Raw genomic sequence first — 55,243 nt, 5'->3', positions numbered from 1 at the left:
TCGGGCTCTACGCGGTGGACGCCGATGCCGAGGGCATGACCAGGACGTCCATGCCGACGCTCGACCAGACGCGCAAGCTCGCCCGGATCGTGTTCGACGGGACCCCGGCGCGGAGGGTCGGCGGCGCGGACGCGATCCGGCACGCGCTGGACGTCGCCGCGGTGGCGCTGGCGGCCGAGCAGCTCGGCGGCGCGCAGCGGACGCTGGACATGACGGTCGAGTACGCGAAGGTGCGGCACCAGTTCGGCCGCCCGATCGGCTCGTTCCAGGCGATCAAGCACCGGTGCGCGGACATGTTCGTGCTGGTGGAGTCCGCGCGGTCGGCGGTGCTGAACGCGGCGGCCGCCGCCGACGAGAGCCCGGAGGAGCTGCCGCGCGCGGCGGCGCTGGCGAAGGCGTACTGCTCGGACGCGTTCTTCCACACGGCGGGCGAGGCGATCCAGCTGCACGGCGGCATCGGCTTCACCTGGGAGCACGACGCGCACCTGTACTTCAAGCGGGCGCAGTCGTCGCGGCAGCTGTTCGGGTCGCCGGACGCGCACCGCGAGCGGCTCGCCGCGCTCGCCGGCATCACGGGTGCAGCCTGAGCCCCTTCAGGGCCTTGTCCACGCCGTTCTTCGGCCCGTGGACGGCGAAGCCGACGAGCGGCATGTCCTCGGCGGTGACGGCGCGGACGGTGGCGCGGTTGGCCTCGTCGTGGCCGGTCTTGAACATGTCCTCGATGTAGACGGCGATGTCCATCCCGCGGGCGAGGGCCCGCGCGTGGGCGGCCTTGACGTCCTGGGCGCCGGCCTCGTAGACGAGGACGGGCTGGCGGAACATCGCGAGGTAGGCGTTGCCGGAGGCGTCCTCGTAGGGGTCGCCGATGACGCCGGGCACTCCCCCGGCCACCGCGCTCGCCAGGAACGCGGTGACGTTGAGCCGCTGCCAGGCGGCCAGGTCGTCGCGGACCACGATGCCGATCTTGGTGTCGAAGCGCATGCCGTCCAGGCTGGCGGGACGGACGGGCGGCGGTCTTGAACGCTCGTGCGCCGGGCCACACTGGGGGCGTGGACTGGAGCAGGTACTGGCGGTCGCCCGACCGCCCGCTGGAGGCGATGCACGCGCACTTCGAGCGGCACGCCTACCACCGGCACAGCCACGAGACGTACTCGTTCGGCGTGACCGAGGACGGCTACCAGGCGTTCCGGTGCCGGGGCGGCGCGCACACGAGCGCCGCCGGGATGGTCATCGCGTTCAACCCGGACGACCCGCACGACGGCCGCCCGGCGGACGCGCTGGGCTTCACCTACCGGATCGTGCACATCGGCCCGGAGCTGGTGGCGGGGGTGCTGGCCGACATCGGGGGGCGTCCGGCGGGGCTCCCGCTGTTCGACGCCCCGGTGGTCGGCGATCCCGTCCTCGCCCGGAGCCTGCGGGCCCTGCACGGCGCGCTGCTCGGCGGCGCCCCGGCGCTGCGCCGGGACGAGCTGCTCACCGCGGCGGTCGGCGCGATGGTGAACCGTGCCGCGTCCGGGCGGCTCCGCGTCGGGCCGTCGTCCGGTGCCGCCGCGCGGGCCCGGCGCCGGCTGGAGGACCGCTACCTGGACGACATCGGGGCGGACGAGCTGGCGGAGGCGGCGGGGTGCAGCAGGTTCGCGCTGTACCGGGCGTTCCGCCGGGCGTACGGGATGGCGCCGAGCGACTACCAGCGGCAGTTGCGGCTGCGCGCGGCGCGGGTGCGGCTGGCGCGCGGCGAGCCGATCGGGGAGGTGGCGGCGGCGACGGGGTTCGCCGACCAGAGCCATCTGACGCGGTGGTTCGTCCGCTGCTACGCGATGACGCCGGGGAGGTTTCGAGCCGCCTGCGGCGATTGAGGAACAATGTCGCCCATGATGCGGGCGAGCGGAGCGATGTTCGGACTGGCGTACGGGGACGCACTGGGTGCGCCCACCGAGTTCCTCACGATGGAGCAGATAGACCGGCGTTTCGGTGCGCTGGGCCCGGCGGAGCCGGAGGGCGATCCCGCCCTCGTCACCGACGACACGCAGATGGCGATCGCGGTGGGCCTCGCCCTCCTGGACGCCCTGGCGAACCCGCCGTTCACCCCCGACCTGGTCGCGCCGATGTGGCGGCGGCGGTTCGTGGACTGGCTGAACAGCCCCGACAACAACCGCGCCCCGGGCAACACGTGCCTTCAGGCCTGCCGGGGCCTGGCGGCCGGGCGGCCGTGGGTGGAGGCGACCGTCGCGGGCTCCAAGGGCTGCGGCGCGAACATGCGCGTGGCGCCGGTCGGGCTCGCGCCCGGCCTGACGGACGAGACGCGCGCGGGCGCCGCCCAGTTGCAGGCGGCGATGACGCACGGGCATCCGACCGGGCTGGCGGCGAGCGAGCTGACCGCGTTCGCCGTCCGGTGGCTGGCCGACGGCATGGCGCCCGCGGACCTGCCCGCCGCGCTGCGCGCCCGCTGCCACGAGCAGCGGTCCGTCTACCACGAGCGGTGGCTCGGCACGCTGTGGCAGCGGCCCGGCATGGACGCGCCCGAGACGTTCATCGCGCGCGGCTGGGACGAGTGCCTGGCCGTCCTCGACCGGCTGGACGAGGCCCTCGCGCGGGGCGACCGCGCGTCCGACCCGTGCGAGATCACCGGTGCGGGCTGGTGCGCGGAGGAGGCGCTCGCCACCGGGCTGCTGTGCTTCCTGCTGTTCCCGGACGAGCCCGTCGCGGCGATCCGGCGCGGCGCGGCGAGTTCCGGCGACTCCGACTCGATCGCGTGCCTGGCGGGCGCGTTCGCGGGCGCGCACCTCGGCATGGACGCCTGGCCGGCCGCGTGGGCCGGGCGGATCGAGTACGCGGCGGACCTGGCCCGGCTCGGGAGCGCCTGGGACTGAGGCCACCGGGGCCGTCCGCGCGGTCGACGCCGGCCTCTAAAGCCCGGCGGTCCAGCCCGTCCAGGCGTCGATGGCGATCGCGATGACCGGGCCCTCGGGCGGGCGGTCCCGGTACTGGGCGTAGCGGGCGGCGAGGAGCCGGACGGGCTCGGCGCGGCGGGCGTCGTCCTCGACGACGGCGGCGCGGCCGTCGACGCGGACCCACCAGAGCCGCTCCCAGTCGTCCTCGTAGTGGTCGGCGAGCAGCGCGACGTGCGGGTTGGCGCGGACGTTGGCCAGCCGCCGCAGGTCCCGCGTGCTCTTCGGCTTGTGGTCGACCGCGGTGTAGACCGACCCGCGGTGCACGGCGAACGTGACGGGGACCAGGTGCGGGCGGCCGTCCTCCCCGACGGTCGCGAGCCGCGCCACGGGGACGCTCGCGAGCAGCCGGCGCGCGTCGTCCGGTGAGAGCTTGGGCACGGGGTGCAGCCTGCCACGGCGCGGCGGCGGTTCCCAGGCTCCCCCGCGCGGGCGAGGCGGATCGCTCCCGGGCGGGAGGCCCGCCGGGGCGCGGTCCGGAAGGCTCGGACCCGTGGAAACGATCTTCAGACGGTGGCCCGCGTGGGCCGGGTACGCGGCCGGGGCGTGGGCGGTGGGCGCGGCGGCGCTGGCCCTCTACTGGGCCGCCGGCGGGACGGCCGGCTATCCGCTGCGGGACGTGCGGGACGCGCACGCGGCGGCCTGGCCGATCGGGGCGGTCCTGCTGGCCGGCGGGATCATGGCGGTGGCGAGCGTCCGGGACGTCGGGCGGCTCCTGCCGCGGGCCTGGCCGCTCGCGGGGCTCTGGGCGGCCTGCGCGGTGGCGGGCGCGGGGACGTTCGGGATCGTCATGAGCACGCTTCAGCTGGTGTTCACAGGGACGGTCGACGACTGGCCGGTGTTCGGCGTCGAGGCGTCCTGCGCGGTCGGCGCGGCCCTGTTCGCGGGGGCGGCCGCGGCGTTCCGCCGCCGGACCGAGGGGGCGTGCGCGCGCTGCGGCCGCGTGCACGCCGCGATCGGGGCCGCGAAGGTCCCGGCGCCGGTGACGGACGCGCCGCGCGGCGTCCGGCGGGCGGCGTACGCGGGCGCGCTGGCGTTCGTCCCGTACATGGCGATGAAGACGACGTGGGCGTTCGGGGGGACGTTCGCGGGGATCCCGGGCGACGAGGTCGTCGCGGAGTTCCGCCGCAACGGCGCGTCCGGGCTCGTCCTGACGCTGGAGCGGTACGGGCTGGACTTCACCACGCTGTCGGCGCTCGCGGGGATCTTCCTGCTGCTCGGGCTGACGCACCGCTGGGGGCAGGTGTTCCCGCAGTGGGCGCCGCCGCTCACCGGCCGCCGCGTGCCGCGCTGGCTCCCGCTCGTGCCGGCGTGGCTCGGCGCCGCGACGCTCGGCCCGTACGGGGTGGTGGGCACGCTCGCCTACCTGCTGCCGATCGCCGCGGGCGTCCGGGACCTCCCGCACGACGGGCTCATGAGCGGATGGTCCGGGTGGACGGTCGCCGCGTGCGGGATCGGTGCGTTCGGCGTCTACGGGATCGCGCTCGGCATCGCCGCGCTGTCGTACCAGCGGCGGACCCGGCCCCGCTGCGCCGCCGCCCCGCCGCCCGGAGACGCCGCCGGCCCGGCCGCCGCGCCGGAGGTCAGTCCTTGAAGTCCGGCGGGCGGTTCTGCTTGCGGGCCGCGATCGCCTCGTCGAAGTTCTGCGTGGTGAGCCGGACGTACAGCTGCCCGAGGCCCTCCTGCCCCATGTGCGCGTCGAGGCTCGACGCGTCCAGCCCGGACCACAGCGACCGCTTCGTCAGCTCGACGCCGGGACGGCTGAACCCGGCGATCCGCTCGGCGAGGTCGTAGCAGGCGTCCAGCAGCTTGTCGCCGGGGACGGTGCGGGAGACCAGCCCGATCCGCTCGGCCTCGGCGGCGTCCACGTCCCGGCCGGACAGCATGATCTCGAACGCGCGGGACGCGCCGATCGCGCGCGGCAGCAGGTAGCTGAGGCCGAGCTCGCTCGCGGTCAGCCCGTTGTTGATCCCGGCGGCGCGGAACAGCGCGGTCTCGGCGGCGAGCCGGATGTCGGCGGCCAGGCTCAGGCACATCCCGCCGCCGATCGCCGGCCCGTTGATCGCCGCGATCACCGGCTGGTGGACGCGGCGCATCGCGCGGACCACGTCGTCCAGCAGCTCCATCGAGCGCAGCGCGATCGTCGACAGCGTCAGCCCGTCGATGCCGGGGGGCGCGCCGGCCGACTCCAGGTCGGCGCCGGAGCAGAAGCCGCGCCCGGCGCCGGTGATGACGACGGCGCGGGTGTCGTTGTCGCGGCTCACCTCTTCGAGGGCCTCGCGGAACGGCACCATGACGTCGAACGCCATCGCGTTCATCCGCTCGGCCCGGTTGAGGGTGATGAGCGTGACGTGCGGGCGCGGCTTGTCGATCAGGACGAAGGGCAACGAGACCTCCCGGGTCGCCTAGCAAGCGCTAGGTTACACAGGCGGGAACTCCGGCGGCGCGAGCCCCCGCTCGACCACCTTCGCGAGCTGCTCGTCGGTCAGCACCCGGGGCTCGCCGATCGTCTTGGCCCGCACGTAGACGCCGCACAGCCACTCCAGCAGCCGCGCGTTCTCGAACGCCTCGTCCAGGTCCCGGCCGATCGCGACGCCGCCGTGGTTGGCCATCAGCGCCGCGCGCTTGCCGCCCGCCATCGCGGCGCGCACGTTCTCGGCCAGCTCCGGCGTCCCGTAGGTGGCGTACTCGGCGACCTTCACCACGCCGCCCAGCAGCAGCGTGTTGTAGTGGATCGGCGGCAGCTCGGTCATCGTCGTCGCGACCACGGCGCCGTAGGTCGAGTGGGTGTGGACGATCGCCGCAGCGGGCGTCTCCTCGTACAGCGCGAGATGCATCGGCGTCTCCGACGACGGCGCCCGGCCGCCGTCCACGAGCCGGGCGTCCAGGTTCACGACCGGGCAGTCCTCCGGCCGCATCCGGTCGAGCATCATCCCGCCCGGCGTCACCGCGACCAGGTCGCCCGACCGTACGCTGACGTTGCCCGACGCGCCGGTCACCAGGCCCGTCTCGGCCAGCCTGCGGCCCACCGCGCACAGCGCGCGCCGCTCGTCCTCCAGCAACATGCGAATCCCTCTCACGTTCTCGGCCCTGCCCGTCGTACGCTACGGCCCTGACGATCACGAGGGAGAACCCGGCATGGCAACTGTGGTCACGGTCGGAGCGCACATCCTGGACGTGCTGGCCCGGCCCGTCGAGGGCATCCCGGACGGCCAGGACACCGTGGTCGTCGACCGGATCAGGGTGACCGCCGCCGGCGCGGCCGCCGGGACCGCGGTCGCGCTCGCCCGGCTCGGCAACCGGGTCGTCTCGGTCGGCGCGATCGGCGACGACGACCTCGGCGACCTGCTCGTCACGATCATGAACCGGAACGGGGTGGACGTCACCGGGCTCGTCCGCCGCACCGCCGAGCAGACCAGCGCGTCGATCCTGCCGATCCGCCCGGACGGCGGCCGGCCGAGCTTCCACGTCCCCGGCGCGAACCTCACCCTCACCGCGGGCGCGGTCGAGCCCGGCCTGCTCACCGCCGCCGGCGCCGTCCACCTCGGCGGCCCGGACGTCACGTTCGGGCTGAACGACCCGGAGTTCTTCGCCGCGCTCGACGCGGCCCGCGCGTCCGGGACCGTCGTCACCATGGACCTGCTGTCCAACATGCCCGACCTGGTCCGGGGCGCCGCCGCGTTCCTCCCGCACGTCGACCACTTCCTGCCCAACGAGGAGCAGGCCGCGGCGATGACCGGCGAGGGCGACCCGGAGAAGGCCGCGCGCGCCCTGCTCGCCGAGGGGCCCGCCTCGGTCGTCGTGACGCTCGGCGCGCAGGGCAGCCTCGTCGCGACCGAAGGCGGCGCGCACCGGCTGCCCGCCCTGCCCGTCGAGGTCGTCGACACCACCGGCTGCGGCGACGCGTACTGCGCCGGGTTCATCACCGGCCTCGGCCAGGGCCGGGACGTCCTGGAGTCGGCCCGCTGGGGCACCGCCGCCGCCGCGACCGTCGCCCAGGGCCTCGGCTCCGACGCGGGCCTCACCGACCTCGACTCCGTCCTCACGCTGCTTTGATTGCATCGCCCTTGGCGTCAGGCCGCTAGACGGCCTTCCTTCGGCGGGCGATGCGTGCGATCGCTGCATCGCTCCGGCTCGCCCGGGGGCTCGCTGCGCGATCGAGTTCTCGCACGCTCGAACTCGGCTTCGCTCGCGATCGCGACGCTCCGGTCGGAGCGTGGCCGGGGCACGGGCTGAGGCGTCCTTCGGATGCTCAGCGGGCGTCCTGCCAGTAGGGGTCGCGGAGGAGGCGCTTGTAGAGCTTGCCGGTGGGGGTGCGCGGCATCGCGTCGACGAAGTCGATCGAGCGCGGCGCCTTGTAGCCGGCGAGCGACGCGCGGACGTGCCCGATCAGCTCGTCCGCCAGCGCGGCGGACGGCTCGGCGCCGTCGGCGAGCTCGACGGCGGCCTTCACCTGCTCGCCGAACTCCTCGTCCGGGACGCCGAACACCGCGACGTCGCGGACCGCCGGATGGGTGATCAGCACGCCCTCGATCTCGGCCGGGTAGATGTTCACCCCGCCGCTGATGATCATGTCGATGACCCGGTCGGCGAGGAAGAGGTAGCCGTCCTCGTCCAGGTGCCCGGCGTCGCCGGTGGTGAACAGGCCGTCGCCGCGGTGCACCGAGCGGGTCTTCTCCTCGTCGCCCCAGTACTCCACGTCGTCGCCGCTGGCGTAGCGGAACCAGATCTGCCCGCGCTCCCCCGGCGCGGCGGGCTCGCCGTCCTCGCGCAGGATGTGCACCTCGGTGGTGGGCAGCGGGCGGCCGACGCTGCCGGGCCGCTCCAGCCACTCGGACGCGGTGATGACGCTGTTCACCGACGCCTCGGTGGAGCCGTAGTACTCGTGGACGATCGGGCCGAACCAGTCGATCATCCGGCGCTTGACGTCCGGGGAGCACGGCGCGGCGCCGTGCCAGACGGCCTTCAGGGAGGAGCCGTCGAACGCCTTGCGGGTCGCCTCGTCCAGCCGCAGCAGCCGGACGAACTGGGTCGGCACGAGGTGCACGTTGGTGATCGCGTGCTCGTCGACGAGCCGGAGCGTCTCGGCGGCGTCGAAGCCGCGGCGCATCACCACCGACCGCCCGCCGAGGAGGAACACGTGCGACCACAGCCACTGCGCCGAGTGGTAGACGGGCCCGACGAGCAGGGTGCGGCCGTTCTCCGGGATCTGCAGGACGCCCGCCATCAGGTCGCCGAGCAGCCGGGCGTTCTCGATCGGGCCGCCCGCGGCGGTGAGCTTGCGGGTGACGCCCTTGGGACGGCCGGTGGTGCCGGACGTGTAGAACATCGGCAGCCCGGTGGACGGGTCGGCGATCTCCTCCTCGGCGCCCGTCGCGAGGAACTCCTCGTACGGGGTGAAGCCGTCGGCGGACTCGCCGAACGCGACGCGCGCGGCGAGCCCGAGGCCGGCGGACGCCTCGCGCGCGACGCCGGCGAAGGCGTCCTCGGTGAACAGCACGCGGGCCCCGGCGTCCTGGAGGACGTAGCGCAGCTCGTCGGCGGTCCAGTGCCAGTTGACCAGCACGTAGCGCAGGCCGATGTGGCCGGCGGCGCACATGGCCTCGAAGTACTCGCGCCGGTTGCCGGAGTGGATCGCGATCACGTCCCCGGTGGCCAGCCCCAGGCCGCGCAGCGCGTTCGCCAGCCGGTCGGTCCTGGCGTCCAGCTCGCGCCAGGTGGTGGTGCCGCGCTCGTCGGTCAGCGCGGGCTCGTCCGGACGGGCGTCGGCGTGCGGGCGGAGCAGTTCGGCCATCGGTCGCCTCCTGGAACGGGACAAATCCTAGAATCCGACTCTAGAACCATCCCGGCCGCGTTGACCAGGGGCGGCTCACGACGTCCGGACGAGATCGGTGGCCAGCACCGCCTCCGCCGCGTTGACCAGCTGCTCCAGCCGGAGCACCTCCGTCCGGTGGAACGGCGGCGCCCCCTTCCGCGCGACGACCAGCGCGGCGCGCCCCGCCGACAGCGGGCAGACCGCGTACTCCGTGCCGTCCGTCCCGGTGAAGGCGCGCGGCCGCAGCGGCGGCAGCACCGGCAGTTCGGTGCCGGTCAGCCCGCCGACGCTGGCGTGCACCAGCACCGCCGTGTCCTGCTCCCCCACCTCGGCGATCCCCGCCCAGTCGGCGCTGAGGATGCCCGGCACGGCGTCGGCCAGCGTCGCCGCGCCGCGCTCGGGGACCGCCGCGACCTGCCCGATCACGGCGGCGTCGGGGAAGGCGCCCTGCGGCTCGACGGTCGGCCAGATGCCGACGATCTCCACGCCGTTCACCGAGCCGAGACCGTCGCGCAGCCGCTCGACGCCCGCGCCCGCGGGCCACGTGACGGTGAAGTCGTCCAGAGCCCGCCCGTTGTCGCGTTCCAGTACCGCCATCTGCGCGACGTCGGCGCCCGCGGCGCCCAGCGTCCGCGCCACCTGGCCCAGCGAGCCCGGACGGTCGGGCAGCCGGACGCGGATCCGCAGCAACATCGCCACCTCCTTCTTCCGTGTCCCACCAGCTTCAGGGAGACCCGTTTCCCACGTGTTACCCATTCGTGTCGACGCGAAGAAGTCGGTGCTGGAACGGCGGGGAGGCGTCAAACTAGAGTCCAATGAAGGTCAACAGCAGACCTATCGCCTCTGCCGCCTCATCATTAAGGTGACTGCACGTGTCGAGCGACGGGGATCGCACAGTCAACGACGGGGCCGGATCCGGCACCGACGGCGCCGCGCCGGCGACGGGCGGCGCCTCGGCATCCGCCGAGGCCGCGCAGGGGGACGCCGGGGGCGGCCGCGCCGCGTTCGAGGCGGAGATCAGGGACGCCCTGGCGGGGCTGACCGCGCGGCTGGACCGCGAGCACGAGCGCGCCGCACACCGCGAGGCGGTCATCGACCGGCTGCACGAGGAGAACCAGCGGCTGCGGCGCGGGGAGCTGCAGGCGATGCTGGAGCCCGTCCGGGCGGCGCTGTACCGGCTGCACGACCAGGCCCGCCGCGAGGCCGGCCGGCTGGCGGGGGCGGGCGAGCCGCCCGACCCGGTCCGCACCGCCGGGCTGTTCACCGCCGTCGCCGACGACGTCGCCGACGCGCTGGCCCGGCTCGGCGTCGAGCGGTTCAGCGCGAGCCCCGGCGACCCGTACGACGCGTCCCGGCACCGGCCCGTCGCCGTCACCCCGGTCGCCGACCCGGACCGCGACGGCCTGGTGACCGGCGTGCAGGCGGACGGCTTCGAGCAGAGCGGCAAGGTGCTGCGCAAGGCGGCGGTCAGCGTCGGCCGGCTCGACCGGGCCTCCAACGGGACCACCGTCGCCGCGGGCGGCGGCGAGACGACGAACAACCGACTCGGCACCGATGGGTGAGAGGGACATGGCTGTCTACGGGATCGACCTGGGAACCACGTACTCCTGCATTGCCTCCATCGACGACGTGGGGCGGCCGGCGGTCCTGCGGAACCTGGAGGGCACCGACACCACACCGTCCGTGGTGTACTTCGAGAGCGGCGAGAACGTCGTCGTCGGCGCCACCGCGAAGGACACCGCGGTGCTGGAGCCCGACAACGTCGTCAGCCTGATCAAGCGCGACATGGGCCGGGACGTGACCCGCCCGATCCACGGGATCGACTTCACCCCCGAGGAGCTGTCGGCGTTCATCCTGCTGAAGCTCGCGACCGACGCGCGGACGACGACCGGCGAGGAGGCCCGCGACGTCGTCATCACCGTCCCGGCGTACTTCGGCGCGGCCGAGCGCGACGCGACCCGCAAGGCGGGCCGGATCGCCGGGCTGAACGTCATCGACATCGTGTCCGAGCCGATCGCCGCCGCGATCACCTACGGGGTGCTGAACCCCGACGCCGACCGCACGATCCTGGTCTACGACCTCGGCGGCGGCACGTTCGACACGACCGTCATCGCGCTGCGCGCCGGGCACATCGAGGTGATCTGCACCGACGGCGACCACGAGCTCGGCGGCGCCGACTGGGACGCGCGGCTGGTGGAGTACCTGGCGGAGCGGTTCCGCGCCGAGCACCCCGACGCGGGCGACCCGCTCGACGACAAGCAGACCGAGCAGCAGCTGCGCCGCGACGCCGAGGACGCCAAGAAGGCGCTCACCACCCGCACCGCGCACACCGTCCGGGTGATGCACGCCGGGCGGGTCGCGGCGATCGAGGTGACGCGGGAGCGGCTGGAGGAGCTGACCCGGGACCTCCTCGACCGCACCGTGGAGATCACCGGGCGGACGCTGTCGACGGCCGCCGAGAAGGGCGTGCACGACTACGACGACCTGGTGCTGGTCGGCGGGTCCACGAAGATGCCGGTGGTGGCGTCGCGACTGGAGACCGAGCTCGGGCTGTCGCCGCGCCTGCAGGACCCGGACCTCGCCGTCGCGAAGGGCGCCGCGCTGTACGCGTTCGAGGAGACCTACCGGCGGCTGATGCGGGAGGGCGCCGCCGAGCGCGCCGAGGAGATGGCGAGCCGGGCCGGGCTGTCGGCCGAGCAGCAGAAGCAGATCGCCGGCCGGCAGATCCGCACGGTCGCCTCGCACGCGTTCGGGATCGTGGTCGTCGACCGCGACTCCGGCGCCGAGCACGTCGCGCACCTGGTGCACGCCAACGACGAGCTGCCGGCGGCCCGCACCGAGGACTTCTTCACCGTCTACGACGACCAGACCTCCGCCGACGTCCGGGTGATGGAGCAGGCGGGCAGCGTCGAGTCCGCCGAGCTGATCGACAACACCGAGATCGCGACCGGGGAGATCCGCGTCCCGCCGGGCAAGAAGGCGGGCTGGCCGATCGGGGTGACGTTCGCGCTCGACTCGTCCGGGCTGCTCAACGTGACGGCCGTGGAGAAGGAGTCCGGCGAGCGGCTGGAGCTGAAGGTGGACGTCGGGGGGATGTCGGAGGAGGAGGTCGAGCGCTCCCGCAAGGCCCTCTCCCGGGTGCAGGTGAGCTGAGGGCCGGCGCGCCGCGGTGACGTTCGACGAGGAGTACCGGCGGGAGGTGCTGGAGCCGGCGCGGGCCGCGGGCGACCAGCCGCCCGAGGACCTGCGCGTCCGGTACGCGCTGGCCGACCCGCTGTCCGGGCCGGGCGTCGAGGCGCGGGTGAAGCAGGTGCGGCAGTGCTGGCGGCGGGCGCGCGGCCAGCTGAAGTACCGCAAGCTGATCGACCGCTTAGAGGCCGAGCACCGGGAGCTGGCACCGCTGTTCGCCGCCGCCGGGCGGGGCGACCTGCGGGCGCTGGAGGAGCGGCTGGCGGGCGGCCGGGAGCGCGGCGAGCGGCGCCGCGCGCAGGCCCGCGCCGGGCTGGCGGACGCGGCCGGGTTCCTGCGCATGGTGACGCCCGCCGAGGTCGAGGCGATCGCCCGGTCGGGCGGGGTCGCGCGCGCCGAGCTGGAGGCGCTCGCCGCCGCCGAGGGCGTCACCGTCCGCGAGCCGGACCCGCTGCCGCCCGCCGCGCCGTACGCGGCGTACCGGAAGGTCCGCGAGTCGCTCGGCGTGCTGGGCAAGCGGCACCTGGCCGACTTCCTGTTCGGTGCGCGGATCGCGGGCCCGATCCGGGTGCTGGACGGCTTCACCGCTCCCGCGTCGCCGGGCGCCCCGGGGGCGTCCGCGCTGCGCGGCGGGGTGCTGCGGCTCGACGCGGACGCGGTCGCCGCCGCCGGCGACGAGTGGGCGCGCCGCAGCCGCGACACCAGCACCACGCACGCCGGGACCGTCCTCGCGGCGCTGCGCTCCGGCGCCGACCTGGCCGAACTCGTCCGGTACGACATCGTGGACCGGCTGCGGGAGCGGTTCCGGCAGCGGGCGTCCGAGCGGGCGCTGCTGCGGCACGCGACCGAGGACCTCGGCGTCCACGCGGAGGACGCGCGGCGGCTGGTGTTCGCGGTGGTGCGGGAGACGGCCGGGGGCGGCGGCCTGGCCGGGCGGCTGCGCTCGCTGCTGGACGCGGGCGAGGTGTACGCGGCGTCGGAGCTGGCGGACGCGTCCGGGATCCCCGCCGCCGCCGCGGAGGGCGAGCCGTCGGAGGAGGAGGTGCTCGCCGCCGAGGCGCGGCACCGCGTCGACACCGCGCTGCGGCTGCGCGAGACCGCCGCCGCCGAACCCGACCCGGACCGGGCGTGGCGGCTGCTCGCCGACGCGCTGCGGCTCGTCCGCGACCTGCCCGGCGCCCTCGACCACCAGCGGCGGCTGCCGCCGAGGCCCGTCCCGGCGCTGCGCGCCGACGTCGACACGGGCGGCACGGGCGCCACCGTGCGGCTCTCGTGGGAGGCGTCGCCGTCGACCGCCGGGGAGATCGGCTACCGGCTCGTCCGGCGGACCGGGCGCCCGCCGCGCGGCGCCGGCGACGGCGAGCCGATCGCCGGGGAGCGCGACGAGCGGCCTCCGGTGAACGTCCCGCTGTACTACGGCGCCGTCGCGGTGCGCGGCGACGCCGCCGCGCCGCCCGCCGTCGCGGGGCCGGTCGTCGTGCGGCCGGAGCCGGGCGAGGTCGAGCTGCTGGCCGGGGACGGGCAGGTCACCGGCCGGTGGCGGTGCCCGGCGGAGGCGGCGCGGGTCGCCGTCGTCCGGGACGGGGCGCCGGTCGAGGCGGGACGCGACGGGTTCCGCGAGCGGGTGCCGAACGGCCGCACCCACCACTACCTGATCAGCGCCGTCTACCTGGACGCGGCGGGCCGCGAGGTCGCCACGCCGGGCGTGCGGGCGTCGGTGACGCCGAGCGCGCCGCCCGTGCCGGTGTACGAGCTGGCCGCCGAGCCCGACCCGGCCGACCCGGGGCTGCTGCGGGTGCGGTTCGCGCCGCCCGCGCACGGCACGGCGGAGCTGGTGCTGTCGCCGGGGCCGCCGCCGTGGCCGCGCAGCGCGCTGGTCCCGGTGGAGGAGGTCCGGCGGGAGACGCGGCGGCTCGCGTGCGCGCCGGTGGCGGGCGGGCTCGCGGTGCGGCCCGGCGCGGGCGGCTGGCTGCTCGCCGTGACCGTCGCCGAGGGCACCGCCGCGATCGGCGCGTACCACCGGTACGTGAACCTGCCGCCGCCGCGCCGGCTCGTCGCCGAGCGGCGCGGCGACCACGTGCACGTCGGGTTCGACTGGCCGCCGGACGTCGCGGAGGTCGACCTGGTGTACCGGATCGGCCGCGACGCGCGCCGCTCCGCCGACCCGGACGAGGAGCGGCGCGCGACGGTCACCCGCGCCGCGTACGACACCCAGGGCGGCGTCCGGCTGCCCGTCCCCGAGGACGAGCCCGTCGAGCTGGCCGTGGCGGCGGCCGGGACCGTCGGCGGGACGCGGGTGACCGGCCCGCCGGTGACCGCCGAGGTCGGGGCGCGCGCCGTCGTCCGCTACGACCTGGAGCGGTCGGGGCCGCCGTGGCGGCGGTCGCTGACGCTGCGGCTCACCTGCTCGCGGCCGCTGCGGGTGGCGCGGCTGTCGCTGGTGCTGCGGCGCGGCCGGGTGATGCCGCACCGGGCGGCCGACGGCGAGACGCTCGGCACGTGGGAGCAGGTGCCGGTGCCCGGCGAGCTGTCCGTGGCCGTCCCGGACGCGTCCGCGCCGTACTGGCTGCGCTGCTTCGCCGATGATGATGTCATCGAACTCACCGATCCCCCGATCCGCCGACTCCAGGTCCCGTGATGACCAGACCCCTCGCCCGCCTGCCGGGCGCGCCCGCGCGGCTCTTCCCCCGGCACGGCGTCACCTGCCCGTACTGCTTCGCGTCCGTCCCGCCGCAGCGGATCCTGTTCCGCTGCCGCGGGCAGGCGGGGCGGCGGCAGGGCTGCGCGCCCGTCCTCGACGAGAAGCTGGCCGCCTACACGGGGTCGACGGCGGGCGCGTCGCTGCCTCCGGTGTTCGCCGCGCCGGGACGCAAGGGGCGCGCCGACTGCCCCGAGTGCGGCGTCCCGACGGGGAACCGGGCGTGCCCGGAGTGCCACAACCCGCTGCCGTCGGCGTACTGCGACTCCCCCGGCAGGATCGTCGCGCTGGTCGGCGCGAAGAACGCCGGCAAGAGCACCTACATCGCGGTGCTGCTGCACGAGCTGATGAACCGGGTCGGCACGGAGTTGGACTCCTCGCTCGTCGCGTGCGACGACCGGACGATCGAGCGCTACAAGCGCGACTTCGCGCGGCCGCTGCTGGAGGAGCGGCGGCTGCTGCCGACGACCGCGAGCGCCGCGACGGGCCCGCGCGAGCCCCTCGTCTACCTGCTGACCCGGACGCGGGCCGGCCGGTTCCGGCAGGGCCGGTTCGCCCGCCCGCGCAACGACTCCCTCGCGCTGGTGCTGTTCGACACCGCCGGCGAGGACCTGCGCAGCCGCGAGGCGACCGACCTGCACCTGCGCTACCTGGAGGCGGCGGACGCGATCATCTTCCTGGTCGATCCGCTGGAGCTGCCGGGCGCGCGGGCGGGGATCTCCGACGCCGTCCCGGAGCCGCGCGGCTCCGGCGACGACTCCGGCGGCGAGCCGCTGGACATCATCGCGCGGGTCACCGACGCGCTGCGGCAGCGGCACGGCACCCGTCCCGGCGAGCCGCTGCCGGTGCCGGTCGCGGTCGCCCTCACCAAGATCGACGCGCTGCGCCCGGACCTGCTGCGGCAGTCGGCGCTGCGCCGGTCCCGGTCCGGCGCGGGCGTGCTCGACCTCGACGACCGGGACGCGGTGGACGAGCAGGTCCGGGCGCTGCTGCACGAGTGGCAGGCGGGCCAGCTCGACACCTACCTCGGGCAGCAGTACGCCGAGCACGCGCTGTTCGGGCTGTCGGCGCTCGGCGGCGTCCCGGAGGACGGCCGGGTCGGCGCGGGCGGCGTCCGCCCGCACCGCGCCGAGGACCCGCTGCTGTGGCTGCTGTACCGGTTCGGGATGCTCGACGGCGTCCGCCCCGGAGGTTCGTGACGGTGGCGTGGCAGCTGCACTACACCTCCGCGCGGCGCGGGCCCACCGGCCGGGCCGGGTTCCAGTTCGTCGCGGAGACGCCGGGCCTGCCCGACGGGGTGCGGGCGGCGGTCACGCCGTACATGTCGTACCGGCCGCCGCCGGACGCGCCGCTGTCCCCCGACGACGCCGAGCTGGACCGGTTCCCCGTCTCGCTGCTGTACGACCGGGTGGACGGGCGCCCGCTGCTGCTGCGCTGCCGCTACCTGGGCCGCGACTACTCCGGCCGGTACGGCAACTTCTTCGCGCACGCGGTGGTGGCCGACCCCGACGAGCTGGAGGGGCTGCGCCCCGCCGAGCTGTGGCACGCGCCGATCTGGACGCCGCTGCCCGGCGACGGCGACCTCGGCGAGCTGGACGACCTCGCGCCGGGCGCCGCGCTCGACCCCGAGTCGCTCGCGGAGTGGCTCGCGGGGTCCGGGCCGCCCGACGCGTACGGGACCCTCGCGCGGCTGGTGGACGCGGTCGCCGGCGTCCTCGGCCGGGGGCACGGCCGGATCGTGCTGGTCGCCGCCGACGTCGAGCTGATCGCCCGCTGGATCGCGGTGGTGTCGTACTCGCTGCCGGTCGCGGCGGCGGAGCGGCTGTCGTTCGTCACCTACACCGCCGACCCCGACGGCGCCGCGCAGCGGCTCGTCGGCACCACCCCGGACGTGTGGAACGCGGTGCGGCACCACGCGTCCCACGCGCTGGCCGTCGACCTGCACGGCGGCCTCGCCGGCGCGGGCGGCGCGTCCCGCTTCGCGCGGACCGTCGCGGCGTGCTGGCGCGACGCCGACTTCCCCGCCCTCGACGCGCTCGGCGAGCTCGCGCTGCTCGACGGCGCGGCGCCGTCCGACCCGGCGGTGCTGGAGGGCGCCGCGGCGCTGCTGGCGCTGTGCCGCCGCGACGCGCCCGTCACCGCCGCCGAGGAGAGCGCGGCCGGGGCGCTGCTGTCGCGGCCGGGCGCGGCCGTCCCCGACTGGGTGTGGCGCGACCTCGCGCCGGGCGTCGCGTCGATGGGCCTGGAGCTGGCGCTCGCCGTCCACGAGCGGGCCCTCGCGGCGGGCGCGACCGGCGTCGCGCGGGACTGCGCGGCGCGGATCGCGGTCCTGGCCCTGTCCGACCCGGCCGCGCGGGCCCGGATGCCCGAGCTGCCGGAACGCGCCGACGAACTGGAGCCGCGCGTGGCGCAGGCGCTCGCGGACGCGCCCGACCTGGCCGAGGTCGCGGCGGTCGCGGCGGTCGCCGCGCGCGCGGGCACCCGCGTCGACCTGGAAGCGCTCGCGGCGGCCGCCGCGGGGCGGGCCCGCCTCGGCGCCGCCGACCTGCCCGCCGCGTACCGGGCCTGCCCGGCCTCGGCCCGCGGGGCGCTCCTGGACGGCGCCATCGCGGGCCTCGCCGAGGCCGGAGCGCGCGAGCGGGCGGCGGCCCTCACGCCGGGCGCCTGCGACCTCCTCCACGAACACGCGGCCGGGCGCCTCCGCGCCGTCCCCGCCGTCGCGGTCCCGGTGCTCGCCTCCGTCGGGCGGCGCGACCGTCCGCGCCGCATCGAGGCGACCGCCGGCCTCCTCCGCCTGGAAGGGGCGGACGTCGAGGCGGCGCTCGCGGAGGTGTGGGCGGTGCCGCCGACGGCGGCCGAGTGCGCGGACCTGCTCGACGCGTTCGGCGAGGGGCTGGCGGCGAGCCCGACGCTGGCGGCGCTGCCGTCGCGGACGTTCGAGCGCGCCGGATGCGACGCCCTCGCCGACGCGCAGAGCCTGCGGCTCGCGGCGCTCGTGCCGTCGGTGCTGCCCGGCGGGCGCGCCGCCGCGGACGCCGCCGCCGTCCGCGCCTACGCCGACGCGATCACCGCGTCCCGGCCCGGCGAGGCGGCGCGGGCGATGGCGGCCCTGGCGGGCGCGCAGGGGGCGTCCGCCCGGCTCACCGGCGAGGCGTTCGAGGCGGCCGCGCGGCGGTTGTGCCGCCGCCCGCCCGCGTTCCGCGCGGGGCTGCTCGCCGAGGTGCCCGCACCCCTGCGGGCCCGGATCGCCGGGCGCTGGACGGCCGAGCTGCCCGCCCGCGCGCGCGCCGGCCGCGCCCAGTTGCGCGGCGCCGACGTCGAACGCCGCAACGACCTGATCGAGATCGTGCTGCGGCTGCGCATGCGCGGGATCACCGAACCGGACCTGGAGTCCTGGGCGCGCGGCGCCGCGGGCCGCTGGCTCGCCGCCCGGCAGCTCGACGCGCGCCTGGCCGACCGGCCGGAGCTGCGCGCCGCGCTGAAGGACCTCCTCGCCGGGGACGAGGGGAGGTGAGCCCGTGCAGATCCTGATCGCGTTCCTGCTGGTCGCCGTGTGGGCGGGGGCGATGTGGCTCGGGTTCTGGTACGTGTTCCCGGTGCTGTTCCCCGCGACGCTGATCGTCGCGGGCGCCTCCGCGCTCGGCCTCTACTATCTGAACGCCTGCCGCACGCTGGCGCCGTCCGCGCTCGACGGGCCGTCCCCCGTCGCCCCGCCGGACGTCGCCTACCGCAACTACCTGCTCGTCCAGGTGTGGCGGGACTGGTGGACGATCAGCCGGACCGTCGTCCCGCAGGTGTACCGGATCGCGTCCGGCATCGTCGTCCGGCTCACCCGGACGCTGCTCGGCGGGCCGTGGGGGTTCTTCGCGTTCCCGATCTGGCTGTCGCTGTGCGCGGGGATCGCGGCGGCGGCCGTCCCGGCGGCGGGGTTCGTGCTGGCGCTGACCGTCCTGTACGGGGTCGTCGCCGCGGTCGGGCTGGGGGCGTGGCTGGCGTGCGTGCTGGTCCTCGCGGCCGTCGAGCGGGTCTTCATGGCGTACGGGCGGATCCTGCAGACCTGCCCGCACCCGTTCTGCTACGAGCGCATCGGCCTGCCCGAGTACGAGTGCCCGGGATGCGGCGCCCGCCACCGGCGCCTTTCGCCCGGGGCCGCCGGGGCGTTCCGGCACGTGTGCCGGTGCGGCGCGCGGCTCCCCACGACCGTCCCGCTCGGCCGGTTCCGGCTCGCCGCGTACTGCCCGCACTGCGGCGGCCGCCTCCCCGAGCGCATCGGGCGCGTCCGCGTCGAGCCGCTGCCCTTCGTCGGCGGGCCCGCCGCGGGGAAGACCACGTTCATGTTCCTCGGCATCCGGGCGCTGCACGCGCGCGCCCGGTCCGTCCAGGGGCGGCTGGCGTTCGTGGAGCAGCGGCACGCGCAGGCGTACGCGGGCGCGATCCGCGAGTTCCAGAGCGGCGGGCGCCCCGCCAAGACCGGCCCGGAGCTGCCGCTCGCCACCATGGTCGACGTGGACCTGCCCGGCCGCGCCCGCCGCATCCTGTACCTGTTCGACCCGGCGGGCGAGCACTACACCGGCGCCACCGAGGTCGAGTCGCTGCGCTACCTCGACCACGGCGAGGCGCTGCTGTTCGTCGTCGACCCGTTCGCGCTCCCGCAGGTCCGCCGCGCGCTCACCGAGGACGAGCGGGACCTCGTCGACCAGGCCGCCGCCTCCTCGGAGGAGGACCCCGCCGACACCCTCCAGCGGGTCCTGAACGACCTGCGCTCCCGGTCCGACCAGGGCCGGCAGAAGCGCGTCGCGGTCATCGTCACCAAGGCCGACCTGCTCGTCCGCACCGAGATCGGCCGCTGCCTCGGCCACGACGGCGACGTCCGGGCCTGGCTCGGCGGCGTCGGGCTCGGCAACACCGTCCGCACCCTCGAGCAGGTCGCCGGGCAGGTCCGCTACCTCGCCTCCGGCCTCGCCACCGAGCCCGCCGACGTCGCGGACCTGCTGGGCTGGGCGTCCGGGCTCGCCCCCGCCGCCCCGTCCGGCGGCGACCACCCCCTCACCGCCGGCGACGCGCAGGAGGTCCCCGGCACCGCGCCGCTGCGCGCCCCCTGGCCGGTCCGCGGGCGCGGCTCGGCCCGCGTCCCCGCCGGCTACCAGGCCGGACGCTGGGCGGTGCTGTGCGGGCTGTCCGTGCTCACCGTCGCGGCCGTCACCGGCGCCGTGGTCGCCGCCGCCGAACGGTTCCCGTACTGAACGCGCCGCCGGGTCCCGCGGCGCGTCCCGGGTGTGACGGATCCCACTCCCTGACGCGGCAGATAACGGACCGTCATCCGGTTACAGCCTCTCGGAACCGGCCGACCCCGCCGGCTCCCCCAGCCGACCGAGAGGTGGAGACATGACGACGATCGCGCCCGAAGGGCTGCTCGCCATCGACGCGTCCGCGCAGGACCTGCTGTTCCGCGAGGCCCGCACCGCCAACACCTTCAGCTCCGAGCCCGTGACCGACGAGCAGCTCCGCGCGATCTACGACCTGGTCAAGTGGGCGCCGACCGCGATGAACGCCCAGCCGCTGCGCCTCGTCGCCGTCCGCACCCCGCAGGCGCGCGAGCGGCTGCTGCCGCTGATGGCCGAGGGCAACCGCGCCAAGACCGCGTCGGCGCCGCTCACCCTCATCGTCGCCGCCGACGAGGACTTCCACGAGCACCTCCCGGTCACCTTCCCGCACAAGGAGGGCGCCCGCGAGGCCCTGCACGACAGCCCCGGCCGCCCCGCCATGGCCCGCTTCAACGCCTCCATCCAGCTCGGCTACCTCATCCTCGGCATCCGCGCCGCCGGCCTGGCCGCCGGCCCGATGGCGGGCTTCGACGCCGAGGCCGTCGAGAAGGAGTTCCTGGAGGGCAACCAGCGCGCCATCGCCGTCGTCAACGCCGGCCGGCCCGGCCCGGACGCCTGGTTCCCCCGCAACCCGCGCCTCGAGTTCGAGCAGGCGGTGAAGGTTGTCTGAACCCCCCGCCGGGACGGCCGCGCCCGCGGGCGCGGCCGCCCGCGCGGACCGGCGGGTCGTGCTGGTCCTGGTGCTGGGCGCGCTGAGCGCGATGGCGCCGCTGTCGATCGACATGTACCTGCCGGCGCTGCCCAGGGTCGCGTCCGACCTGTCGACCGGGGCGTTCCAGGCGCAGCTCACCCTGACCGCCTGCGTGGTCGGGCTGGCCGCCGGCCAGGCCGTCGCGGGGCCGCTGAGCGACGCGCTCGGGCGGCGCAGGCCGCTGCTCGCCGGGCTGGCCGCGTACGCGGTCGCGTCGCTGCTGTGCGTCGCGGCGCCGACCGTGGAGACGCTGATCGCGCTGCGGGTCGTGCAGGGCGCGGCCGGGGCGGCGGGGATCGTGATCGCGCGCGCCGTCGTCCGGGACCTGTACGACGGGGTGGCGGCGGCGCGGTTCTTCTCCTCGCTGATGCTGGTCAACGGCCTCGCGCCGATCCTGGCGCCGGTCATCGGCGGGCAGCTGCTGCGGGTCATGCCGTGGCCCGGCGTGTTCGGGGTGCTGACCGGGATCGGCGTCGCGCTGCTGCTGGCGACGCTCGCCGGGCTCGGCGAGACGCTGCCGCCGGAGCGGCGGGAGACCGGTGGCCTGCGCGCGACCGTCCGGACGTTCGGGGCGCTCGCGCGCGACCGGTCGTTCGTCGGCCCCGCGCTCGCCCTCGCGCTGGCGTTCGCGGCGCTGTTCACCTACATCTCCGGCTCGCCGTTCGTGCTGCAGGACATCTACCACCTGTCGCCGCAGGCATTCAGCGTCGCGTTCGGCGTGAACTCGCTGGGCATCGTCGTCGCGGGCCAGCTCAGCGGGCGGCTCGCCGGGCGCGTCGCGCTGCGCCGGCTGCTGGCGGCGGGGCTGGCGACCGTCGCGGCGGGCGGGCTGCTGCTCCTCGGCGCGGTGCTGGCCGGCGGCGGGCTGCCCGCGGTGCTGCCGGCGCTGTTCCTCGTCGCGTCCGGGCAGGGTCTGATCATGCCGAACGCGACGGCGCTCGCACTGGCCGGCCGGCCGCCGCGGGTCACCGGGAGCGCGTCGGCGCTGCTCGGGCTGTCGCAGTTCGCGCTCGGCGGGGCCGCCGGGCCGCTCGCCGGGATCGCCGGGCCGCGCACGGCGGTGCCCATGGCCGTGACGATCGCGGTGCTGTCGCTGCTCGCCGCCGCCGTCGCCGCGGCCGCGCCGTCGAGGGTTGCGTCAGCGAACTGACCGTGCGTACGGTCGGGACGTGATCGTTCGCATCGGCATGGCCCCCGCGTCCGGCGCGCTCGGACCCGACTCCCTCACCGCCCTCGTCCTCGGCCTCGAACGCGAGGGCTTCGACTCGCTCTGGGTGTCCGAGCGGGCGTCCGGACCGACGCTCGATCCCGTCGTCGTGCTCACGCACGCGGCGGCGCTGACGTCCAGGATCAAGCTCGGCACCGCGGTCATGACGGTGCCCGGCCGCTCCCCCGCCCTGCTCGCCAAGGAGCTGGCGTCGCTGGACGTGCTGTCGCGCGGCCGGCTGCTGCCCGCGTTCGGGCTCGGCCAGCGGCTGCCCGCCGAGCAGCAGGCGTTCGGCGTCCGCCGCGAGGAGCGCGCCGCGATCTTCGAGGAGGCGCTGCCGCTGCTGCGCCGCTTCTGGGCCGGCGACGCCGTCGTCCACGCCGGGCCGCGCTTCCGCTACGACGGGCTGCGGATCGAGCCGAGGCCCGTCAAGGGCGGCTTCGACGTGTGGATGGGCGGGACGTCGGACGCGGAGCTGCGCCGCACCGGGCGGCTGTCGGACGGCTGGCTCGCCGCGTTCACCACGCCCGCGGAGGCCGAGCGCGGCCGGATCGCGGTGCAGGACGCCGCCGCTGCCGCCGGACGCGAGATCGAGGAGGAGCACTTCGGCGCCGTCGTCCCGTACCGGCGCGGCCCGCTGCCGGAGGAGGCGGCGGCCCGGTTCGCGCGCGTCCGCCGCGTCAGCGGCCCGGCCGACCCCGCCGACGTCGTCCCCGACCTCGACGGCCTGGAGGCGCACCTGAAGCGGCTGGTGGAGGCGGGCCTGTCGAAGTTCGTCCTCGCCCCGCTGTCCGCCCCGGACGACTGGGACGCCGAACTCGCCGACGTCCGCGACGCGGCGCTGCCCCTCCAGACCCGCCGCTGAGCCGTCGCGGCGCGGCGGCCGCCCGTCAGTCGAGGGCGGCGAGGATGAAGTCGGCGACCTCGGCGGCCAGCTCGGCGGCGGGCTTCGGGCCGTCGGCCCGGTACCAGCGCGGGAGCTGGTTGACCATGCCGAGCGCGACGATCGTGACGGTGTCGGCGGGCGTCGGGGTGGTGAACGAGCCGTCCCGCTTGCCCTGCTCGACGAGCCCGCGGAAGGTGTTGTGGTAGCGGCGGCGGTCGGCGCGGACGGCGTGCATGCGGACGTCGTCGAGCCGGTGCATCTCGCGGCCGAACACCTTCGCCTCGTCGATGTGCTCGGCGGTGCTGAGGATCAGCCCGGTGAGCACCCGGCGGACGGCCTCACGCGGCGGCAGCCCCTCGGCGAGGACGGCGTCGAGGTCGGCGAGCTGCCGCGCGATGAGCGAGTGGTAGATCTCGTAGAGCAGGGCGTCCTTGGAGTCGAAGTAGTGGTAGAGGGCGCCCTTGGTGACCTCGGCGGCCTCGACGATGCCCTGGACGGACGTCCCGTCGAAGCCGCGCTCGGCGAACAGCCGCAGGGCGGCGTCCAGGATGCGCCGCTCCACGGGGCTGCGCCGGACCGGCGCGGCCCCCGCGCCGTCCGCCGCGGCGTCCGTAGGCTGGGTCTCGGTCATCGGCGCTCCTCCCATTGACGCGCCCGCGTCCACGGACATAGCTTGCCAGAAACCGACCGGTCGGTATGCACCTGTCCCGCCTGGATCGAGGGAGACCCCTGATGCCCGCAGTCGAGACCGTCCGCGGACCCGTCGACGTCGCCGCCCTGGGCCGCACGTACATGCACGAGCACGTCTTCTGCCTCAGCGCCGAGCATGTCGAGAACTACGGCGCGGGCGACTGGTGGGACGAGGAGGAGAAGGTCGCCGACGCGGTGGCCAAGCTCCGGGAGCTGCCCGCGCGCGGCATCACGACGATCGCGGACCCGACCGTGTGGGGCCTCGGTCGCTACATCCCGCGCATCCAGCGGATCGCCGAGCAGGTCCCCGAGCTCAACATCATCGCGGCGACCGGCATCTACACCTACAACGACCTGCCGTTCCAGTTCCACCACCGCGGGCCGGGCACGCTGCTCGACACCGGCTCCGACCCGATGACCGGCTACTTCGTCCGCGACCTGACGCAGGGCATCGCCGACACCGGCGTCAAGGCCGCGTTCCTCAAGTGCGCGATGGACGCCCCGGGCCTCACCCCCGGCGTCGAGCGGGTGCTGCGGGCCGTCGCGGCCGCGCACCGGGAGACGGGCGCCCCGGTGACGGTGCACACCGAGAGCTCGATCCACGCGGGCCGGACGGTCGTGGAGATCCTCGGCAAGGAGGGCGTCGACCTCAGCAAGGTCGTCGTCGGGCACGCCGGGGACAGCAACGACCTCGACTACCTGATGGAGCTGGCGGACACCGGCGCGATCCTCGGCATGGACCGGTTCGGCCTGGACGTGATCAACCCGACCGCCGACCGGGTCCGGACCGTCGCGGCGCTGTGCGAGCGCGGCTACGCCGACCGGATGGTGCTCAGCCACGACGCGAGCTGCTTCATCGACTGGTTCGGCCCCGACCCGGCGACCGTGCCGGCGTTCGCGCCGAACTGGAACTACCGGCACATCAGCGACGACGTGCTGCCCGCGCTGCGCGAGGCGGGCGTGCCGGACGGGCAGGTCGACCAGATGCTCGTCGCGAACCCGCGCCGCTACTTCACCCGCTGAGGGCGCGCGACGCGCCGACCGGCAGCGCCACGCCCGCGAGAGATCGCCGGCGCCCGCGTCCCGCTGGGACGGGATTCGTGGTCAACGGTTATCCACAGGGATGGCCAGGAACCCGTCTCAAGGACTAATCCGCCCGGATCGGGAATCATGGGTGGAAACTGCTAGGAGGCGCCGGTGAACGAGGTCTTCGAGCATCGCGGGCTCCGCGCCGCGATCCCCATGCTGCTGATGGCGCTGCTGGTCCTCGTCGCGCCCGGCTGCCAGGCGCTCGACCGCGGCGGCGCGGGCCCGGAGGACGTCCCGCCGCCGGTCAAGACGCCCGTCGTCCAGCACGAGAAGCCGAGCGGACGGCGCCCCGGCGTCGTCAACATCGACACCGAGCAGGGCCTGAACAGCACCCGCGCCGCCGGCACCGGGATCGTCATGGACCCCTCCGGGCTGGTGCTGACCAACAACCACGTCATCCAGGGCGCCACCACGATCAAGGGCACCGACACCGACAACCGGCGCTCCTACACCGCCCAGATCGTCGGCTACGACCGGCAGAGCGACGTCGCCGTGATCCGCCTGTTCGGCGCCTCCCGGCTGAAGGCCGCCGTGTTCGGCGACCCGTCCGCGGTGGGCGTCGGGGACCCGGTCACCGCCGTCGGCAACGCCGGCGGCAAGGGCGGCACCCCGACGGTCGTCACCGGCAAGGTCACCTCGCTGGACCAGACGGTCACCGCCCGCGACGACAGCGACGGCACCTCCGAGCGGCTCACCGGCATGATCGAGACGAGCGCGCCGATCAGGCCGGGCGACTCCGGCGGACCGCTGCTCAACACCCGCGGCCGGGTCATCGGCATCAACACCGCGGCCTCCGCGTCGTTCACCGTGGGCAAGTCCAAGCAGAAGGGCACCCACCGCGGCTACGCCATCCCGTCCGACCGGGCCCTCGCGATCGCCCGGCAGATCGCCCGCGGCCAGGCGTCGTCGACCGTGCACATCGGCCCGACCGCCATGCTCGGCGTGAAGGTCCGCTCCGGCGACACGCAGGGCGCCCAGGTCGCCGAGGTCGTGCCCGGCACCCCGGCCGACGAGGCCGGCGTCCCGGTCGGCGCCACGATCATCTCGCTCGGCGGCGCCACGGTCGACTCGCCGACGACGCTCACCGGGCTGATGCTCGCGCACCATCCCGGCGAGACCGTCCGGCTGGAATGGTTCACCACGCAGGGCACCCGGTCGGCCGCCACGCTCCGCCTGGCCGACGGCCCGCCGCAGTAGCCGGGCGGCCGCGGTAGCCGGGCGGCCGCGGTAGCCGGGCGGCCGCGGTAGCCGGGCGTCGCCACGGGCGTCCCTCGCGCGGCGCTCGGGCTTCCGCTGGACGCAACTCGCGGGCACGCGAAAGGCCCGCGACGTGCGACAGTGGAGGCACCCGACCGCGAGGATGTGAACGATGACCCGCAAGGCGCCCGCCGATGACTTCGACGACACCGGACTGCGGGTGTCGGAGCCGAAGACGTGGGCGGCCGGCGTTCCCGGCGTCACGGCGGCGCTGCGCCAGTCCTACGACCAGATGGGCGTCCGCCGGACGGCGCTGACGCTGCTGCGCGTCAACCAGAAGCAGGGGTTCGACTGCCCCGGCTGCGCCTGGCCGGAGGGCGACCACCGGCACGTCGCCGAGTTCTGCGAGAACGGCGCCAAGGCCGTCGCGGAGGAGGCCACGACGCGCCGCGTCACCCGCGAGTTCTTCGCCGCGCACACCGTGGACGAGCTGGCCGGGCGCTCCGACCACTGGCTCGGGCAGCAGGGCCGGCTGACCGAGCCGATGCTGAAGCGCGCCGGGTCCGCGCACTACGAGCCGGTGTCGTGGGACGAGGCGATCGGGCTGCTGGCGACGGAGCTGAACGCGCTGGACTCCCCCGACGAGGCCGTCTTCTACACCTCGGGGCGCACCAGCAACGAGGCGGCGTTCGCCTACCAGCTGTTCGCCCGCGCGTTCGGCACCAACAACCTGCCCGACTGCAGCAACATGTGCCACGAGTCGTCCGGGTCGGCGCTCGGCGAGACGATCGGCGTCGGCAAGGGCTCGGTGCTGCTGGAGGACCTCTACCGGGCCGATCTGATCTTCGTCGTCGGGCAGAACCCCGGCACCAACCACCCCCGCATGCTGTCCGCGCTGGAACGGGCCAAGAAGGGCGGCGCGCGGATCGTCGCGGTGAACCCGCTGCCGGAGGCCGGGCTGATGCGGTTCAAGAACCCGCAGCGGCCGTCCGGCGTCACCGGGCGCGGCACCGCGCTCGCCGACCGGTTCCTGCAGATCCGGCTGAACGGCGACCTCGCGCTCTTCCAGGCGCTGAACCGGATGCTCCTGGAGTCCGACGCGCCCGGCGCCCTCGACCGGGAGTTCCTCGACGCCCACACCCACGGGTTCGAGGCGTTCGAGAAGCACGTCCGCGGCCTCGACTGGGACGACGTCCTGGAGGCCACCGGGCTGACCCGCGGCGAGATCGCCGCGACGCTCGGGGACGTCCTCGCGGCGGAGCGGATCGTGGTGTGCTGGGCGATGGGCCTCACCCAGCACCGCAACTCGGTGCCGACGATCCGCGAGGTCGTCAACTTCCTGCTGCTGCGCGGCAACATCGGCCGGCCCGGCGCGGGCGTCTGCCCCGTCCGCGGCCACTCCAACGTCCAGGGCGACCGGACGATGGGCATCTACGAGAAGCCCAAGCCCGAGTTCCTCGACGCGCTCGCCGCGGAGTTCGCGTTCGAGCCGCCGCGCGAGCACGGCCTCGACACCGTCGACGCGATCCGCGCCATGCGCGACGGCAAGGCGAAGGTGTTCTTCGGCATGGGCGGCAACTTCGTCCGCGCCACGCCCGACTCCGACGTCACCGAGAAGGCGCTGCGCTCCTGCCGGCTCACCGCGCAGGTGTCGACGAAGCTCAACCGCTCGCACGCGGTGACCGGCGAGCTCGCCCTCATCCTGCCGACGCTCGGCCGCACCGAGCGCGACGAGCAGGCGTCCGGGCCGCAGTTCGTCTCGGTCGAGGACTCGATGGGCATGGTGCACGCCTCCCGCGGCCGCCTCGCGCCCGCCTCCGAGCACCTGCTCTCCGAGGTCGCGATCGTCTGCCGCCTCGCCCGCGCGACGCTCGGCGGGTCCGGCATCGCCTGGGACGCGATGGAGCGCGACTACGACGTGATCCGCGACCACGTGTCCCGCGTCGTCCCCGGCTTCGCCGACTACAACGCCCGCGTCCGCGAGCCCGGCGGCTTCACCCTCCCGCACGCGCCGCGCGACGAGCGCCGCTTCCCGACCGCCACCGGCAAGGCCAACCTCACCGTCAACGAACTGGAGGTGCTGCGCGTCCCGGAGGGGCGGCTGCTGCTCCAGACCGTCCGCAGCCACGACCAGTACAACACCACCATCTACGGCCTGGACGACCGCTACCGCGGCGTCAAGGCGGGGCGCCGCGTCGTGTTCGTCAACCCGGAGGACCTGGCCGGCCTCGGCATCGCCGACGGCGCCGTGGTCGACCTGGTGTCGGAGTGGTCCGACGGCGTCGAGCGCCGCGCCCCCGCCTTCCGCGTCGTGGCCTACCCGACCGCCCGCGGCTGCGCCGCCGCCTACTTCCCGGAGACGAACGTCCTCGTCCCCCTCGACAGCACCGCCGAGGTCAGCAACACCCCCACCTCCAAGTCCGTGATCGTCCGTCTGGTCCCGGCCTGACCGTCTAGGCTCGGGGCATGACGAACCTGCCGGAGCCCGCCGGTACGCCGGAGATGCGGGCCGGTGACGCCGACCGGGACCGGGTCGCGCAGGTGCTGCGCGACGCGGCCGGCGAGGGGCGGCTCACGCTCGACGAGCTCGACGAGCGCCTGGACGCGGTGTACGCGGCGAAGACCTACGCCGACCTGGAGCCGCTCACCCGCGACCTGCCGGCGGCGGGAGCCGACGCCGCGCCCGCTCCCCTCGGCGGCGCCGACTGGCGCCCGGTGGACGGCGCCCCGTCCTGGTCGTCCGGGATCGGCGTCATGAGCGGCTTCACCCGGACCGGCGTGTGGAACGTCCCCCGCGCGTTCACCGCGTTCGCGTTCTGGGGCGGCGGCAAGATCGACCTGCGCGAGGCCCGCTTCACCGGGCCCGAGGTGACGATCCGCGCGTTCGCCCTCATGGGCGGCGTCCAGGTCATCGTGCCCGACGACATCACGGTGCACGTCAAGGGCATCGGCGTCATGGGCGGGTTCGACCACGGCGCGAGCGCCGTGGGCGCGCCCGGCTCCCCCACGGTCGTCGTGAGGGGCTTCGCGTTCTGGGGGGGCGTGGACGTCAAGCGCAAGGCCCGGCGCCAGCGGAAGAAGCTCCGCAAGGAACTGAAGAACCCCGACCCCGGCACCTGAGCCGCCCGCGGGGCTACGGCGCCGCGCTGGTCCGGTCGACCAGGGCGGAGCCGAAGACCCACGAGGACGTCTGGGCGATGAAGTCGCCGGGGAATCCGAGGGTGAAGCCGGTGGCCTCCTCCAGGCGGGTGACGGTCTCGGGCGGGAGGACGAGGTCGGCGGCGGCGAGGTTGTCGCGGAGCTGGTCCGCGGTGCGGGCGCCGACGATGGGGTGGACCGCACGGGAGCGGTGCGCCGTCCACGCGATCGCCACCTGCGAGGGCGTGGCGCCGATCTCTCGGGCGGCGTCCTGGACGGCCCGTGCGACGGCGTGGTCCCGGTCCGAGAGGGACGCCGAGGCCAGCCGGCCGCCGGCGGCGGAGTCCGGGCGCCCGTACTTGCCGGTCAGCACCCCGCCGGCCAGCGGGCTCCACGCGGTGACGCCGAGGCCGAGCGACTCGGCCATCGGCAGCAGCTCGCGTTCGATGTCGCGCTGGAGCAGGCTGTAGGGGACCTGCAGGCCGATGAACGGGCTCCAGCCGTGCCACTGCGCCAGCGTGTTGGCGCGGGCCACGATCCAGGCCGGGGCGTCGGAGATGCCGACGTACAGCACCTTGCCCGCCCGCACCGCGTCGTCCAGCGCCCGCATCGTCTCCTCGATCGGCGTGTGCCGGTCCCACATGTGCACCCAGTAGACGTCCAGGTAGTCGGTGCGCAGGCGGCGGAGGCTGGTCTCCAGGGACGCGCGCAGGTTCTTGCGGTGGTTCCCGGCGGCGTTGGGGTCGGCGCGGTCGCGGGAGACCGTGTACTTCGTCCCGAGGACGAACGACTCGCGGCGGCGGCCCAGCAGCTCGCCCAGGAACTCCTCGCTCGCCCCGTCGCGGTAGTTGACGGCGGTGTCGATCATGTTGCCGCCGGCCTCGGCGTACAGGTCCAGCATCCGCCGGCATTCCGGCATCGGCGCGCCGACCCCGCCCTGCTCCCCGAACGTCATCGCGCCCAGGACCAGGTCGGAGACGCGGAGGCCGCTCGTCCCCAGAGTGCGGTACCTCATGCCGTCGCCGATCCGCCGAACAGTTCGGCGGCCCGCTCGGCGATCTCCTCCTGCGATACGTCCCGCACGTGCTGGTCCAGGGCCCAGCGGTGCCCGAACGGGTCCAGGAACTGGCCGGTGCGGTCACCCCAGAAAGCGTCGTGCACCGGTTCGAAGACCGTGGCGCCGGCCCGCACCGCGCGGGCGGAGGCCGCGTCCACGTCGGAGACCTCGACATGGAGGGCGGCAGGCGTGCCGCCCAGCGCGGCCGGGGTGCGCATGCCCCGCTCGGGCATCTCCCCCGCCACCGCCAGGACGGTGTCGCCGAGCAGGAGTTCCACGGTCAGGGTGCGGCCGCCGGGGAGCGTGAGGCGGCTCGTCTCTCGCGCCCCGAACGCCTCGGCGTACCAGGAGGCGGCCTGGTCCGGGTCGCCGACGACCAAATGAATCGCTATCTGCGTCATGACCCGGACCATACAGTGTGTCTGGACACTGTGTCCATACATAGTGTTCAGGCACGGTTATGATGGTGCGCATGCCTTCGAAGCGGCCCGTGAACCCCACCCGCCGATCCGGAACGTCCCAGGCCTCCGCCGAGCTGAGGGAGCGGATCCTGTCCGCCACGCGCGAGCTGCTGCGCGAGCACCGCTTCGACGCTCTGAGCGTGGCCGACATCCTGGCCGCCGCCGGGGTCTCGCGGGCCAGCTTCTACTTCTACTTCCCGAGCAAGCAGGCCGTGCTCGGCGAGCTCGTGCGCGAGGCCGTCGCGCAGGGGCAGCAGGCGGCGCGCCCGTGGATCGACCAGCGGCAGGACCCGGTCTCGGCGCTCCGGGCGGGCGTGGCCGACGGGGCACGGCTGTGGCGCGACAACGCCGGCGTGCTCGCGGCCATCGTGGAGAGCTGGGGATCGGACGAGGACCTGCGGAAACTGTGGCTCGAACAGATGGACCTGTTCACCGAGGCCGCCACCGCGCGCATCGAGTCCGACCCGCACGCGAGGGAACGGCTCGGCTCCATGGACACGCGCGCCGTGGCCGCCTCGCTGACCTGGCTCGGAGAGCGCCTCTACTACCTGGCCGCGACCGGAGTCCCGCCGTTCGACGACGAAGAGGTCCTCATCGACGTCCTCACCAACGCCTGGACCTCGACCCTCTACGGCACCGACGCACCGAAACCCGCATGACCCCGGCCCTATGAGGCACGCAGGGGGCGGGGGTCAGCCGGTGAGGCGGTCCAGCCATTCGGAGAGGAGGGCCGTCTCGGCGGGCGTCAGGGCGGCCGGCGGGTCGGCGGCCAGGGCGGCGCGGAGGGCGACCGCGGAGGCGGCGCGGGTGCCGCGGGGAGCGGGCTCGTCCGACGGGTCGTCCGGGACGGTCACCGCGGCGAGGACGGCCTCGCGGGTGCGGGCGGACAGGCCGCCGCCGTCGTCCCCGTTCGCGATGAGGAAGAGCACGACGCCGACGCCGGCCGCCTGGATCATCTGCGCGGCGGCGTCCACCGGGACGCGGAGGCGGCCCGCGCGGGCGACGGCACCGACGAGGCCGAGCAGGATGGCGTACGCCTCGTCGACGGCGGGCGTGGTGCGCGGCGTCCCGTACATCAGCGCGTAGACGGCCGGGTTCGTCAGGCCGAACTCGACGTGCACGTCCCAGCCGTGCCGCAGGTCCTCGAGCGGGTCGCCGGACGCGGCCATGGCGCGCTTGCTCGCCAGGTACTCCTCGAAGCCGTGCGCGGCGACGGCGTCGAAGAGGCCCTGCTTGTCGCCGAAGTGGTGGTAGAGGGTGGGCGCGCCGACGCCCGCGGCCGCGCAGACGGCGCGGGTGGAGACGGGCTCGCCGCCGGATTCGGCGATCAGCCGGGCGGCCGCCCGCAGGATGCGGTCCCGCCCGTCGGTGTCCTTCTGCGCGCTCACAACATCGATGTTACAGAACTACGGCGAGCGTCGTTAGCCCACCGTGACGTGGGCATATCAGGAGTCGGGCCCGTCCCGATGTAGCGTCACTATAGAAGTGGGTATATCGTTGGTTCAGGCGGTCGCGATCCGGCCGTCCCCGTCTACGAGAGGAACGCGAGATGCGCAGCGCCGTTCTCACCGAAAAGGGCAAGCCGCTGGAGATCGTCGAGCGGGAGGTGCCGGAGCCGGGGCCCGGCGAGATCCTGGTCCGGGTCACCGCCTGCGGGATGTGCTACTCCGAGGTCGGGCTGGTGCACGGGAGCTACCCGTTCGCGCGGTTCCCGACCGTGCCGGGCCACGAGATCAGCGGGGTCGTCGAGGCGCTCGGGCCGGGCGTGGAGTGGCCCGCACCCGGCACGCCGGTGGGCGGCCAGTGGATCTACGGCTCGTGCGGGCGCTGCGACCAGTGCGTGCGCGGCGACCAGATCCTGTGCACCGGCGCGCCCCGCCGGGTCACCGGGATCACCGACGACGGCGGGTACGCCGAGTACTACATCGCCCGCGCCGGGTTCGTCACCCCGCTGCCCGACGGCCTGGACCCGGTCGCGGCGGCGCCGCTGATGTGCGCCGGGATCACCGCGTTCAACGGGCTGCGGCACGCGGGCGCCACGGCCGGCTCGCGCGTCGCGGTGCTCGGCACCGGCGGCGTCGGGGAGATGGCGATCCGGTTCGCGGCCGCGATGGGCGCCCGCGTCGCCGCGGTGTCCCGGTCGCGCCGCGCCGAGGACGAGACGCGCCGCCGGGGCGCCGAGCTCTTCGTCGCCACCGACGAGCAGGACCCGGCCGAAGCGCTGCGGAACTGGGGCGGCGCCGACGTCATCGTGAACACCACGCCGAGCACCGGGCCCGCGCAGGCGGCGCTCGGCGGCGTCGCCCCGGACGCCACCCTGCTGTTCCTCGGCGTCGGCGCCGACGACCTGGCGGTGGCGCCCGGGCTGCTCGTGATGAACCGGGTGCGGGTGATGGGCACCCCGTCGGGGTCCCCGCACGACCTGCGCGACACCCTCGCGTTCGCGGCCGCGCACGGGATCCTCCCGGACGTCACCCCGGTCACCCTGGACGAGGCGCCCTCCGTCCTCGCCACGATGATCGAGGGCCGCCACCACGGCCGGTCCGTCATCACGTTCGGCTGAACCGCCTCCACGGCCGCGCCCACTCGTAGGCGCGGCAGGCGGCCATGACCAGGGCGTCGGCGTGCCGGGCGCCGACGACCTGGAGGCCGATCGGCAGCCCGTCCACGGTGAACCCGCACGGCAGGCTCGCGGCGGGCTGCTGGGTCATGTTGAACGGGTAGGTGAACGGCGTCCAGGACGTCCAGCGGGGCGACGGCGACCCCGGCGGGACCTCCCGGCCGGCCTCGAACGCGGCGATCGGCACGGTCGGGGTGAGCAGCAGGTCGTAGCGGTCGTGGAACAGCCCCATGATCCGGCCGAGCTCCATGCGGCGCGCGGTCGCGGTGAGGTACTCGACGGCCGAGTAGCGGGCGCCCTGCTCGCAGATCTCGCGCAGGCCGGGGTCGAGCCGCGCGCGCTGCTCGGGCGCGAGGTGCTCGACGACCTTCGCCGCGCCGGCGAACCAGAGCACCTCGAAGTCGGCGACCGGGTCGGCGAAGCCCGGATCGGCCTGCTCCACCTTGGCGCCCAGCTCGGTGAACGCCTCCGCCGCCGCGGCCACCGAGGCCGCCACCTCCGGGTCGACGCGGGCGAAGCCGAGGTCCGGGCTGAACGCGACGCGCAGCCCGGCGAGGTCGTCCCCGCCCCGTTCGCCGGGCGCGCCGGCGAACGGGGCGGCGGGCGGCGGCAGGGACGACCAGTCCCGCGCGTCGGCGCCGCACACGGCGTCCAGCAGCAGCTCCGCGTCCGCGACGGTGTTGGTCATCGGCCCGGTGTGCGCGAGCGTCCCGAACGGGCTCGCCGGGTAGTGCGGGATGCGGCCGTAGGTCGGCTTGATGGTGAAGGTCCCGGTGAACGCGGCGGGGATGCGCACCGAGCCGCCGCCGTCGGTGCCGAGCGCGAGCGGCGCCATGCCCGCCGCGACCGCCGCCGCCGCGCCGCCGCTGGACCCGCCGGGAGTGCGGGCGGGGTCCCACGGGTTGCGGGTGATTCCGGTGAGCGGGTTGTCGGTGACGCCCTTCCACGCGAACTCCGGCGTGGTCGTCTTGCCGACGAACACCGCGCCCTGCTCGCGCAGCCGCGCGACGGACGGGGCGTCCTCCGTCCACGGACCGGCGGGGTCGATCGTCGTGGACCCGCGCAGCGTCGGCCAGCCGCGGGTGAGCAGCACGTCCTTGATCGAGACGGGCACGCCGTCGAGCGTCCCGAGGGTCGCGCCGCGCCGCCACCGCTCGGCCGAGGCCCGCGCCGCCTCCAGCGTGGTGCCGTGGTCGAGCAGGCAGAACGCGTTGAGCTCCGCGTCGTCCCGGTCGATGCGCGCGAGGACGGCCTCGGCGGCCTCGACGGGCGAGAGCTCCTTGGCCCGGTACGCCTCCAGCAGCTCGACGGCGGTCAGGTCTGCCGCGTCCGTCATGGCGGTTACCTCCTCTGCCCGGCGTACGGGCTCGGTGCGGCGTCCGCGTCCGGGCGCACGTAGCCCAGCCGCTTGTCGACGACGTTGCGCAGCTCGCGGCCGTGCGCGAACCGGTCGAGGTTGTCGGTGAACAGCCGGACCAGCTCGTCGCGCCAGCCGACGACGTCCCCCGACATGTGCGGGGACACGATCACCTCCGGCATGCCCCACAGCGGCGAGGACGGCGCGAGCGGCTCGTCCACGAACACGTCGAGCGCCGCGCCCGCGATGCGGCGGGCGCGCAGCGCCTCGACCAGGTCGTCCTCGGCGACCAGCGGCCCGCGCCCGACGTTGATCAGCCGCGCGGACGGCCGCATCCGGGCGAGCGCGGCGGCGTCGATCATGTTGCGGGTGGCGGGGGTGAGCGGCGCGGCGAGCACGACGTAGTCGGCGTCGGCGAGCGCGTCGTGCAGCCGCTCCATCGGGTGGACGACGCCGAAGTCGGGGTCGCCCTCGCGGGCGGTGCGGCCCGCGCCGGACACGCGCAGCCCCGCGGCGGCGAGCCGGCGGGCGATGGCGCGGCCGATCGGGCCGGTGCCGGCGACCAGCGCGCGGGCCCCGGTGATCCGCTCGGTCTCGCGGTGCCGCCAGCGCCGCTCGCCCTGCAGGCGGACGGTGGCGGGCAGGTCCTTGGCGAAGGCGAGCACCAGGCCGAGGACGTATTCGGCGATCGGCTCGTCGAACACCCCTCGCGAATTGGTGACGATGGTGTTGCCTTCCACCAGGCCGGGGAACAGCAGGCGGTCGACTCCGGCGCTCGCGATGTGCACCCAGCGCGGGCCGCCCTCGCGGGGCCACGCGGCCGCCAGCGCGTCCGACCAGAAGTCCCACATGAACAGCGCGTCGCAGCCGGGAAGAGCGGCCGCGAGCTGCGGTTTCCGCACGTAGACGACCTGCGCGAGGCGCTCGGCGGCCGCCATCGCGGGCGGCGGGACGTCGTCCTGGAGCACCACCACGCGGGGCGGTTCACCGGACGCGTTCGGACCTGGCTCCATCGGCGGCCACTTTCGGTGTTCCGGAATTTACGGGAAGGCAACATGGCGGGGCATTGACACGCTAGGAACGCTTCGTAGGATTGTCAACAATCAGCGGGGATGGACCGCCAGGTGGCCGCGCTGATCGTGCTGCAAGACCGTCGCAACCATATTGCCCAAGGCCAGGACGCGTCCCAGAGCGCTCTAACGCAAGAGTCCTTTCGGGTGGCGACGCTCTCGCCCACCCCTGTCCACGGGGAGGTCCGGCATGCCCAGGCTCATGACCATCTCACTGGAGAAGCGCGGCGTGTCCTGCGTCGCCGAACTCCTCGAGAAGGACGCGCCGCGCACCTGCGAGGCGGTATGGCGCGCCCTGCCGCTCGGCGGGGACGCGTACCACGCCAAGTACGCGCGCAACGAGGTCTACACGATGGTGGAGCGGTTCGCCGAGGAGGAGGTCGGGCTGGAGAACCCGACGGTGACCCCGATCCCCGGCGACGTCGTCTACTTCTCCTTCCCCGGCGGCATGCTCGACCGGGCGTTCAAGGAGGAGAAGAACATCCACGAGCTGCCCGGCGTCATCGACCTCGCGATCTTCTACGGCCGCAACAACCTGCTGCTGAACGGCGACGTCGGCTGGGTGCCCGGCAACGTGTACGCCACGATCGTCGACGGTCTCGACCGGATGGCCGAGGCGTGCAACGACGTCTGGCGGTCCGGCGCCGTCGGCGAGCGCCTGGTCTACCGCCGGCACGAGTCCTAGAGCGGTGGCCGCGCAGATGACATTCGACCCCACGCTGGTCGTCGGGCCCGAGCTGGTGGCGCAGCAGGGCATCGGCGTGGTCGCGCCGTTCGACTTCGCGCTCGACCGCGAGCTGTGGCGGTGGACGCCCGACGACGTGTCGCTGTTCATGACCCGGCTGCCGTACGTCCCGGTGCCGGTCACCGTCGAGATGGCCTCGGCGCTGTCGGACCACTCGATCGTCCGGCAGGCGACCCGGGACGTGCTCGCGCCGGAGCCGCTCGCGGTGGCCTACGCCTGCGCGTCCGGCAGCTTCATCCGCGGCAGGGCCGGCGAGCTGGCGCTGCACCGGACGATGGCCGCGGCGGGCGCGCCCGCGGTCGCCACCACGTCCGGCTCGCTGGTGGAGTCGCTGCGGCTGCTGAACGCGGGCCGGATCGCGGTGGTGACGCCCTACATCGACGCGGTCACCGAGCGGCTGGTCTCGTTCCTCGGCGAGTACGGCATCGAGGTGGTGTCGTCGGTCGGGATGGGGCTGCTCAGCCACATCTGGAAGGTCGGCTACGGCGAGATCGTCAGCGCGGTGTCGTCGGTGGACCGGCCGGAGGCCGAGGCGGTGTTCATCAGCTGCACCAACGTGCCGACCTACGACATCATCGCCCCGCTGGAGCAGATGATCGGCAAGCCGGTGCTCACCGCCAACCAGGTCACCATGTGCTCGGCGCTGCGCGCGATGGGCCGCTCGGCGGCCGGTCCGGGGCAGTGGCTGGTGCAGCTCGGCAGCCAGACGGCCGCCTGACGTCCATGATCGGCGAAGGCATGATCGATGAAGGTAGGATTGTCGACAACATGCAGCACAACGGTCCCGCCGCGGGGTTCCTCTACCCGGGCTACAGCGCCGAGGACGACTACCCCGCGATCGAGCGCGCGCTGCGCGGTTCGGGAGCGGGCGACGTCAGCCTGCCGGTCGTGCATACGCTGATGCGCGAGGACGCCCACCGGGTGGACGCGCTGCTGGACATCGGCGGCGACGACGTGCTCGGCGAGGGCGCCCGCGCGCTGCGCGCGATGGGCGTGCGGGCCGCCGTGTGGGCGTGCACGAGCGGCAGCTTCGTGTTCGGCTGGGACGGCGCCGCCGCGCAGGTCCGGGGCGTCCGCGAGGCCGCGGGGGTGCCCGCGTCCAGCACGTCGTTCGCGTTCGTGCACGCGGCCCGCGCGCTCGGCCTGCGGCGGGTCGCCGTGGCCGCGACCTATCCGGCCGACGTCGCCGAGCGGTTCGGCGCGTTCCTCGGCCACGCCGGCATCGAGGTGGTGGCGCTGTCCTGCCGGGGCATCGTCACCGCCGCCGAGGTCGGCACCCTCGGCCGCGACGAGGTCCTGGAGTTCGTCGCGGCCAACGACCATCCCGACGCCGAGGCGGTGCTGGTGCCCGACACCGCGCTGCACACCGTGGCCTGGCTCGACGAGCTGGAGCGGCGGGTCGGCAAGCCGGTGCTCACCGCCAACCAGGTGAGCGTGTGGGAGGGGCTGCGGCTCGCCGCGGGCCCGGCCGGGCCCGCGCCGCGCGCCGGGCTCGGCCGGCTGTTCGCCGTCCCCGCCCCGGCGCCGGGAGCAGATCCCTGGCAGCTATGACGAAAGGGGCCCGCCGATGGGCCGGTTGGGTGAGCTGGAACCCGTCCCGCGCAGGTCGACGGTCGAGATCGTGTCCGACGAGCTGCGCTCGGCGATCATGTACGGGGCGCTGGAGCCGGGCGCGCAGCTCGGCGAGGCGGAGCTGGCGGCCCGGCTCGGCATCAGCCGCGGCCCGCTGCGCGAGGCGATGCAGCGCCTCGTCCAGGAGGGCCTGCTGGTCAGCGAGCCGCACCGCGGGCTCTTCGTGATCACCTTGGACGAGGGCGACGTCGAGGACGTCTACCTCACCCGGCTGGCGATCGAGCGGGCCGCCTGCGAGCTGATCATGCAGCGCAACCGGGGCGAGGCGGTCGCCCGGCTCACCGAGGCCCTGGAGGCGCTGATCGACGCGGCGCGCGAGCGGGACCGGGTCGCGATGAGCGACGCCGACCAGGCGTTCCACGAGGTGCTGGTCAGCTCGTCCGGCAGCCCGCGGCTGGAGCGGATGGCGCACACGCTGCTGGTGGAGACGCGGATGTGCCTGAACGCGCTGCAGGACACCTATCCCGAGCCGTCGGAGCTGGTCGAGGAGCACCGGCGGCTGGTGGACGCGATCGGCGACGGCGAGGAGGAGCGGCTGCTCCAGCTGATCGAGGAGCACATGACCGACTCGATCCGGCGCCTGCGCTCCACGTAGGAGGGGTCCCCTGGACATCCGGTCCCGGGCGACCTAGCGTGCAGATTGTCGACAATCTACCGGAGGACGCGATGGCTCAGCTCTCACCCCTGCTCAAGCAGGCCACCCCCGTCCTGGCGGAGCGCGGCGAGGGGGTCTACCTCTACGACGCCGACGGCCGCCGCCACCTGGACTTCACCGCGGGCATCGGCGTCACGAACACCGGGCACTGCCATCCGCGCGTCGTGGAGGCGGCGCGCGAGCAGGTCGGCACGCTGATCCACGGCCAGTACACGACGGTGATGCACCGGCCGCTGCTGCGGCTGGTCGAGGCGCTCGGCGACGTCCTGCCGGACGGCCTGGACTCGCTGTTCTTCCTCAACAGCGGCAGCGAGGCCGTCGAGGCGTCCATCCGGCTCGCCCGGCACGCCACCGGGCGGCAGAACATCGTCGTCTTCCACGGCTCGTTCCACGGGCGGACGATGGGCGCCGCCGCCCTCACCACCGCGGGCACCAAGTTCCGCGCGGGCATCGGCCCGCTGATGCCGGGCGTCGCCGTCGCGCCGTTCCCGCAGGCCTACCGGTACGGGTGGGACGAGGACGAGGCGACCCGGTTCGCGCTGCGCGAGCTGGACTACGCGCTCGCCACGTCCAGCCCCGCGTCCGACACCGCCGCCTTCGTGGTCGAGCCGGTGCTCGGCGAGGGCGGCTACATCCCGGCGCCGCCCGCGTTCCTGGAGGGGCTGCGCGAGCGCGCCGACCGGCACGGGATCCTGCTCGTGGTGGACGAGGTGCAGACCGGGTACGGCCGGACGGGCCGGTTCTGGGGCCATCAGCACGCGGCGGTCAGTCCCGACGTGCTGATCACCGCGAAGGGCCTGGCCAGCGGGTTCCCGCTGTCGGCGATCGCGGCGCCGACAGCGCTGATGGAGAAGGCGTGGCCGGGGTCGCAGGGCGGCACCTACGGCGGCAACGCGGTCGCGTGCGCCGCCGCGCTCGCCACCCTGGAGGTGATCCGGGACGAGAACCTGGTGGAGAACGCGGCGGTGCTCGGCGCCCGGCTGAACGCGGGCCTGCGCGAGGTCGCGGCCGGCCATCCGGAGATCGGCGACGTGCGCGGCCTCGGGCTAATGCAGGCGTGCGAGTTCAGCACGCCGGACGGCGAGCCCGACACGGCCGCCGCCCAGCGCGCCCACGGCGCCGCCGCCGAGCAGGGGCTGCTGCTGCTCACCTGCGGCGCGTTCGGCAACGTCGTCCGGATGATCCCGCCGCTGGTGGTGGACGCGTCCCAGATCGACGACGCCCTCGCGCTGTGGGCCAAGGCGGTCGCCAACGCGGCCGGCTAGGGCGGGTCCTTCGGGCCGGTCCTGCGGTAGACGATCGTGAGGACCACCACCAGCACGATCAAGGCCGCCAGCACGATCGCGCCCTTGAGCAGCCGGTCCAGCAGCAGCTCGGTGAGCAGTTCGCCGTCACCGGTCGCGACGATCATCGGTTCCCTCCGTCCGGCGGGTCTCGGCGCGGTCCAGGTAGTGCAGGGCGCCGCGGACGGCGAGCCGGCCGAGCCCGGACGGCCCGAGGCCGTGTTCCGGGTCGCCCGCCGGGACGGCCTGGAGCAGGCGTCGCTGCGCAACGTGGCCGCCGAGGCGGACCTCGCGATCGGGTCCGTGCGGCACTACTTCGGCGGCCAGGCCGACATCATGATCTTCGCGATGCGGTACTTCGCCGAGCGGGCCGGCGAGCGGATGCGGCGCCGCGCGGGCCGGCTCGCCGTCCCCGACCCTGCGGCCCCTCCCGCCGAGCACGTCGCGACGGTGGAGGCGCTCTTCGCCGAGCTGCTGCCGCTGGACGCCGAGCGGCGCGAGGAGGCCGAGGTGTGGCTGGCGTTCACCGTCGGCGCCCGCACCCGCCCCGAGTTGCGGCCGCTCGCCCGGGAGATACACGACGACCTGCGCTCGATCGCGGTGCGCGTGCTGGAGGCGGCCGGCCGCGTCGACATCCTGCGACCGGGCCTCGACATCGGTGCGGAGGCGGCGCGGGTGCACGCGCTGGTCGACGGGCTGACGCTGCACGCCGTCCTGCAGCCGGAGAGCACCGGCCCGGACGAGATGCGGACGATCCTGCGCCGGCACATCGGCGAGCTCACCGCGATCCCCGCCGAGGACGGGCACGGCGCCCGCTAGGAGCGCGTGCCGGGAGCGCCCGCGGAGGTGGCGGCCGGGGGGAGGCTGCTAGATTCCGAACCTCGTTCTAATCACGAGGAGGGCGCGTTGAACCCCTGGCAGACCCCCGAGCGCGCGGCGCTGCGCGAGCTCGTCCGCGACTTGACCGCGCGGGAGATCGTCCCGTCGCTGCCGGAGTGGGAGGACGCCGGGGAGCTGCCCCGGTCCCTGCACCGCCGCGCCGCCGACGCGGGCATCCTCGGCGCCGGGTTCCCGGAGGAGGCCGGCGGCTCGGGCGGCGAGCTGTTCGACGCGCTCATCGTCGCCGAGGAGATCATCCAGGCGGGCGGGTCGGGCGGCGTCGTCGCGTCGCTGTTCACCCACGGCATCGCCCTCCCCCACCTCATCGCGTCCGGCGACAAGGACCTGATCGACCGGTTCGCGCGGCCCGTGCTCGCCGGGGAGAAGATCGGCGCGCTCGGCGTCACCGAGCCCGGCACCGGCTCCGACGTCGCGGGCATCCGCACCACCGCCGTCCGCGACGGAGACGCCTACGTCGTCAACGGCGCCAAGATGTTCATCACCTCCGGCGTGCGGGCCGACTTCGTCACCACCGCCGTCCGCACCGGCGAACCGGGCTTCGGCGGGATCTCGCTGATCGTCATCGAGAAGGGGACGCCCGGCTTCACCGTCTCCAAGGCGCTGCGGAAGATGGGCTGGCAGTGCTCCGACACCGCCGAGCTCGCCTTCGACGACGTCCGGGTGCCCGCCGCGAACCTGATCGGCGCGGAGAACGGCGGGTTCCTGCAGATCGTGCAGAACTTCGTCACCGAGCGGCTGTCCCTGGCCGTCCAGGCGTACGCGACCGCGCAGCGCTGCCTCGACCTCACGCTGAGCTGGATCCGGGACCGCGAGACGTTCGGCCGCCCGCTGTCGTCCCGGCAGCTCGTCCGGCACAAGGTCGCCGAGATGGCCCGGCAGGTGGACGTGGCGCGCGCCTACACCCGGTCGGTCGCCGAGCGGCACGCCGCCGGCGAGGACGTCCTCACCGAGACCGCGTACGCGAAGAACACCGCCGTCTACGCGTGCGAGCACGTCGTCCACGAGGCGGTGCAGCTGCACGGCGGGATGGGCTACATGCGGGAGTCGGAGGTGGAGCGCCACTACCGCGACGCCCGCCTCCTCGGCATCGGCGGCGGCACCAACGAGATCATGAACGAGATCGTCGCGAAGCGCCTCGGGCTCTGAGCGCGCGCGGGGCGCGGCGCGGCGCCCGGCGGTGAAGGGGGACACCGCCGGGCGCCGCCTCTCTCCGGGAACGTCAGCCGAGCGGGTTGCCGCAGTCGATGGGCCAGTACGGGCCCCAGACGTCGAGCGAGTTCTCGACGAACTTGATCATGACCGGGTCGAACGCGATGCCCACGTGCGCGTTGGTGTCGTTCGCGCACTTGTCCTGCAGCAGCACGTTCTGCGCGTTGGAACCGTTCAGGAACTCCGAGGTGTACGGCGTGACGACCTCGTCGTACTTGGTGGACAGCACGATGTACTGCACGCCGGGCACCGTGTCGCCGCCCGCGTTGAGGTTCTTCAGGAAGTCGGAGTCGGTGATCTGCTCGCCCGCCGCCGGCGCGGCCTTCACCACCGCCTGCGTGATGCCGAGCAGGCTGCCGAGCTCCACCAGCCCGTCCAGGTTCGTCCCGTGGTTGGACGGCACGATCCCGATCAGCTTGTTGACCTTCGACGCGCCGCCGAGGAACTTCAGGTAGTAGCGGGGCATCATCCCGCCCTGGGAGTGCCCGACCATGTCGACCTTCGAGGCGCCGGTCGCGGCCAGCACCTTGTCGACGAACGCCGACAGCTGGCCCGCGGACGCGGCGATCTCACCGGTGCCCTGGATCGGGGCGTCCTGCGCGCCGCCGTAGTTGAGCGCGTAGACGCAGTATCCGGCCTTCTTCAGCGCGGGCGAGAGCTTCTGCCAGTTGAACGCCATGTTCTCGAACGTGCCGTGCACCAGCACCACCGGACGCGGGTGCAGGAACGACGGCTTGCAGTTCCAGTCGTTGGCGCCGTCCGGGCTCGTCTCCGCGTGGGCCGCGGGCGCGGCCACGGCGGACAGCCCGAGGGCGGTGGGGATCGCCGCGGCGATGACGGCCCAGGACTTCAGTCGCCTGAAACGCATGTTCATCTCCCTGGAAGCGGGCACGCCGAAACGGCGCCGGAACCCCGCGACGGCGAGTGCGGGGCCCGGCCGCGGATCGTCGTGAGATCGGGGGGTGGGTGCGGCCGCGCTGATCAGCTGAGGTGGTGACAAGGTACGGCCGCGTTTCCGCGCGGTCTTGTAGCAGGACTCGCCACTTGGCCCGGAGGAATTGTCAGGCGGCTCACAACCGGGGCCGTCCGCATGCCCTCCGACCTGCGGCGTGCCCGTGCGCGGCGCGGCCGTGCGCGCCCCTGCGGCGGCGCCGTGCGCTAGGGGGCGCCGACGAGCCCGTCGACCAGCGCGCGCAGGCCGTCGGCGTAGGTGTCCTGCGCGGTCAGCGCCGCCCAGCGGTCCGCGACCCGCGCGAGGCGGGGCAGCTCGGCGGCGTCGATGTCGGCGAACACCCGCTCGCGGTAGGTCGGCCGCTCGTCGCCCGCCCGGCGCCGCGCCGCCGCGGCCCGCACGATGATCTCCCCGGCGGTGTAGTACCAGATCGCCCGGTAGGCGTGGACGGCCCGCTCGGGGCTCAGCCCGCTCTCCTCCAGGCCGGCCAGGATCTGCTCGACGAACCACAGCGCCGACCGCGACATCAGGTCGTCGGCCGTGAGCACCTCCGCGATCCAGGGGCACGCGGCGAGCGTCTCCCGGATCGCGGCGGCCGCCGCCACGACCCGCTCGCGGGGGTCGGCGGGCAGGTCGGGCTCGCGCGCCATCCGCGCGGCGTAGTCGTCCAGCAGCAGGACGAGCAGCTGCTCCTTGTCGCGGACGTGGTGGTACAGCGCCATCGGCGTGCTGCCGACCTCCTTGGCCAGCCGGCGCATCGTCAGCCGGTCCACGCCCTCCTCGTCCACGATCCGGCGCGCGGTCTCGACGATCTCGGCGCGGGAGATCCGGGGCGGCCTGCCCCGCTGGGCGGACGGTTGCGGCATCCCCCCATCATCGCGGACTCGACAGCCGGGCCCGCCGCCGGTTAGTTTTTATACATGTACAAAAAAGAACGCCCCTGGGCGGTGCTCGCGGCGGCCTGCGTCGCCCAGTTCGTCTTCGCGCTGGACATGGCGGTGATGAACGTCGCGCTCCCGGCGATCAGGACCGCCCTCGGCTTCGCACCGGTCGGCCTGTCCTGGGTCGTCCACGTCTACGCGCTCGCCTTCGGCGGGTTCCTGCTGCTCGGCGGCCGGGCCTGCGACCTGTACGGGCGGCGCCGGATGTTCGTCCTCGGCCTCGCCGTGTTCGGGCTGTGCTCGCTCGCCGGCGGGCTCGCCCAGGCGCCGTGGCAGCTCGTCGCGGCGCGCGCCGGCCAGGGTCTCGGCGCCGCCGCCGCGGCCCCGGCCTCGCTCGCCCTGCTGACCACCACGTTCACCGAGGGCCGCGCGCGGGTCCGCGCCCTCGGCGTGTGGAGCGCGATGAACGCGGCGGGAGGCGCCCTCGGCGTCCTCGCGGGCGGCGTGCTCACCGAGTACGCGGGCTGGCGCTGGGTGATGCTCGTCAACCTGCCCTTCGTCGCGCTCACCCTCGCGTTCGTCCCGGCGGGCGTGGCCGCCCAAGCGCGCGCGGGCGCCCGCGAGCGGATGGACGTGCCCGGCGCGGTGCTGGCGACCGCCGGGTTCGGGCTGCTGGTCTTCGGCGTGGTGCGCACCGACGCCGTCGGCTGGTCGGACCCGGCCACCCTCGCCTGCCTCGGCGGCGCCGCCCTGCTCCTCGCGGCCTTCGTCGCCGTCGAGGCCCGGGTCCGCGCGCCGCTCGTGCGGCCGGGCCTGCTGCGCAACCGCTGGGTCGCGGGCGCGAACGTGATCGTCTTCCTGGCGGCGGCGGGCCAGTTCGCCGCGTTCTACTTCGTCTCCCTCTACATGCAGCAGGTGCTCGGCATGGGCGCCGCCGAGACGGGCCTGGCCTTCCTGCCGTTCTCGGCCGGCGTCGTGCTCGGCACACTGCTCGCGACCCGGGTCGCCGGGAACCGCTCGCCCCGCGCGGCGCTGGTGCCGGGCAGCCTGCTCGCCGCCGCCGGGCTGGCCTGGTTCACCCGGATCAGCCCGGACGGCGGCTTCCTCACCGACGTGCTCGGCCCGTCGGTGGTGGGCAGCATCGGCATCGGGCTCGTGCTGGCGCCCGTCGCCGCCGCGGCGACCACCGGGGTCGCGCTCCGGGAGGCGGGGACGGCGTCGGGGCTGCTCAACAGCTCCCGCCAGCTCGGCGGCTGCGTCGGCCTCGCCGCCCTCGCCACGGTCGCCGCGCACCGCACCGGCGACGCGGCCTCCCCCGCCGCGCTGAACGGCGGCTACGCCCTGAGCCTCACCGTGTCCGCGGCCCTGTTCCTGGTGGCCGCGCTCGTCGCGCTGGCCCTCCCCCGCAGGGAGCGGTCCGCGCCCGTACCGTCCGCCGCTCCGGCGGAGAACCGACTGGAAGGAACACCGTCATGACGCAGCCGATCGACATGTTCGCCCTCGCCCTCACCTTCCACCCGGACGGCGCGGTGCGCAGCGGCGAGCGCCGGATGACCACCGACGACGGCGGGTGGCAAGTGGCGGCGTTCCACGTCGAGACCGACGCGGACGTCCACGCCGACCACTGGGAGGTGCACCCGGCGGCAGAGGAGGCGGTCTGCTGCCTGGCCGGCGGCGGGGTCCGCATGTACTTCCGCCCCGAGGAGCCCGGCGGCGAGGAGGAGATGGTCCGGCTCCCCGCGGGCCGAGCCGTGATCGTCCCCCGGGGCCGCTGGCACCGCCTGGAACTGGACGGCCCGAGCGACGTCATGTCCATCACCCTGCGGCGGGGCTCCCGGCAGGAAAGGCGCTGACACCGCCCGGAGGGCGCCCGGCCGGGCGCCCTCACGGCGCGGGCGTCAGGCCTGGGCGACCGCGCCGTCGGCGAGGAGGGCGTCGATGTCGTCGAAGCCGAGGTCCTCCAGGACGGCGCGGGTCTGGCCGCCGGGCAGCACGGGGAGCCCGTCGGTGTCGGTGGCGGTGCGGGAGAAGCGCGGCGCCGGGGCGGGCTGGCGGTGGCCGGCGCGCTCGGGGAAGACGTCGCGGGCGGTGTTGAAGGGGTGCTCCTTGGCCTCGTTCATCGACAGGACGGGCGCCACGCACGCGTCGCTGGGCGCGAAGACCTCGGTCCACTCGTCGCGGGTCTTCGCCTTGAACGCGGCGGCGAAGCGCTCGCGCATCTCGGGCCAGCGGGCGCGGTCCTGCTGGTCGGGGAGGTCCTCGGTGTCGACGCCGAGGCGGCGCACGAACTCGGCGAAGAACTGGGGCTCGATCGCGCCGACCGCCATGTGCCCGCCGTCGGCGGTCTCGTACACGTCGTACCAGGGGGCGCCGGTGTCGAGGAAGTTGACGCCGCGCCGGTCCTCCCACATGCCGCCCGCGAGGAAGCCGTGGATGAAGGTGGACAGGTGGGCGGCGCCGTCCACGATGGCGGTGTCGACGACCTGCCCGCGCCCGCTGGTCTTGGCCTCCAGCAGCGCGGCGAGGACGCCGACGACGAGGTACATGCTGCCGCCGGCGAAGTCGCCGAGCAGGTTCAGCGGGACCTGCGGCGGGCCGCCGGCGCGGCCGATGGCGTGCAGCGCGCCGGTGATGGCGATGTAGCCGATGTCGTGGCCGGCGGTCCGCGCCAGCGGGCCCTCCTGGCCCCAGCCGGTCATCCGGCCGTAGACGAGGCGGGGGTTGCGGGCGAGGCAGTCGTCCGGGCCGAGGCCGAGGCGCTCGGTGACGCCGGGCCGGAAGCCCTCGATCAGGACGTCGGACCGCTCGACGAGGCGGAGCACGACGTCCTTGCCCTTCTCGCTCTTGAGGTCGATGGCGATCGAGCGCTTGCCGCGGTTGCTGAAGTCGGTGCCGCCGGTGGCGGCGTCCCGCACCGCGGACGGGCGGTCGACCCGGATGACGTCGGCGCCGAGATCGGCGAGCAGCATCGCGGCGAACGGCCCCGGCCCGATCCCGGCCAGCTCGACCACGCGCACTCCGGAGAGCGGCCCCTTGCCCATCTGCAGCCCCTTTCGGTCCCACCTGTCTCCGCCGGGGGCCGGTCCCGGGGCGGTCCCCCCGCGGCCGGCGCTGAATCCCGTTCGGTCACCCTAGTGTGCCCGATCGCGGTAAGTGGGTTCTGACCGGCCCCGTTCAGCGGGGCGCGGCGGTGACCGCGACCGGGACGTTCGGGCCGCGCTCCGGCCGGGCGACCAGCAGCCGGTGATCGGTCGTGGCGGGGCCGAGCGCCCCCCGCACCCGCGGGACGAGCCCGGACGCGGCGGCGGCGAGGAAGTACCAGCGGCCCGACGGCGACTGCCACCAGGTGCCCGACACCGGGCGCCGCGCGTCGCAGGGTCCGGTGTCGTGCGGCCGGTCGGCGACGAGCATGGACGCGCCGGCCCGCCCGCCGTCGGCGTAGGCCGTCCGGGTGCAGAACCAGCTGGCGAGCGCGCCGCCGTGCGGGAGCGTCCCGGACCAGAACTCCCAGGCCATGGCGTCGGTGACGGGCCGGCTCCGCGGCGGTTCGAGGCAGCCGAGGCGGTTCCAGGTCCGCACCGCGCCGGGGCCGAGGCGGGCGGGCGCGGCGGGCGCCCCGCCCGGCGCGTAGCCGGGCGAGTGGTAGGTGAGGACGGCGGCGCGCGGGCCGCCGAGGTAGCCGAGCGTGCGGTCGCCGAGGTGGAAGAGCGGGCCGCGCCCGCAGGGCGTTCCGGCGGGCGCGGGCGCGACGACGCCGTCGCGGGCGGGCAGGGCGGCGCCCGCGAGGGTGCGGGGCGCCGGTTCCCAGGGCGCGAGGAGGTAGCGTCCGCCGCCGAGGGCGATCGGGGCGGACGCGTCGGTGCCGGCGGTGACGACGTCCAGGCCGGGCGGGGCGTAGCGGGCGACGCGGTCGCCGCGCCGCATCAGCGCGAGCGGCGCGCCGCCCGCGTGCCCGGCGTAGAGGAGCTGGGCGGTGCCGCCGCCGGGGCTCCGGCCGCCCTTGGCCGCCGCCCATGCGGCGGCGGCGCGGTCGAGGAACGCGCGGTCGCCGGCGAGGTCGCCGCGCGCGGGCCAGGCGTCCAGGGTGCGGGGGCCGCGCGTCCAGGCGGACGGCGGGGCCGCGTTGAGCCGCAGGCTCGGGGCGGCGGCGCCCGGCCGTCCCGACCCGGTGTGGATCAGCACGCCGACCAGCGCGGTGGTGAGCGCGGCGGCCGTCACCAGCGGCAGCACCGAGCGGGTCCGGACGGGGCGCAGGTGCGCCGGGTCGAACCGCTCGGCGCGGTGCGGGACGGGGATCGAGACGGCGCAGGCGGCGTCGATGACGGGCCAGGGGTCGCGCACCCGCAGCTCCCGGAGCTGGTCGCGGACGGCGTACTTCGGCAGGCCCTCGATGCGCAGCAGCACGTAGGCGACCCGCACGTACGGGTCGAGCTCGGCGAGCGCGGCGGTCAGCGCCGGGTCGGGCAGCCGCGCGGGCAGCGCGCGCAGCCAGGGGCCGAGGCCGATCTGCAGGCGGCGGGAGGGGCGCAGCGCGCGGCGCAGCACGCGGGTGCGGCGGCGGGCGAGGCCGGGGGCGGTGCGGTCGCGCGGGCCGCGGGCGGTGGCGTCCACGATCCGGCGGGCGACCGCCAGCCGGTAGACGCGCTTTCCGCGGCCCGGAAGAACGAAATACGCCATTCGGACGAGATTTCCGTAATGCGATTTCCTGGGCGGCGATTCCGGCGCCGGCTGCGCGATGACGTCCTCCGTCACGGCGGGCCCCTCCCCCTTCCGTTCCCGGGCGCGGCGCCCCTCGCGCCGCGGAGACCGAGGTTATGCGGCACCGGCGCGCGCGGGAGCGGAATTGGGGCAACGATGGGCAACGCCAAAAGAAATGTCCCCTATTTCCGTACGGAAAAGGCGCGGCGGCCCCGGGCCCGCGTCAGGAGCGCAGGGCGTCCGTGTACGCCGGGAGGGTGATGTTGCGGCCGGACACGACCACGACCGGCCGGCCGATGATCTCGACCTTGCCGGCCAGCACGGCCGCGACGCCCGCCGCGCCCGCGCCCTCGGCGACCAGGCCGTGCTCGGCGAACAGCCAGCGCAGCGCGGTGCGGATCTCGGCGTCGGTGACGGCGGTCAGCGCCGCGTCCGCCCCGATCACCTCCGGCGTCACGCAGCCGGCCTCCAGGTTCCCGGGCAGCCCGTCGGCGAACGTCTCGCCGACCTCCACCTCGACGACCCGCACGGCGGCGACCGACGCCGACACGCCGCGCGACACCGCCGACTCCACCCCGACGATCCGCACGCCGCCGCGCTCGCGCGCCCACAGGCTGAGCCCGGCGAGCAGGCCCCCGCCGCCGACCGGCGCGATCACCGTGAGCGGTCCGTCCGCCTGCGCGTCCAGCTCCCGGCCGATGGTGCCCTGCCCGGCGATGACCGCCGGGTCGTTGTAGGGCGAGACGTAGTGGCCGGGCAGCGTCATCGCGTGCGCCTCGGCCTCGTCGTAGGTGTCGCCGTGCAGGACGAGCCGGACCGGGAACGCGCCGATCCGATCCACCTTCACCGGGGACGCCCGCCTCGACACGACCACCGTCACGTCCGCGCCGGACCGGGCCGCCGCGTACCCCATGCCGAGGCCGTGGTTGCCGGCGCTCGCGGTGACGGCCGGCGTGCCGTCCGGCAGCGCCGCCACGGCGGCGAGCGCGCCGCGCACCTTGAACGAGCCGGTCGGCTGGAAGGTCTCCAGTTTCAGCAGCGCGTCCGGTGCCAGGCCGGACGGGACGGCGGGCGTCGGCGCGAGCGCCCCGGACACCGCCTCCCAGGCCAGCTCCAGGTCCAGCGAGCCCGGCACGCGGACCCGGCGGGCCGTCACGAGCCGTCCCCCGGCGTTCCGTCCTGCCCGGTGCGGTCCAGCCGCTCGTGCAGCCGGCTCCGGATCTCCTCCGGCGTGTACGCGCGGCGCCGCCGCTCGGAGCGCACGATCACCGCCCCGGTCGCCGCCACTCCGACGAACCCCGCGATGCCCAGCGCCTTCCACAGGCCGGCCCTTCTCCACCACCGCATGCGGCTACGGTATCGACCATGCCGGGCACGAGCATCTCCCTCGACGAGGCCGCCGACCTGACCCGCACCGGCGACGTGTGGCTGTTCCGCGGCCGGACGGTCGCCGACCGCGCCATCCAGATGACGACGAACAGCCCGGTGAACCACGTCGGCATGTCGCTGGTCATCGACGACCTGCCGCCGCTGATGTGGCACGCCGAGCTCGGCCGCTCGCTGCCGGACCTGTGGTCGGGCGGCCACCAGCGCGGCGCGCAGCTCCACGACCTGCGCGACGCGGTGCTGACGTGGGGCGACCGGTACGGGCAGCGGGCCTGGCTGCGGCAGCTCGACCCGCCGGCGTCCGGGGAGATGGAGGACGCGGCGCTGCGCGCGGTGGCCCGGCTGGACGGCACGCCGTTCCCGTCCACGTCGCGGCTGGCGTCGCGGTGGCTGCGCGGCCGGGTCCCGATCCGCCGCCCGGCCGAGCGCGACATGAACCTGGAGACGGCGTTCTGCGCGGAGATCGTCGCGGTGACGTACCAGGCGATGGGGCTGCTGCCGAAGGGCCGCCGCCCGAACTGGTTCGATCCGGGCCGGTTCTGGAGCGGCGACGACCTGGACCTGGAGTCGGGCGCGGTCCTCGGCGGCGAGATCGCCGTCGGCCTGCCCGCGCGTCCCTAGCACGGCGGTCGCGCCGCGGCCCGGCGGCGGGCGGACGTCCGGGAGCGGGTCGAACCGCGTCCGGCCGAGCCCCGCGGACATCTCTCCCGGCCGCGCGGTCACGCCATATCCGGCGAGTCTCGATAAAGCGCGAGCTACGCGACAGTAGGCGTGACGTGGAACACAACCGGCCGGTCACCCGTGCCGTCCGATGTCGGTTCCGGTGGACTTCGCCGCATCCCTAGCGTCACGAACCGAACGCGAACGTTATCCCCGACGTCCTAATGTTGGGCATCCCCCGACCGACGACCCCGAGGTGGACGTGGAACACGCAAGCATCGCCGACCTGTGGAACCGCGTGACGGGAACGCAGCCGGACCCCCCGTGGTGGCTCGTCGTCCTCGTCGGCGTCGTCGCGCTGGCCGCGGTGCTGCACGGCCCCACCTGGCGGGTCGCGCGCAACACCGTGACGATCGCGCACGAGGGCGGGCACGCGCTGATCGCCCTGCTCACCGGCCGCAAGCTGGACGGCATCAAGCTGCACTCCGACACCTCCGGCGTCACCGTGTCGCGCGGCAAGCCGCACGGCCCCGGAATGATCTTCACCGCGATGGCCGGGTACGTGACGCCGCCGCTGCTCGGGCTGTTCTTCGCGCTGCTGCTCGCCGCCGGCCGCATCACGCTGATGCTCTGGTTCACCCTCGCCCTGCTCGCCGCGATGCTCGTGATGATCCGCAACGCCTACGGGGCGCTGTCGGTCGTCGCGACCGGCGCGGTCGTCTTCCTGGTGTCGTGGTTCGGCGGCGCCGAGGTGCAGGCCGGCTTCGCCTACCTCGCCGCCTGGTTCCTGCTCCTCGCCGCGACCCGGCCGGTGATCGAGCTGCAGCGGATGCGCGCCCGGCACATGGCGCCGAGCTCCGACGCCGACCAGCTCGCGCACCTCACCGGCGTCCCGGGCCTGGCGTGGGTCACCCTGTTCGGCGCCACCGCCCTCGTCGCCCTCCTCGCCGGCGGCGCCCTCCTCTTCCCCGACGTCTCCCTCCACCTCCCCACCCTCCCCGGCCAGTGAGCCGACCGCCCGCCGCGCGGGCCGCCTACCAGGCGGCTCCCGGTCCCGGCCGGGGGAACGTCACGCTGAGAATGTCGGACGAGGCGGATAGTTTCGGGGGGTGAGCGGTCGATGGGATCGGGGGCGGGTCGCCGCGCTGGCGCCGGACGCGGCGTCCGCGAAGGCGGCCGGCGGCATCGCCCGGCCGGCCCGGTGGGGCGGGACGGGCTGCGACGACGAGGCCGTCTGGGGCGAGTGCCAGGGCAGCGGCAGCAGTGTCTACCGGGCGTGCGCCGACCTGGCCGGGCCGGCGTTCCGCTGCTCGTGCCCGAGCCGCAAGGTCCCATGCAAGCACGTCCTCGGGCTGCTGCTCCTGTGGTCGGACGGGGCGGTCGCGGCCGGGGCGCGCCCCGGCTGGGCCGCGGAGTGGATCGAGCAGCGCCGCGACCGGGCCGGGAAGGCGCTCGAGCGCAAGGCGGCGGGCGCGGCGAAGGCGCGTGACCCGAAGACGGTGGAGCGGCGCGAGCGGCGGGTCGAGGACGGCCTCGCCGAGCTCGACCAGTGGCTCCGCGACCAGGTGACGCACGGGCTCGCGCAGGCGGAGAAGGCGCCCTACGGGCTGTGGGACGACGCCGCGCGCCGGCTCGTCGACGCGCAGGCCGGCGCGCTGGCGGGGCAGGTCAGGGCGCTCGCGGCGATCCCCCGGCAGCCCGGCTGGCCCGACCGGCTGCTGGAGGAGTACGCGCTGCTCCGGCTGCTCGTCCAGGCTTACCGGCGGCGGGAGGAACTGCCCGACGGGCTGCGCGACACCGTGCGTTCGCGGGTCGGTTTCACCGTCGCGCAGGACGACGTGCTGGGTCATGGGGAGCGCGTCCGGGACCGCTGGTGCGTGACGGGGGCGCGGGACACCGTGCAGGACCAGCTCACCACCCGCCGGACCTGGCTGCGGGGGCGGGAGAGCGGGCGTCCCGCGCTCGTGCTGTCGTTCGCCGCGCCCGGCGCGGCGCTGGACTCCTCGCTGGCCGTCGGCACGGAGGTCGACGCCGAGCTGGCCTTCTATCCGGGGGCCCGGCCGCTGCGGGCGCTGGTCGCCGAACGCCACGGCCCGGCCGTCCCGGCGGCGCCCGGTGGGACGTCCGTCGCCGGGTTCCTGGACGACCACGCCGCGGCGCTGGCGAGCGACCCGTGGCTGGAGCGCTGGCCCGCGACGCTGGACGGGGTGCGGCTCGCCCGCGGCGAGGGCGGCGGCCTGCACGTGGTCGACGAGGCGGGCGACGCGCTGCCGCTGCGGACCGCCGATCCCTGGCGGCTGCTGGCGGTGTCCGGCGGCGGGCCCGTCACGCTCGCCGGGGAGTGGACGCCGGAGGGGCTCCGGCCGCTGACCGCCTGGCAGGCCGACGAAGGGGCCGTGCTGCTGTGACCGGCTGGAACGAGCACGTCACCGCCGCGCTCCTCGGCACCGAGCGCCGCGACCCGCCCGTCCTTCCGGAAGCGCCGGACGGCCCCGACCCCGACAAGGCGGGCCGGCTGCTGGACCAGGCCGCGCTGCTGACGGTCGCGCGGCGGGCCGGGCGCGTCCCCGGCCGCGGAGCCGCCGAGGTGATCGCCCCGGCGCCCGCCGAGGAGGCGCCGGTCGTGCCGCCCGCGGCGGCCGACCGGCTCGGCCGGATCCTGCACGGCGAGTACGTCCAGGTGCTGCCCGAATGGCTGGACGCAGCGGCGGAGCGCGGGCTGCGGGTGCCGGCGCGCCTGCTGCCCGACCTCCTCGAACGCGGCCGCGGCGACCGGATGCTGCGGCCGTCGATCAGCCGCGCGGCCGGGCGGCGCGGCGTGTGGCTGGCGCTGCGGAACACCGACTGGGCGTACCTGGTCGGGGCGGGCGGCGATCCGGGCGGCGGCGCCGAGGTGTGGGAGACCGGCACCCGCAACCAGCGGGCCGCGTACCTGACCGCGCTGCGCCATGCCGATTCCGCCGCCGCGCGCGAGGCGCTGCGGGAGACGTGGGCGAAGGAGCCCGCGCCCGACCGCGCCGCCTTCCTCGGCACGTTCCGGGCCGGGCTGTCGCCCGACGACGAGGAGTTCCTGGAGTCGGCGCTGGAAGACCGCGGCAAGGACGTCCGGCAGCTCGCCGCCGACCTGCTCGCCCGGCTGCCCGGCTCGGCGTACGGGCGGCGGATGGCAGCGCGCGCCCGCGCCTGCCTGGTCCCGCGGGTCCGCACCGTGCGGGGCCGCGAGCAGACATGGATCATGGTCGAGCCGCCGGCCGCGCACGACGAGGACCTGGCGCGCGACGGGGTCCCGTTCCATCCCGGCGGGTCGTTCGCGCCCGGCGGCGGGGGGCGCCCGGTGGGGACGCGGGCCGCCTGGCTGCGCGAGATCCTCGCCCGCACGCCGCTCGGCACCTGGACAGACCTGTTCGGGCTGCCGCCGATGGAGATCGTGTGCCTGCCGGTCGCGGCGGCCGGGGCCTCCGAAGGGCGGTCCGGCCGGGACGAGCACGACGGCGACGCCCGCGACGTCCACATCGGGTGGGCGCGGGCCGCGCTGAAGCAGCAGGACGCCGCGTGGGCGCGCGCGCTGCTGAAGGGCGGCGTCATGGTGGACGAGCCCGGCGCGCTCGCCGACCTGCTGGCCGTCCTGCCCGCCGGGGAGCGGGACGCCGCGGCGGCGGGGCTGATCCGCTGGGTCGAGGGCAGGTCCGAGCTGCCCCCCATCCTGGAGCGGGTGCCCGGACCGTGGACCGGCGACCTCGCGTCCGCCGTGGTCGGCACGCTCGCCGCGTCCGCCGTCCGGCCCGCCTCGACCCGCCGCGACGAGCACGCCCTGACCCAGCTCTGCCGGCTCGCCGAGCAGCGACTGGACCCGTCCGCCGCGTCCCGGCTGGAGGAGCTGCTCGCCCGCCGCCCGCCCGAGGAGCCGGGACGGGCCCTGCCGCGCGCCGTCCCGGCCCTGATCACCACCCTGCGCTTCCGCGACGAGATGCTGAAGGAGCTCGCCCCGTGACCGAACCCGTGACCGGAGACCCCGTGCCCGCCGGGGTGCTGCGCCCGCACGCCGAGCAGGAGTACGCCGGCGAGCTGGCCCGGCTGGCCGAGCACGACGACCGGCCCCGGCCGCCCGGCTGGCGGCTGTCGCCGTGGGCCGTCACGACGTACCTGCTCGGCGGGGAGCTGCCCGACGGCACGATCGTCTCGCCGAAGTACGTCGGCCGGCGGCGGCTGATGGAGGTCGCGGTGGCGACGCTCGCGACCGACCGGGCGCTGCTGCTGCTCGGCGTGCCCGGCACCGCGAAGACGTGGGTGTCGGAGCACCTCGCGGCGGCGATCAGCGGCGACTCGACACTGCTGGTGCAGGGGACGGCCGGGACGGCGGAGGAGGCGATCCGCTACGGCTGGAACTACGCCCGGCTGCTCGCGGAGGGCCCGTCGGAGAAGGCGCTGGTGGAGAGCCCGCTGATGCGGGCGATGCGGCGCGGGTCGGTGGCGCGGATCGAGGAGCTGACCCGGATGCCGTCCGACGTCCAGGACGCCCTGATCACGGTGCTGTCGGAGAAGACGCTGCCGGTCCCGGAGCTGAGCACCGAGGTGCAGGCGCGCAAGGGCTTCACGCTCATCGCGACCGCGAACGACCGCGACCGGGGCGTGAACGAGCTGTCCAGCGCGCTGCGGCGGCGGTTCAACACGGTGGTGCTGCCGCTGCCCGACACCGTCGAGGACGAGGTGGACATCGTGGCCCGCCGCGTCGACCGGATCGGCGC

53 protein-coding genes (2 of these 53 only partly in view) are annotated in these 55,243 nt (G+C 75.3%); 34 read left to right on the top strand and 19 right to left on the bottom strand.

Annotated features, from left to right (window positions below; genetic code table 11):
- Positions 1-587: the 3' portion of an acyl-CoA dehydrogenase family protein gene (locus ABT299_RS05140; protein ID WP_387023557.1), read on the top strand. It extends 505 nt beyond the left edge of the window; 587 of the gene's 1,092 nt are visible here — the last part of the coding sequence; the start codon falls outside the window, past its left edge; its stop codon occupies positions 585-587.
- Here the strand turns inward: ABT299_RS05140 and ABT299_RS05135 are convergent.
- Positions 571-981, bottom strand: coding sequence for a DUF2000 domain-containing protein (locus tag ABT299_RS05135; protein WP_190866488.1), 411 nt, complete (start codon positions 979-981; stop codon positions 571-573). The two genes, ABT299_RS05140 and ABT299_RS05135, sit on opposite strands and share 17 nt — an antisense overlap.
- Before the next feature lie 68 nt (positions 982-1,049).
- Here ABT299_RS05135 and ABT299_RS05130 point away from each other — a divergent pair, with 68 nt between their 5' ends.
- Both ABT299_RS05130 and ABT299_RS05125 read left to right on the top strand, forming a co-directional pair.
- Complete coding sequence (locus ABT299_RS05130) at positions 1,050-1,856, top strand: helix-turn-helix transcriptional regulator (protein WP_500249821.1); 807 nt, start codon at positions 1,050-1,052, stop codon at positions 1,854-1,856.
- Between the two features lie 15 nt (positions 1,857-1,871).
- Positions 1,872-2,870 (top strand): ADP-ribosylglycohydrolase family protein, encoded by a 999-nt coding sequence (locus ABT299_RS05125; protein WP_241756389.1) that lies wholly within the window; start codon positions 1,872-1,874, stop codon positions 2,868-2,870.
- Positions 2,871-2,906: 36 nt separating this feature from the next.
- Here ABT299_RS05125 and ABT299_RS05120 read toward each other — a convergent pair whose 3' ends face one another.
- The gene (locus tag ABT299_RS05120; protein WP_500249820.1) at positions 2,907-3,329 is read right to left on the bottom strand and encodes a TIGR03668 family PPOX class F420-dependent oxidoreductase; all 423 of its coding nucleotides are present in this window, start codon (positions 3,327-3,329) and stop codon (positions 2,907-2,909) included.
- Positions 3,330-3,441: 112 nt separating this feature from the next.
- On the opposite strand from ABT299_RS05120, the gene ABT299_RS05115 reads away from it, so the two are divergent.
- Positions 3,442-4,542, top strand: coding sequence for a hypothetical protein (locus ABT299_RS05115; protein ID WP_500249819.1), 1,101 nt, complete (start codon positions 3,442-3,444; stop codon positions 4,540-4,542).
- Here the strand turns inward: ABT299_RS05115 and ABT299_RS05110 are convergent.
- Both ABT299_RS05110 and ABT299_RS05105 read right to left on the bottom strand, forming a co-directional pair.
- Positions 4,532-5,335 carry an enoyl-CoA hydratase gene (locus tag ABT299_RS05110; protein WP_500249818.1) on the bottom strand — a complete coding sequence of 268 codons (804 nt, stop codon included), beginning with the start codon at positions 5,333-5,335 and terminating at the stop codon, positions 4,532-4,534. The genes ABT299_RS05115 and ABT299_RS05110 overlap by 11 nt on opposite strands.
- Positions 5,336-5,368: 33 nt before the next feature.
- Positions 5,369-6,013 carry a class II aldolase/adducin family protein gene (locus ABT299_RS05105; protein ID WP_500249817.1) on the bottom strand — a complete coding sequence of 215 codons (645 nt, stop codon included), beginning with the start codon at positions 6,011-6,013 and terminating at the stop codon, positions 5,369-5,371.
- Positions 6,014-6,086: 73 nt separating this feature from the next.
- On the opposite strand from ABT299_RS05105, the gene ABT299_RS05100 reads away from it, so the two are divergent.
- On the top strand, positions 6,087-7,004 hold the full coding sequence (locus ABT299_RS05100; RefSeq protein ID WP_500249816.1) for a carbohydrate kinase family protein: 918 nt from the start codon (positions 6,087-6,089) through the stop codon (positions 7,002-7,004).
- Positions 7,005-7,200: 196 nt separating this feature from the next.
- On the opposite strand, the gene ABT299_RS05095 is transcribed toward ABT299_RS05100, so the two are convergent.
- On the bottom strand, positions 7,201-8,742 hold the full coding sequence (locus ABT299_RS05095) for an AMP-binding protein (RefSeq protein ID WP_500249815.1): 1,542 nt from the start codon (positions 8,740-8,742) through the stop codon (positions 7,201-7,203).
- 75 nt (positions 8,743-8,817) lie between these two features.
- On the bottom strand, positions 8,818-9,456 hold the full coding sequence (locus tag ABT299_RS05090; RefSeq protein WP_387023576.1) for an ACT domain-containing protein: 639 nt from the start codon (positions 9,454-9,456) through the stop codon (positions 8,818-8,820).
- Between the two features lie 179 nt (positions 9,457-9,635).
- On the opposite strand from ABT299_RS05090, the gene ABT299_RS05085 reads away from it, so the two are divergent.
- The 9 genes from ABT299_RS05085 (at position 9,636) to ABT299_RS05045 (ending at position 22,797) form a co-directional block, all read left to right on the top strand.
- Entirely contained in the window at positions 9,636-10,325 is a 690-nt protein-coding gene (locus tag ABT299_RS05085; RefSeq protein ID WP_500249814.1) for a nucleotide exchange factor GrpE, read from the top strand.
- A 7-nt stretch (positions 10,326-10,332) separates the two neighbouring features.
- Positions 10,333-11,916 (top strand): Hsp70 family protein, encoded by a 1,584-nt coding sequence (locus ABT299_RS05080; protein WP_387023580.1) that lies wholly within the window; start codon positions 10,333-10,335, stop codon positions 11,914-11,916.
- Between the two features lie 16 nt (positions 11,917-11,932).
- Positions 11,933-14,590, top strand: coding sequence for a SaeA-related protein (locus ABT299_RS05075; RefSeq protein WP_500249813.1), 2,658 nt, complete (start codon positions 11,933-11,935; stop codon positions 14,588-14,590).
- Positions 14,590-15,849: a TRAFAC clade GTPase domain-containing protein gene (locus ABT299_RS05070; RefSeq protein WP_500249812.1), complete on the top strand. Its 1,260-nt coding sequence runs from the start codon at positions 14,590-14,592 to the stop codon at positions 15,847-15,849. Before ABT299_RS05075 ends, ABT299_RS05070 begins: the two co-directional genes overlap by 1 nt.
- A gap of 2 nt (positions 15,850-15,851) precedes the next feature.
- Positions 15,852-18,164: a GAP1-N2 domain-containing protein gene (locus tag ABT299_RS05065; RefSeq protein ID WP_500249811.1), complete on the top strand. Its 2,313-nt coding sequence runs from the start codon at positions 15,852-15,854 to the stop codon at positions 18,162-18,164.
- A gap of 4 nt (positions 18,165-18,168) precedes the next feature.
- Positions 18,169-19,893, top strand: a complete 1,725-nt coding sequence (locus ABT299_RS05060; RefSeq protein ID WP_500249810.1) for a TRAFAC clade GTPase domain-containing protein — start codon at positions 18,169-18,171, stop codon at positions 19,891-19,893.
- A gap of 142 nt (positions 19,894-20,035) precedes the next feature.
- Positions 20,036-20,644 carry a malonic semialdehyde reductase gene (locus tag ABT299_RS05055; protein ID WP_190863675.1) on the top strand — a complete coding sequence of 203 codons (609 nt, stop codon included), beginning with the start codon at positions 20,036-20,038 and terminating at the stop codon, positions 20,642-20,644.
- Entirely contained in the window at positions 20,637-21,875 is a 1,239-nt protein-coding gene (locus tag ABT299_RS05050; protein ID WP_500249809.1) for a multidrug effflux MFS transporter, read from the top strand. The genes ABT299_RS05055 and ABT299_RS05050 overlap by 8 nt, the downstream gene beginning before the upstream one ends.
- A gap of 19 nt (positions 21,876-21,894) precedes the next feature.
- Complete coding sequence (locus ABT299_RS05045; RefSeq protein ID WP_500249808.1) at positions 21,895-22,797, top strand: LLM class flavin-dependent oxidoreductase; 903 nt, start codon at positions 21,895-21,897, stop codon at positions 22,795-22,797.
- Between the two features lie 25 nt (positions 22,798-22,822).
- On the opposite strand, the gene ABT299_RS05040 is transcribed toward ABT299_RS05045, so the two are convergent.
- Complete coding sequence (locus ABT299_RS05040) at positions 22,823-23,449, bottom strand: TetR/AcrR family transcriptional regulator (protein WP_387023594.1); 627 nt, start codon at positions 23,447-23,449, stop codon at positions 22,823-22,825.
- A gap of 101 nt (positions 23,450-23,550) precedes the next feature.
- Here ABT299_RS05040 and ABT299_RS05035 point away from each other — a divergent pair, with 101 nt between their 5' ends.
- The 4 genes from ABT299_RS05035 to ABT299_RS05020 all read left to right on the top strand — a co-directional run bounded on the left by ABT299_RS05035 (position 23,551) and on the right by ABT299_RS05020 (position 28,914).
- On the top strand, positions 23,551-24,531 hold the full coding sequence (locus tag ABT299_RS05035) for a phosphotriesterase family protein (protein WP_190863669.1): 981 nt from the start codon (positions 23,551-23,553) through the stop codon (positions 24,529-24,531).
- A 174-nt stretch (positions 24,532-24,705) separates the two neighbouring features.
- The gene (locus tag ABT299_RS05030; RefSeq protein WP_347256959.1) at positions 24,706-25,794 is read left to right on the top strand and encodes a S1C family serine protease; all 1,089 of its coding nucleotides are present in this window, start codon (positions 24,706-24,708) and stop codon (positions 25,792-25,794) included.
- A gap of 172 nt (positions 25,795-25,966) precedes the next feature.
- Positions 25,967-28,243: an FdhF/YdeP family oxidoreductase gene (locus ABT299_RS05025; protein ID WP_500249807.1), complete on the top strand. Its 2,277-nt coding sequence runs from the start codon at positions 25,967-25,969 to the stop codon at positions 28,241-28,243.
- A 17-nt stretch (positions 28,244-28,260) separates the two neighbouring features.
- Positions 28,261-28,914 carry a DUF1707 SHOCT-like domain-containing protein gene (locus tag ABT299_RS05020; RefSeq protein WP_500249806.1) on the top strand — a complete coding sequence of 218 codons (654 nt, stop codon included), beginning with the start codon at positions 28,261-28,263 and terminating at the stop codon, positions 28,912-28,914.
- Between the two features lie 13 nt (positions 28,915-28,927).
- Here the strand turns inward: ABT299_RS05020 and ABT299_RS05015 are convergent, their stop codons facing one another.
- Both ABT299_RS05015 and ABT299_RS05010 read right to left on the bottom strand, forming a co-directional pair.
- Positions 28,928-29,947, bottom strand: a complete 1,020-nt coding sequence (locus ABT299_RS05015) for an aldo/keto reductase (RefSeq protein ID WP_190863665.1) — start codon at positions 29,945-29,947, stop codon at positions 28,928-28,930.
- On the bottom strand, positions 29,944-30,390 hold the full coding sequence (locus tag ABT299_RS05010) for a VOC family protein (RefSeq protein ID WP_190863663.1): 447 nt from the start codon (positions 30,388-30,390) through the stop codon (positions 29,944-29,946). The genes ABT299_RS05015 and ABT299_RS05010 overlap by 4 nt, the downstream gene beginning before the upstream one ends.
- Positions 30,391-30,461: 71 nt before the next feature.
- On the opposite strand from ABT299_RS05010, the gene ABT299_RS05005 reads away from it, so the two are divergent.
- Positions 30,462-31,109 (top strand): TetR/AcrR family transcriptional regulator, encoded by a 648-nt coding sequence (locus ABT299_RS05005; protein ID WP_500249805.1) that lies wholly within the window; start codon positions 30,462-30,464, stop codon positions 31,107-31,109.
- A gap of 33 nt (positions 31,110-31,142) precedes the next feature.
- Here the strand turns inward: ABT299_RS05005 and ABT299_RS05000 are convergent, their stop codons facing one another.
- Positions 31,143-31,838 carry a TetR/AcrR family transcriptional regulator gene (locus ABT299_RS05000; RefSeq protein ID WP_387023607.1) on the bottom strand — a complete coding sequence of 232 codons (696 nt, stop codon included), beginning with the start codon at positions 31,836-31,838 and terminating at the stop codon, positions 31,143-31,145.
- Between the two features lie 161 nt (positions 31,839-31,999).
- On the opposite strand from ABT299_RS05000, the gene ABT299_RS04995 reads away from it, so the two are divergent.
- Entirely contained in the window at positions 32,000-33,013 is a 1,014-nt protein-coding gene (locus ABT299_RS04995) for an alcohol dehydrogenase catalytic domain-containing protein (protein ID WP_500249804.1), read from the top strand.
- On the opposite strand, the gene ABT299_RS04990 is transcribed toward ABT299_RS04995, so the two are convergent.
- Both ABT299_RS04990 and ABT299_RS04985 read right to left on the bottom strand, forming a co-directional pair.
- Positions 33,000-34,406 (bottom strand): amidase, encoded by a 1,407-nt coding sequence (locus ABT299_RS04990; protein ID WP_500249803.1) that lies wholly within the window; start codon positions 34,404-34,406, stop codon positions 33,000-33,002. The two genes, ABT299_RS04995 and ABT299_RS04990, sit on opposite strands and share 14 nt — an antisense overlap.
- A gap of 5 nt (positions 34,407-34,411) precedes the next feature.
- Entirely contained in the window at positions 34,412-35,440 is a 1,029-nt protein-coding gene (locus ABT299_RS04985) for a D-2-hydroxyacid dehydrogenase (protein WP_387023612.1), read from the bottom strand.
- Between the two features lie 259 nt (positions 35,441-35,699).
- Here ABT299_RS04985 and ABT299_RS04980 point away from each other — a divergent pair, with 259 nt between their 5' ends.
- From ABT299_RS04980 to ABT299_RS04960, 5 genes are all read left to right on the top strand, one after another.
- Positions 35,700-36,182, top strand: a complete 483-nt coding sequence (locus ABT299_RS04980; protein WP_206700200.1) for a DUF3830 family protein — start codon at positions 35,700-35,702, stop codon at positions 36,180-36,182.
- Positions 36,183-36,198: 16 nt separating this feature from the next.
- On the top strand, positions 36,199-36,960 hold the full coding sequence (locus tag ABT299_RS04975; protein ID WP_190863648.1) for a maleate cis-trans isomerase family protein: 762 nt from the start codon (positions 36,199-36,201) through the stop codon (positions 36,958-36,960).
- A 50-nt stretch (positions 36,961-37,010) separates the two neighbouring features.
- Entirely contained in the window at positions 37,011-37,793 is a 783-nt protein-coding gene (locus ABT299_RS04970) for a maleate cis-trans isomerase family protein (protein ID WP_500249802.1), read from the top strand.
- Positions 37,794-37,809: 16 nt separating this feature from the next.
- Positions 37,810-38,469: a GntR family transcriptional regulator gene (locus tag ABT299_RS04965; RefSeq protein WP_190863643.1), complete on the top strand. Its 660-nt coding sequence runs from the start codon at positions 37,810-37,812 to the stop codon at positions 38,467-38,469.
- 71 nt (positions 38,470-38,540) lie between these two features.
- Positions 38,541-39,794 carry an aspartate aminotransferase family protein gene (locus ABT299_RS04960; protein ID WP_500249801.1) on the top strand — a complete coding sequence of 418 codons (1,254 nt, stop codon included), beginning with the start codon at positions 38,541-38,543 and terminating at the stop codon, positions 39,792-39,794.
- Here ABT299_RS04960 and ABT299_RS04955 read toward each other — a convergent pair.
- On the bottom strand, positions 39,791-39,940 hold the full coding sequence (locus ABT299_RS04955; protein ID WP_190863639.1) for a hypothetical protein: 150 nt from the start codon (positions 39,938-39,940) through the stop codon (positions 39,791-39,793). The genes ABT299_RS04960 and ABT299_RS04955 overlap by 4 nt on opposite strands.
- 40 nt (positions 39,941-39,980) lie before the next feature.
- Between ABT299_RS04955 and ABT299_RS04950 the strand changes: the two genes are divergently transcribed.
- Together ABT299_RS04950 and ABT299_RS04945 are read left to right on the top strand one after the other, a co-directional pair.
- Positions 39,981-40,631: a TetR/AcrR family transcriptional regulator gene (locus ABT299_RS04950; protein ID WP_500249800.1), complete on the top strand. Its 651-nt coding sequence runs from the start codon at positions 39,981-39,983 to the stop codon at positions 40,629-40,631.
- An 87-nt stretch (positions 40,632-40,718) separates the two neighbouring features.
- Entirely contained in the window at positions 40,719-41,858 is a 1,140-nt protein-coding gene (locus tag ABT299_RS04945; RefSeq protein WP_500249799.1) for an acyl-CoA dehydrogenase family protein, read from the top strand.
- 73 nt (positions 41,859-41,931) lie between these two features.
- Here ABT299_RS04945 and ABT299_RS04940 read toward each other — a convergent pair whose 3' ends face one another.
- Both ABT299_RS04940 and ABT299_RS04935 read right to left on the bottom strand, forming a co-directional pair.
- Positions 41,932-42,789, bottom strand: coding sequence for an esterase/lipase family protein (locus tag ABT299_RS04940; protein WP_500199099.1), 858 nt, complete (start codon positions 42,787-42,789; stop codon positions 41,932-41,934).
- 290 nt (positions 42,790-43,079) lie between these two features.
- Positions 43,080-43,739 (bottom strand): TetR/AcrR family transcriptional regulator, encoded by a 660-nt coding sequence (locus ABT299_RS04935; protein WP_500199102.1) that lies wholly within the window; start codon positions 43,737-43,739, stop codon positions 43,080-43,082.
- Positions 43,740-43,793: 54 nt separating this feature from the next.
- Between ABT299_RS04935 and ABT299_RS04930 the strand changes: the two genes are divergently transcribed.
- Positions 43,794-45,230, top strand: a complete 1,437-nt coding sequence (locus ABT299_RS04930) for an MFS transporter (protein ID WP_500249798.1) — start codon at positions 43,794-43,796, stop codon at positions 45,228-45,230.
- A complete protein-coding gene (locus ABT299_RS04925; protein WP_387023626.1) occupies positions 45,227-45,607 on the top strand; it encodes a cupin in 381 nt (126 codons plus the stop codon). The genes ABT299_RS04930 and ABT299_RS04925 overlap by 4 nt, the downstream gene beginning before the upstream one ends.
- A gap of 45 nt (positions 45,608-45,652) precedes the next feature.
- Here the strand turns inward: ABT299_RS04925 and ABT299_RS04920 are convergent, their stop codons facing one another.
- The 4 genes from ABT299_RS04920 to ABT299_RS04905 all read right to left on the bottom strand — a co-directional run bounded on the left by ABT299_RS04920 (position 45,653) and on the right by ABT299_RS04905 (position 49,799).
- Positions 45,653-46,795 (bottom strand): CaiB/BaiF CoA transferase family protein, encoded by a 1,143-nt coding sequence (locus ABT299_RS04920; RefSeq protein WP_500249797.1) that lies wholly within the window; start codon positions 46,793-46,795, stop codon positions 45,653-45,655.
- Between the two features lie 133 nt (positions 46,796-46,928).
- Positions 46,929-48,431, bottom strand: a complete 1,503-nt coding sequence (locus ABT299_RS04915; protein WP_500249796.1) for a hypothetical protein — start codon at positions 48,429-48,431, stop codon at positions 46,929-46,931.
- Between the two features lie 244 nt (positions 48,432-48,675).
- Positions 48,676-49,608 carry a pyridoxal-phosphate dependent enzyme gene (locus tag ABT299_RS04910; protein ID WP_500249795.1) on the bottom strand — a complete coding sequence of 311 codons (933 nt, stop codon included), beginning with the start codon at positions 49,606-49,608 and terminating at the stop codon, positions 48,676-48,678.
- The gene (locus ABT299_RS04905; protein ID WP_387023632.1) at positions 49,605-49,799 is read right to left on the bottom strand and encodes a hypothetical protein; all 195 of its coding nucleotides are present in this window, start codon (positions 49,797-49,799) and stop codon (positions 49,605-49,607) included. Before ABT299_RS04905 ends, ABT299_RS04910 begins: the two co-directional genes overlap by 4 nt.
- A gap of 18 nt (positions 49,800-49,817) precedes the next feature.
- Here ABT299_RS04905 and ABT299_RS04900 point away from each other — a divergent pair, with 18 nt between their 5' ends.
- The 5 genes from ABT299_RS04900 to ABT299_RS04880 form a co-directional block, all read left to right on the top strand.
- Positions 49,818-50,459, top strand: a complete 642-nt coding sequence (locus tag ABT299_RS04900) for a hypothetical protein (protein ID WP_387023634.1) — start codon at positions 49,818-49,820, stop codon at positions 50,457-50,459.
- Positions 50,460-50,760: 301 nt separating this feature from the next.
- The gene (locus ABT299_RS04895) at positions 50,761-51,507 is read left to right on the top strand and encodes a M50 family metallopeptidase (RefSeq protein WP_387023636.1); all 747 of its coding nucleotides are present in this window, start codon (positions 50,761-50,763) and stop codon (positions 51,505-51,507) included.
- A gap of 100 nt (positions 51,508-51,607) precedes the next feature.
- A complete protein-coding gene (locus ABT299_RS04890) occupies positions 51,608-52,906 on the top strand; it encodes an SWIM zinc finger family protein (protein ID WP_500249794.1) in 1,299 nt (432 codons plus the stop codon).
- Positions 52,903-54,489, top strand: a complete 1,587-nt coding sequence (locus ABT299_RS04885) for a DUF5691 domain-containing protein (RefSeq protein WP_500249793.1) — start codon at positions 52,903-52,905, stop codon at positions 54,487-54,489. Before ABT299_RS04890 ends, ABT299_RS04885 begins: the two co-directional genes overlap by 4 nt.
- Positions 54,486-55,243: the 5' portion of an ATP-binding protein gene (locus ABT299_RS04880; protein ID WP_500249792.1), read on the top strand. It continues 352 nt past the right edge of the window; 758 of the gene's 1,110 nt are visible here — the first part of the coding sequence; the start codon lies at positions 54,486-54,488; its stop codon lies beyond the right edge, outside the window. The genes ABT299_RS04885 and ABT299_RS04880 overlap by 4 nt, the downstream gene beginning before the upstream one ends.

The organism is Spirillospora sp. NPDC000708 (assembly GCF_040299565.1).
Taxonomy (GTDB): Bacteria; Actinomycetota; Actinomycetes; order Streptosporangiales; family Streptosporangiaceae; genus Spirillospora.
The sequence above is the reverse complement of the archived record's forward strand: the minus strand, read 5'-3'. Positions and strand labels throughout refer to the sequence as shown.

Excerpts from the sequence above, each read along its gene's own strand:
- ABT299_RS04930 (WP_500249798.1), top strand. The coding sequence starts at position 43,794 with ATGTACAAAAAAGAACGCCCCTGGGCGGTGCTCGCGGCGGCCTGCGTC.
- ABT299_RS04925 (WP_387023626.1), top strand. The coding sequence starts at position 45,227 with ATGACGCAGCCGATCGACATGTTCGCCCTCGCCCTCACCTTCCACCCG.
- ABT299_RS05005 (WP_500249805.1), top strand. The coding sequence starts at position 30,462 with ATGCCTTCGAAGCGGCCCGTGAACCCCACCCGCCGATCCGGAACGTCC.
- ABT299_RS05020 (WP_500249806.1), top strand. The coding sequence starts at position 28,261 with ATGACGAACCTGCCGGAGCCCGCCGGTACGCCGGAGATGCGGGCCGGT.
- ABT299_RS05100 (WP_500249816.1), top strand. The coding sequence starts at position 6,087 with ATGGCAACTGTGGTCACGGTCGGAGCGCACATCCTGGACGTGCTGGCC.
- ABT299_RS05095 (WP_500249815.1), bottom strand. The coding sequence starts at position 8,742 with ATGGCCGAACTGCTCCGCCCGCACGCCGACGCCCGTCCGGACGAGCCC.
- ABT299_RS04955 (WP_190863639.1), bottom strand. The coding sequence starts at position 39,940 with ATGATCGTCGCGACCGGTGACGGCGAACTGCTCACCGAGCTGCTGCTG.
- ABT299_RS04990 (WP_500249803.1), bottom strand. The coding sequence starts at position 34,406 with ATGACGGACGCGGCAGACCTGACCGCCGTCGAGCTGCTGGAGGCGTAC.
- ABT299_RS04995 (WP_500249804.1), top strand. The coding sequence starts at position 32,000 with ATGCGCAGCGCCGTTCTCACCGAAAAGGGCAAGCCGCTGGAGATCGTC.
- ABT299_RS05105 (WP_500249817.1), bottom strand. The coding sequence starts at position 6,013 with ATGTTGCTGGAGGACGAGCGGCGCGCGCTGTGCGCGGTGGGCCGCAGG.
- ABT299_RS04980 (WP_206700200.1), top strand. The coding sequence starts at position 35,700 with ATGACCATCTCACTGGAGAAGCGCGGCGTGTCCTGCGTCGCCGAACTC.
- ABT299_RS05055 (WP_190863675.1), top strand. The coding sequence starts at position 20,036 with ATGACGACGATCGCGCCCGAAGGGCTGCTCGCCATCGACGCGTCCGCG.
- ABT299_RS04940 (WP_500199099.1), bottom strand. The coding sequence starts at position 42,789 with ATGCGTTTCAGGCGACTGAAGTCCTGGGCCGTCATCGCCGCGGCGATC.
- ABT299_RS05040 (WP_387023594.1), bottom strand. The coding sequence starts at position 23,449 with ATGACCGAGACCCAGCCTACGGACGCCGCGGCGGACGGCGCGGGGGCC.
- ABT299_RS05090 (WP_387023576.1), bottom strand. The coding sequence starts at position 9,456 with ATGTTGCTGCGGATCCGCGTCCGGCTGCCCGACCGTCCGGGCTCGCTG.
- ABT299_RS05080 (WP_387023580.1), top strand. The coding sequence starts at position 10,333 with ATGGCTGTCTACGGGATCGACCTGGGAACCACGTACTCCTGCATTGCC.
- ABT299_RS04915 (WP_500249796.1), bottom strand. The coding sequence starts at position 48,431 with ATGGCGTATTTCGTTCTTCCGGGCCGCGGAAAGCGCGTCTACCGGCTG.
- ABT299_RS05035 (WP_190863669.1), top strand. The coding sequence starts at position 23,551 with ATGCCCGCAGTCGAGACCGTCCGCGGACCCGTCGACGTCGCCGCCCTG.
- ABT299_RS04970 (WP_500249802.1), top strand. The coding sequence starts at position 37,011 with ATGCAGCACAACGGTCCCGCCGCGGGGTTCCTCTACCCGGGCTACAGC.
- ABT299_RS04965 (WP_190863643.1), top strand. The coding sequence starts at position 37,810 with ATGGGCCGGTTGGGTGAGCTGGAACCCGTCCCGCGCAGGTCGACGGTC.
- ABT299_RS04935 (WP_500199102.1), bottom strand. The coding sequence starts at position 43,739 with ATGCCGCAACCGTCCGCCCAGCGGGGCAGGCCGCCCCGGATCTCCCGC.
- ABT299_RS04975 (WP_190863648.1), top strand. The coding sequence starts at position 36,199 with ATGACATTCGACCCCACGCTGGTCGTCGGGCCCGAGCTGGTGGCGCAG.
- ABT299_RS05070 (WP_500249812.1), top strand. The coding sequence starts at position 14,590 with ATGACCAGACCCCTCGCCCGCCTGCCGGGCGCGCCCGCGCGGCTCTTC.
- ABT299_RS05025 (WP_500249807.1), top strand. The coding sequence starts at position 25,967 with ATGACCCGCAAGGCGCCCGCCGATGACTTCGACGACACCGGACTGCGG.
- ABT299_RS05015 (WP_190863665.1), bottom strand. The coding sequence starts at position 29,947 with ATGAGGTACCGCACTCTGGGGACGAGCGGCCTCCGCGTCTCCGACCTG.
- ABT299_RS04960 (WP_500249801.1), top strand. The coding sequence starts at position 38,541 with ATGGCTCAGCTCTCACCCCTGCTCAAGCAGGCCACCCCCGTCCTGGCG.
- ABT299_RS05135 (WP_190866488.1), bottom strand. The coding sequence starts at position 981 with ATGCGCTTCGACACCAAGATCGGCATCGTGGTCCGCGACGACCTGGCC.
- ABT299_RS04985 (WP_387023612.1), bottom strand. The coding sequence starts at position 35,440 with ATGGAGCCAGGTCCGAACGCGTCCGGTGAACCGCCCCGCGTGGTGGTG.
- ABT299_RS04920 (WP_500249797.1), bottom strand. The coding sequence starts at position 46,795 with ATGGGCAAGGGGCCGCTCTCCGGAGTGCGCGTGGTCGAGCTGGCCGGG.
- ABT299_RS05010 (WP_190863663.1), bottom strand. The coding sequence starts at position 30,390 with ATGACGCAGATAGCGATTCATTTGGTCGTCGGCGACCCGGACCAGGCC.
- ABT299_RS05125 (WP_241756389.1), top strand. The coding sequence starts at position 1,872 with ATGATGCGGGCGAGCGGAGCGATGTTCGGACTGGCGTACGGGGACGCA.
- ABT299_RS04905 (WP_387023632.1), bottom strand. The coding sequence starts at position 49,799 with ATGCGGTGGTGGAGAAGGGCCGGCCTGTGGAAGGCGCTGGGCATCGCG.
- ABT299_RS04900 (WP_387023634.1), top strand. The coding sequence starts at position 49,818 with ATGCCGGGCACGAGCATCTCCCTCGACGAGGCCGCCGACCTGACCCGC.